This window comes from Flavobacterium sp. 83 (assembly GCF_000744835.1).
GTDB lineage: Bacteria > Bacteroidota > Bacteroidia > Flavobacteriales > Flavobacteriaceae > Flavobacterium.
In genome coordinates this window covers 2537216-2594886 of the sequence record NZ_JQMS01000001.1, presented here as the reverse complement: position 1 = coordinate 2594886, position 57671 = coordinate 2537216, and the positions used below count along the sequence as shown (strand labels likewise).

Genomic DNA, 57671 nt, shown 5'->3' with positions numbered 1-57671 from the left:
TTTTTCTTGATTTTCTAAATATGTAGGGTTGTTTTTTATACCCAATTTGATTGATTCTCATTGGAGTTTCTAATTTTATATTTGCTGTTTCAAACAAATCTAATTGTAATGGTGAAGACAAATAACCTCTATCTCCAAGAAGCACACAATCAGACATTTGATATTTTAAATCTTTTAATAAATGTACATCGTGAACACTTGCTTTTGTAATATCTATTGATTGAAAAACCCCAGAAACAGTACAAACTCCGTGAAGTTTGTAACCATAAAACCAAGAGTTTTGTGATGCACAAAAACCTTTATCTGGCGCAGTCTGAAAATCACCCTTACAAATTTTAATCCTATTATGACGAGCCATTTTACAAATCTCAAGTGGCATACTATCAACAACAAAATAGTTCTCAAATTCTGTGAATTTTGAATATAAATGTTGTCTGATTTCTTCAGCAAAATGGAATAATTTTTTCCTTCTCTTATTATACTGACTTCGTTCAATTAGATTAGAAATTTGTCCATTTTGCAACTGATTAAAAAATGAATTTTCACTGTCAATAGACATAAATTCAGATGTTAAACTTAAAGCAACTACTTCTAAATCAGACATTTTAAACTTTCTTCCAGCTCGAATTTCTGTATTAAATGCAATATTCAAAGAACTTATAACTTCTAAAACTCTAAAATAATTTTTTACTATATTTGACATAGATATTGGTTGTTTGACGACTTCAAGATACTGAATTTCAGTATCTTGACCAATATCTAATCAATATTTTTTACTTCAAATAATTACACCCAACGGGTTAAAAAATAAGATTTTTATTATCTATTAATTCTGGTTTCAGAACGCTCTGTGACAGTAATGTAAATAAAACAATACTTTTAATTTGCGAAGTTTAGCACTCCGTATCCATTACGCTAAACTTGGCTAAAAATATAGAAACAAGGTGAATCTCGCACGTAAACACTAACAAAGGCAAGCAACTATAAATTTTTAAAAGTCACAAAAAGAAAAAAAACAATATCCTATCTTTGGGCATGATATCCAAACTAGAATCGAAATGCTGACTTTTTCGATTCCTATAAAAATGAAAAATGGCATTTAAAGGAATTATTTTTGATTTAGACGGAACATTGGTAAATTCACTGGAAGACATTGCAGATGCTATGAACAGCGTTCTTATCAGTCTCAACTACCCTACTCACAGTTATGATGCTTATCAATATTTCATTGGTAGTGGCCTCAGAAATTTGGTCAGTAAAGCCATGCCTGCAACACATAATGATGAAACACAAATTAATCAGTGTTACGATTTGATGGTTGCTATATATCGTGATAATTGTACGTGCAAAACAAAAGCCTATGATGGGATATTTGAATTATTAGACGAATTAAAATCCCGCAATATAAAACTAAGCGTATTCTCTAATAAAGCTGATGACCTGACAAAGGAAATTACAGCAACCCTATTTCCTGATTATTTTAATCCAATAGTGGGTTTGACAACAGAAGCGCTAAAAAAACCAAATCCGTTTAAAACAATGGAAATTAGTAAAAGCTTTGGCCTAAAAGCCGAAGAAATCATTTTTATAGGAGATTCCGGTATTGATATGCAAACGGCTACAAATGCTAATATGTTCGCTGTAGGGGTTTCATGGGGCTATAGACCCGAAGAAGAATTGCTTTCAAATGGAGCTAAATATATATTAAACCAACCTTCTGATTTAATTGAGATTTTATAAAAAAATTAACAATGCAACTCTTTAATCGAGAGCTTCAATTTCACAAGTTGGACAATGCAGAATTGGAAAATTACACGAGTTGGCTATAAAACAGAGTTGGTTAGCTTTTTTATGCAAGCTAAGTGCCTCAACTATTTTTTCTTTGTTAGTAATACGAACTTTCGGATTTAGAGTAATGGCAATAAAGCGTCCGCTACCGTCGGCTGAAACTTCAAGAGTTGCCTCCGCTTCGTCTGTATAAGACACCACCTCAATATCATTTTGTTTACAAAGATACAAGTAAGACATCATGTGACAGGAAACCACGCTACTCAATAACAGGTCTTCAGGATTGTGCAAAGCAGGATCTCCTTTGAAAGCTTTAGCTGCCGAAACATTTAGAACAGACTTACCATCAATAGTTATAGTATGACTTTTTGTATACTTCGCCGCTTCGTTTTTAGAAAAAAACCAATCTAATTTAGCTTTAAATACATGTTTGAATCCCATCATTTTTTTTATTCCAAAAGTAAATAAAAACAGTACTACAAATACAGAAAGATTTTGGGTGAATATTAACTAAAAATTCACCCATTTTATAAATAGAGTAAATAAAAAAGTTTTAGCTTCGCAGGAATAAACAAACAAAACTGCATGGTTAAATTTTGGTGTAACAATGCCAAAAGTCGCGCAGTTCTTAAAATAAATTAAATGGCATCAGGTTTTTTCGCACTACTGGATGATATCGCAGCAATCATGGATGATATTGCCGTAATGAGTAAATTTGCCGCCAAAAAAACGGCTGGTATTTTAGGTGATGATTTGGCAGTAAATGCCGAAAAAGCTTCCGGATTTGTTTCATCGCGAGAGCTTCCGGTATTATGGGCAATTGCAAAAGGTTCTCTGCTCAATAAGGCAATCATTTTACCCATCGCTTTTTTGTTGAGCGCATTTTTACCGGTAGCAGTTATCATAATTTTAGTGCTTGGAGGACTTTATTTAGCCTACGAAGGTGCCGAAAAAATATACGAATACTTCTTCCCGCACGAAAATTCAAAACACGAAATTTCTTTGGAACCAATGACCGAAGAAGAAATTTTGACTTTAGAAAAAGTAAAAATAAAATCAGCAATAGTGACTGATTTTATATTATCAGTAGAAATTGTAATTATTGCGCTCGGCACCGTTATAGGAAAACCTATTTTATCACAAATCCTAGTTGTTTCCATCATTGCAATACTAGCAACAGTTGGTGTTTACGGGATTGTAGCACTAATTGTAAGAATGGATGAAGCAGGTCTAAAACTAATTCAATTAAATACTAGAGAACAAAGTTTTACAAATAAATTGGGTAATATATTAGTAAAAGCACTGCCAAAAGTCATCAAAAGTTTATCTTTTATAGGTACCATCGCCTTACTGTTAGTAGCAGGTGGTATATTTGTACACAATATCGGTTTTTTACATGGCGTATTACCCCAATTACCTTCCATTGTAACCGAATTTTTAATCGGCCTTGTAATTGGAGGAATTGTTTTGGGAATTGTTACGCTGTTCAAAAAAATCATTGCCAAAAAGTAAGCAACAATTAAATACACTTTAGTTGTATAAATAATTAAAAAACTAGGAAAACATCAGTCGAAAGGCTGGTGTTTTTTTCGCTTTATTAGGAGCAGAACATTTCTAATTTTTCAAGACGAGTTGTCCCGCTGTCCGCAGTATCCACGCCCAAAAGCGTGGGATACTTGCTCCCATCGGGGCTATTTGACAACGAGTTTTTTCCAGAATAAAATTTTCGAAAAAAGTGCTTTATTAAAGTTTAGAATCTGTTATAAATCATATTGGAATAAAAAAGTTGCTTACTAATTTGTAAGAAAAATTTTTATATATTTGAGAAAATATAAAGCGAAACTAAACTTCGTATATACAACCAAAAATGGGTAGATTGGCGAAGGTTTTTTTCGCTTATATACAAGTTATCTACAACTTTTCATTCAACCCTCCCAATTGCACTTAAAGTGTTGTATTCATTGACTTTATAAAAATGAACAATGCAATTTTAAGCAACAAAAAGCAACGAAATACTTGTTTTGTTGTACCCAATGTTGTACCTTCGTATCACGATGCACCCAATTGAAAACCCTTTATTTACAATACTTTCACTCGTTTGCATTAATTTACAAAAGTAGTATAACATTTCTAAAATCCTATTATTATGGCATCAGTAAAACTAATTTTAAGAACACATCAGGTAGACCAAACAGGACACAGCCCTTTGTATATCCGAATTATAAAAGATAGAAAAACGAAATTTATCACTGCTGGAGTGAAGCTAAAAGAGAACGAGTGGGATGAAGTAAAGCAGAAAGTAAAAAAGAACCATTCCAATAGTGCCAGGATGAATGCTGCATTATCTCAAAAGATTGCAGATGCCGAAGGTCAGGTTGCCGATATGGAACGTAAAATAAAAACGGTATCGGTTAAAAAACTCAAAGAAGCCATAAAGGGAAAAGAAGTGCCAAACTTTTTTGAATATGCCAGAAAGAGATTAGAGAAAATCAAAAGTACTGTTTCTTATTCCACTTACAGAGCATACACCTCTCAGGTTGATAAATTTGAAAAATATATGGGAACAAAGGATGTATATTTTGATGAAATTACGGTAGCACTATTAAACGACTATAAATTTCATTTAGGAGATACTTTAGGCAACGGAGATACAACGCAACGCCTTTCTATAATTGTGCTCGGAACCATATTCAGGGATGCTATTCGTGAAGAAGTAATTCCCGAAACGATGTTTCCTTTTAGCAAAATAACCCTCAAAATCAGTTCATCTAAAAGATTATTTCTTAATAAAGTACAGATTGATGCTTTAACCAATTTAAAGCTCATAGAAGGGAAAAAAGCTATGATGTGGAGAGATTTATTCCTTTTCTCTATTTATGCCGGAGGATTGCGTTTTAGTGATGTTATCGAAATGCAATATTCTAATTACAATGAAGCTGAACATAAAATCAACAAACACATTCGTAAAACTGGAAGAGTACACCAGTTCAAAATTGGAAAAGTGGCTATCGATATTTTAGAAAAATACAAAAAAGTAAATGCCAATCACGATGATTTTATCTTTCCGATTATTATGGACAAAGAAGGCTATTTGAACAGTGAAGCAAAACGTTATTTTCAAACAGCAGCTTTCAATAAATTAGCAAACTGGCACCTGAAAAAAATGGGTACAAAAATAAATTTACCTTTCGACCTTTCGTTCCATTTATCAAGACACAGTTTTGCGACAAATGCGTTAAATAATGGTATGAGAATTGAGCACGTTTCTAAATTAATGGACCACCGTGACATCAGCACCACGCAGGTATATGCTAAAATTATCAGTGAGGAACTGGACAAAGCAGTTGATAACTATATTTTTTAAATAACGTGTTAAGTGTCTATTTTATTGACATTAAACGATTGTTAATAACTTCAACTAAAATCCTTTAACAAGGATTTTTTTTATTTTATAACTTTACATCAGAGTAAACAAGTAATTTTTAAAGCATTCGAAACGAGTGATAAACGAACACTAGTAGAAAACACTAGGACTTCCAAAAAGCGACCAATAAAAAACCGCTTTTAATTACCTTTCAATACTAAATGAATACCAAAAAAAACATATTAAAATTTGAATTCAAAGGATCAAAATATGCAAACAGCTCCGTTTGTAGAATTATTGGCAGTGCCTTCGGCTCTAGCCAAAAATCCTTTATTTGATATAATCATTGAAGACAAAATCAACATTCAAAACTATTGCAATGCTTTAATTGCAAAAATTCTAGAACTCAAACAATCTCAATTTCCTGCATTTATCGATTATCAATTCAACCAGGTGAAGAACCCGGAAATATGGATATGTAAACTCGAAAAATTATTAGCCAATAATGAAGCCTTTTTCAGCTCCAAAACGGCTATGAGTAGATACAATAAGTTGTACATTTTAATCGAAAAAAAACGAACAGAGCTGCAATCTTTGAGCGTAAAAGAACCAGTTGTAAAAACACCTAAAAAATTCATTAATGCCGAAAGTGAAGACCGTTATTTTTCATTTTATGAGATAAAAAAGCAGCTCGAAAAAATCAATGATGACAATCAAAAAATATTGTTGTTAACCAAAGAAATGTTTGAATACCAACAAGCCAATATTGAGTTTATCAATCAAAAGACACCGTTTTATGATGCACAATGCACCAAAGAAATAGAGAATATTTATGCCTTACAAAAAATACAAACGGCAATTAAAGAAGCTCAAAATCACAACGCAGGCATTCAAATGCCTTTCAAAAAAATGCAAATCAATTGCAATTTAAACCAGTTTATTGATATTCATTATCAGTTTCTGAGAGAACTATTTGTGGATGGTAAATCAATCCTTGATGGTTCGGTTAATGATATGGTGGCAATTATCGTAAATTCTTATCTTGACAAAGATGGAAAAGATATAAGTCCTGAAACAGTCAAAACAATACTCACTCCTTCAAGAACCGAAAAACGTCCGAAACCCCACAAAAGAATAGACATCGACAAAATGCTCTAAAACAAAATAGTCCTGAAAGACCATTTCAGGACTTTTGGACTTTTTACAACTTCTCACATTTGCACCATAACAATTTAAAACTTTTAAAAATGGATGCAATTATCTTCACAAAAGACCAGTTCACAGATCTAATGAGCAAATTAGACACAATTCAAAGCCAAATCTCAATTAAGGCTGACCCAAAGAAAGAAACCTTTCTTGACAATCAAGAATTTCTTCTTCTGATGAAAATTTCAAAACGTACAGCTCAAACCTGGAGAGACGAAGGTAAAATTTCATTTAGTCAAGTTGGAAACAAAATCTACTACAAACTTTCTGATGTTGAAAAGCTCCTTACAGAGCATTACAACAAATCTTTCAAAGGAAGATAAAATGAAAGAGTGTAACGGAACTTGCGAAAGTTGTGATTGCATACCAGTCACAAAAGGGAAACTTCTAATCTTGAAAAATAATTTTAAAACCTAATCAATGGTAACAGTCTTTAAAAACTTCAACGAGGTTGTAGAACACAAAACAATCTCAACAATTTTAGAAGAAATCAAAACAGGAAAGTACAAACCCGGCATTATTTACTTGCGTAAATCACTTGCCGAAAACAAAACAGAAGCATACAACAAAGCCAAGAAATCACTTCCAGCATTCACGCCTTCAGGAAAGTTTGTTGGAGGTCGAAAATTGGAATTCCTTGCGAATTATTCAAATTGTATTATTCTGGACATCGACAAATTAAGTGCTGCCGATTTGCAAAATGCAAAGCATTTGGCCAATCAAAGTGAATTCACATTTGCCAGTTTCATCAGTCCATCAGGTAACGGATTAAAAATTCTAGTAAAAATCAATTCAGATAAAGCCAATCACAAAGAAGCTTTCCTATTGGTACAAGCACATTATGAGGCAATTTTAAAACTGGAAATAGACAAATCAGGCAAAGACTTAACCAGACTATGCTTTTATTCTTATGATGAAAACCTTTATTACAATGAAAACGCAAAAATATTTAGTGCTACAGAACAAGAAAAAGAACCTAAAGCTAACATCGAGAGGGAGTTTAAAAGAACAGAACCAACAATTGTTATTAATACCGATGCAATCTACAACCATTGCGTAAATTTTACTGAAAAAAAAGTGCAATTTGTGAATGGTAGTCGCAACGTATTCGTGCACCAACTAGCGTGTAATCTAAACCGTAAAGGAGTAGCATTGCAAGAAGCTCTGGGATATATTCTAACAGACTTTGGATATGATGAAAAAGAAGTAACACAAGCAGTAAACAGTGCTTACGGAAATAGTCACGAGTTTGGCAAAAATGAGAAATATGAAGCTCCTAAAATCCAAACACAAAAAACAGAAAAACCAACAACTATTATAGAGGATGAAGACGACGAAGACAAACCAAAACCAACCCAAATTGACCGTTTAGAGTTGTTTTTATCAACAAGATATGTATTTCGTCATAATATGGTTTCAGGTAAGTTAGAGTTCCAATATTTCGGTAAAAAGAAGTGGAATGTGATGAATGATTTTATTGAAAATTCAATGCTTCGAGAATGTTTAAAAGGTCGAATTAAAACAAATTTATCTTCACTACGAAACTTGCTTTATTCTGATTTTTGTGTGCTGTTCAACCCTTTTGAAGATTACTTTTTCAATTTACCTTCTTATGATGAAAAGACCGATTACATTACCGAATTAGCCAACACAATCACAACTACAAAACAAGACCTTTGGCAACAATGTTTCAAAAAATGGTTGGTCGCAATGGTCGGTTGTGTTCTCGATGATAAAGTAATCAATCACACCGTTATTGTGTTCAGTGGCAAACAAGGATTAGGAAAAACAACGTGGGTTGAAAAGCTTGTACCGAAACCTTTGAAAGAATATCTATTTTCCGGAACCATAAACCCAAACAACAAAGATACATTGGTGCAGCTTTCAGAATGTATGTTAATCAACTTGGACGAGCTCGAAAATTTAAACCGTTCTGAAATTGGATCACTCAAAGAAATCATTACAAAAACCCAAATCAGAATGAGAAAAGCCTACGGACACAACAACGAAACAATGCCCAGAAGGGCATCGTTCGCAGGAAGTGTCAATACAGCACAGTTCTTAAACGACAGTACAGGAAGCAGAAGGTTTCTTTGTTTTGAGTTAGAAGGCATCAAATACCAGCACAATGTAGATATCAATATGGCATTTTCACAAGCGTTATTTCTTTTCAAAAGTGGCTTTAGATATTGGTTCGACCAGGAAGAAATCAAAAACATCACCGAAAATAACGAACAATACCAACTTCACAGTCCAGAAGAAGAATTGCTTTTAACGTGGTTTGAACCTTGCGAAAGAGAAAAGGCTAATGTTTTCCTAAATGCTTCTCAAATAGCAGCTAAACTTGCTGAAAAAGCTAAAATAAACATCACTGATGGCACAATAAACAAGTTAGGCAAAGCATTAAAAAAACACAACTTCATTCGCTTAAAAAAGAACGGTATAGCTGTGTACGCTTTAATAGAAAACACTTGGGAAGACGTTGACAACAGAAACAAAGTGGTTGAAGAATAAACAAAAAAAAATCATCATTTTTAGAGTGGAAAACTAGCGTTTCCACTTTTTTTATTTTACCTACTTTCTAATACTTCGATTTACATCATTTTCACAGGGCAGGCAGGGTAACCAAAAAACACCACAAACATTTTTTGTTTTTTTTCTTCTCAAACAATCGGGTAACATAAGACCATATCAGTGTAAAATAATAAAGTATTCGTTTCACTTTGCACTCGAACAGCCACTTAAAACCGTTTTTTATTTTATAAAAAAATTAAATATCTTTTACTCCAAATTACCTTACCCTCCTTGCCCTAAATTTATTTTCACTTTTTTTCACTTATTTTCCTCCGTTTACGGCTTTCCTCAAATAACTTTGATTTGCTTTTTCATATATTTACGTCGTTATTGAAAAAATACTATTCTTAGTACAATAAGCCTTCTGTAAAAGGGGTAAAAAAGGATGGCATTTCAATAATAATTTAGACATCTTAACAAGCAAATAATTAATGCAAATAGTTCATAAAATAAACGATTTTCTATACACCATCTTCCCAGAGTTGGAGAATGCCAGTGAAAAGGAAATCATCAATGCAATCCAAAAATACTACACCTATGGTCCTTTTGTGCCAAAGGTTTCCATAAAAGATGGTATTGTAACTATCGATGTCGATACAGAATACATAATAACTCAGGATGCCGATTATAATAAAACAGTAGCATTATGCGAAAAAGGAAAGTTTGACGATGCCAAAATTATCCTGGAGAAACTCATTCAAAAAAATCCTTCCAATTCTGAATTTCATAGAATTTTGGGGCAAATACTGTCCGAACAAGGTGACCAAGACGAAGCCATTAACGCATTGATTGACGCCCTACGTTGGAATTCCTCAAACGGTTGGGGATTACTGATGATGGGTAATATTTTCGCCAAACACAAGAAAGATTTAAAAACAGCCTTGATTTATTACGATCAAGCAATACTGGCAAACAAAGCGGATCATATTACCTTGGCAAACATTGCCTATTTACTATTTCAAGAGAACAAACTCGAAGAAGCTAAAAAATACGCTTGGGAAACAATCAAATTAAACGAAAAGTACCCTAATGCGCATTTCATTCTTTCGTTAATTGCACAATCAGAAAACGACCTACATTCTGCTTTCTACAGTACTTTACAAGCAATTAAATTTTCAACTCAAAAAGATGCCTTATATCAAAATGCAGTAAAACAGGCATTTGAAGTCGCCAAGGTAATAGCCGGTGATTTTGATGGTAAAAAAATATTCTTCAAATACCGTAGCCAACTGGAAGCAGAAGGTGGAACTGAAATAGACATTTATGCTGATGATGAAATCAAAACAGCAGCCAAAGTAGAAATTGCAGAAAGATACAACCGTAACAAACACATAGTAAAATACAAAAGTACTTATCCGGCAGTAGAGCATTTAGTAATGCACGAATTGGTACATTTAGATTTTGTTAACCAAGCGAGAAAAGAAAACTTAAACCAAGTATTCATTTCAACTCAACAAAACAAAAACAATTTTATTGACACTATACTTGCGGCAATCAATAACTTAAAATTTAAAATACAAGACCCATCCACGATTGACTTTTTCATTGAAAGTATATTCAGTGGCTTAAACTTGCAAACCTACAATACTCCTATCGATGTATTCATCGAAGATTTTCTGTACAAAGAATATGCAGAACTAAGACCATACCAATTTCTATCATTATTTGGTATGCTTCAAGATGCCATAAAAGCAGTTACTGACGAAAGAATTCTAGACATTGCTCCCAAAGAGGTAATCTCCAAAACAAGAACTTTCAGTTTGGTTAACGCGATGCAGTTCAAAGAATTATTTGGCATTGATACTATTCAGGATTTTAAGCCAACTCAGGCAGAACTAAAGCTTGCAGAAACATTCTACAAAGAATTTATCGAATACCGTGAAGATCGCAAACCAGGTGAAGAATACGAGTTAGTAAAACATTGGGCGCAAGACCTTAGTTTAGATACATTCTTTGAACTCGAAAGCGAAGCAAAATTCGAGAGTAAAAACAGCATCGATGATTTCTTAAATAAATTACAACAAGACCCTTTCGGATTGGAGGAACCAGAAGACCCATTTCAAAAAAGAGAAATGGAAAAATTCCAAAAACACCAAGAAGAAATCGGTACCAATATGGCTATCGTGATGTTTATGGTCGAAGCTTTAAAACATTTCAAAGAAAAAGGAGCTTCTGACATAAAACAAGCTGCTTTCGAAATCGCAATGTTAGGAACACAAGGAATTGACCCCAACAAAAAAGATTACATCATTTCAAGCATAAACAACAAACGCTTTTCCGGTAATCAAGTCTTGGCTTTTTACTATGTTTCTTGGGCATTGGCTATGCCGGAACAAGTACAGCACTTGGGATTAGATTTTGGTAAAGAGTTCGAAATGGCTAAAAAAATTAATATTTAACTTTTGATGGCATATAAACCAACAACAATAGAAGAGCTTTGGGCTATCAAAGGATTTACTCCCAACGATAGTCAACGTGATGCAATTCTTCACATCGATGGTCCATTATTTTTAACTGCTGGTCCAGGATCAGGCAAAACTAGAGTTTTGCTCTGGAGAACATTAAATTTAATAGTTTTTCATAATATTAAACCCGAAGACATTTTCCTTTCTACATTTACAGAAAAGGCATCACTTCAATTAAAAGATGGTTTAAGAACATTGTTGGGTATAGTAACTAATGTTACTGGAAAACCTTTCGATATTTCCAAAATGTCTATTGGAACAGTACATTCAATTTGTCAATCACTTATAACAGATAGAAGGTTTTCGGAAGGTGGAGCAAGAAAAAATGCACCTATTCTGATGGACACACTTTCACAATATTTCAAAATTTACAATAAACATTTTTGGGCTGAACTTTGGACAGCTGGAGGTTTTGCAGACGATGAAATAGCACAAAACGCAATCACAAAATACCTTCAAGGCAGAGAAATAAACTCAAGACACTTAGCGGTTACAGCTTGTATTGCATTATTCAATCGTTTTTCAGAAGAAAATTTAGACCCTAAAACAATAAAAACAAGTGATGTAGTTCTAAAGTCATTACTAAAAATGTACGAGTATTATCTAAATTCACTTCAATTAAACTCTTATACAAAACAAGTTGATTTTTCACTTTTACAATTAGAAGCCTACACAGCAATTCAAAACTTTGCAAACTCTGGAAATGTTTTCAAACACATAATCATTGATGAGTATCAAGATACAAATGCTATTCAAGAAAAGTTATATTTTGCTTTATCTAGTGGCTCAAAAAATATTTGTGTAGTTGGTGATGACGACCAAGCACTTTATCGTTTCAGAGGAGCAACAGTTGAGAACCTTGTAGAGTTTGAAGACAGATGTTTAACCAATATCGGCAAAAAACCAAAACGGATAGATTTAGATATTAATTACCGTTCAAGAAAGAAAATTGTTGACTTGTACACACACTTTATTGAACAAACAAACTGGGAAAATCCAAAAAAATTAGGCACTCATTTTAGAGTAAATGATAAAATAATAAAAGCTCACAGTTCTGATGTTGAACCTTCAGTAATTGTTTCTACCAGAGACAAAGCCGAGAATGTTTACAAAGAAGTCGCTCAATTAGTTTTTGATTTAAAACGAACAGGTAAAATCAAAGATTACAATCAATGTGCTTTTCTTTTCCCATATCTAAAAGGAAGTACAAGGGTTACTGGTTTTTCTGATGCTTTCGAAGAATTAGGAATTCCGGTTTATGCACCAAGAGCAAGAAGTTTTGTCCAAGTTGATGAAGCAAAAGCAATTTTTGGATTAATGCTTAAAATATTTGATCGTCCTCATTATGGCAATACAAGTAGCCAAAATCTAATTCAGTTCCGTAACTGGATGATAGAATGTATGAGTTATGCAGACGACCTTATGAAAGAAGACAATCTTCTAAAAGAATATGTAACAGATAAAAAAGCAGAAATAAAAGTAGCATTAGAAGACTATAATTTACTACTAAATTTAATCAATAAGAAAAAATGGGACAGAAAAGAACCATTCAAAATATCAATGATTAGAGATTTTGCCGAAACACCAAAACTATCAATAAAAGCAAAGAAAAACTTAACCAATTCCTATTTCAAAACTGTTGTTGAGTTAAAAGAAAAAGACAATAAGTCTTATTCCATTGATTACATTATCAATCGTACAACATCGTTAGACTGGACTATACTTGACCTTTTTTATCAACTAAATGGCTTTCGCCATTTCCGTGATATGTATCTTCTTGCAGAAGATGGTACAGATGAAGGGCCAATATGCAACCTTGGTCTACTTTCGCAATACCTTTCACGTTTTATGGATGAATATGGTACATTGCTAACAGCTTCTTTCCTTTCAGAAGAGAAATTTGTTAGAACTTTCTTTGCATCATACATTTATGCACTTCAAAGATTAGGTGAAAGCGAATATGAAGATGCAGACGACCCATTTCCAAAAGGTAGAGTTCCATTTTTAACAATACATCAATCCAAAGGGTTAGAATTTCCTGTAGTGGTTTTAGGGGCAGTTTTCAAACGTGAACAAGCAGCAGACCAAAAAGAAATCATTGTACGTTCCATTTTAAATAAAGAGGGAGAACCGCTTGACAAAATTTCACATTTTGATAATATGCGTATGTTTTATGTGGCTCTTTCTCGTGCTCAAAACTTGTTAGTGCTTCCACAATACACTCACGGTTCAGCCGCTACAGAAATTTTCAAAAACATTTTCAGTAATTATCCTTTACACAAAATACCTGATTTTGATTTAAACAAAGTTCCTGAAGCTGCATTAGTAAAAGAAGATTTAGGTAAAAGTTATAGTTACACTTCCGATTATCTTTTATATTCAAAATGTCCAAGAAACTATATGATTTTCAGAAAATATGGTTTTGTACCTTCTCGTTCTCAAACAATGTTTTTTGGTTCGTTAGTCCATCAAACTATTGAAGATTTGCATCATTTATTGATTAACCAAAGAAATAAAACTACTGCATAATGACCGACCAAGATATAGAACTAAAAATTCAAGAAATATTTGCACAAAACTACGAGTTACTAAAACTTGAAGGAGGGCATTCACTTACCGAAGCAACTCAAAAAGATGCTTTTAACCAAGTATTATTTTATTTCCGAAAACTCAAAGAAGTAGCAACTAGAGTAACAGATACAGAAGTAAAACTAACATTACCTGACCAAAAAACACCAGAAGGAAGAAGTTTTACTATCGAGGGTATAGTTGATATTGTTCGTGAAGAAGACGAAGTTTGGATGTATGACATTAAAACACACGACCCGGAATTCGTTACTGCAAATAAAGAACTTTACGAAAAACAACTCAATGTATATGCACACATTTGGGAAAACCTTCGTGGAAATCCGTTAGACCATACAGCCGTGATAAGTACAGTCATTCCGGCAGCTCTTAAAGATGCAAATTTCACTGGCAATACAGCTCGTATGCAAGTAGAATTAGATAAATGGGAACCAATTATCGAAATACCATACATTGAGGATAATGTAAAAGAAACAATTTTAGATTTTGCTTTAGTAGTAGATAATATCGAAAAACATTGTTTCACTCCACCACCAGTAGATATTTTAGATAAAAAGGTAGAGGGAACTAATAGTAAATTTGCAACTCGTGTTTGTCGTAACTGTGACGCTCGTTTCTCTTGCTCTTCTTTCCGTGAATATGCAACAAAGTTGAACCGTGGCACTACTATGAGTTTCAAAAAATATTACGAAGATTACGGTTCCGATGCAGACCAAGAAGAATTCATCAACGCATCAATAAACCTAGAAAAAATTAATACAATACCAGAAAACCCACAAAGTTAAAATCATAAATTTTACATTTCATAATTATAATACTATGTCAATAGAAAAATTAAAACCGTCATTTCATTTTGAAGCAGAAAGAATAGAACAATTAAAAAAAATCGCTCCAGAAGCTTTCGACGATGGGAATATAAATTGGGAAACTTTAAAAGAAGCTTTAGGGGATTTTATTGATGATGAAAATGCAAATGCTGAACATTTCGGTTTATTTTGGCCAGGAAAACGAGAAGCTCGTAAAATTGCAAGTACTCCAAGTTTAGGAACCCTAATACCTTGCATTGGTAAAGGTATTAATGAAGAAAATACAAATAATATTTTTATAGAAGGAGAAAATTTAGAAGTATTAAAATTACTCCAAAAAAGTTATGCAAATCGTATAAAAATGATTTACATAGATCCTCCCTATAATACAGGCAAAGATTTTGTATATGAAGATAATTTTACTGAAAGTATTGATGAATATTTAAAACGTACTGGTCAACTAGATGAAGAAGCAAAACCAATTTCAATAAATTCCAAAGCTGATGGGCGATATCATAGTAAATGGTTAACATTGATGTATCCTAGATTGCGTTTAGCGAGAAATTTATTAAAGGATGATGGAGTAATATTTATTTCAATCGATGATAATGAAATTTATAATTTAAGAAATATATGTAATGAGATATTTGGTGAAGAGAATTTTTTAGCACAATTAATTTGGAAAAGTGGTAGAACTTCTTCAGGACATTATACAGTTGAACACGAATATGTTTTAGCATATGTAAAATCAAAAGAGGGTTTTAAATATTTTGATTTTTATGGTGATACAGTTATAGGTGATAGAGCAATTAAAAGACCCAGTACAAAAAACCCTGTATCAAATATTAAATTCCCTTCTGGTATAGAATTTCAATGTGAAAATAAGATATTTCCTGATAAGTTTGGAAGTGGCGAAACAGTTGAAGTTATAAATGGTGTTTTTGAGTGTCATAATGGCAAATTAAAAAACGATGTAGAATTAAGAGCCGCTTGGACAATGAAAGATCAAATTCAAAGTTGGTTAAAGGGTGATGAAGTAATTGATCAAAAGGGGCAAAAACTAGAAAAATTTTACTTTAAATCAAATGGTGTTCTTCAATATCAAAAAAAGAAAAGTACTTTACATCCTAAATCAATTATTGATGGTATTACAACAAAAAGTGGCAGTAATGAAATTTTAGATTTATTTAATGAAAAAGTTTTTGATTTTCCAAAACCAACAAAATTATTAATTGAATTACTTTCTCCTGTAATTAGTGATGATGATGCTATCTGTCTAGATTTTTTTGCAGGTTCTGGTTCATTAGGCGATGCAATTTATCGATACAATAATTCAGATGCAGTTAAGTCTGCAAATTTTATTTTAGTACAGATACCAGATAAATTAAACAAAAGTGATGATTGCGGTAAAATAGCAATTAAGTTAGGATATGAAACTTTAGCTGATATTACTTGTGCTAGACTAAAGAAATCTATTGAACGATTGCCGAAAAAATCATTGAATGACAATGGTTTTAAATATTACAAATTACAAAATTCAAATTATAAACCTTGGAAAAATTATATTGGAACAGACATTAAAGAATTAGAAAATTTATTTGAAAGTAACACTTCACCATTAGTTGATAATTGGCAACCCGAAAATTTACTTTCTGAAATTTTACTAATTGAAGGGTTTCCATTGGACAGCAAAATAGAAGTAATTGATACTTACAAGCATAATAAAATTACACAAGTTTGTTCAGATTTTTGCGAACATAAACTTTTAGTTTGCCTTGATGATAATATAGATGACAACACTATCAAATCATTGGAGTTATCAGACAATGATATTTTTATCTGCCTTGACAATGCTATTTCAGACAAGGACAAAGTTACACTTCAAGACAAAGGTTTAATCAAAACTATTTAATAGTTCACTATGGCAAAAAATATTAAATTAAAGTTTGAGAGTAATCAAGAACATCAAAACATTGCAGTAAATAGTGTTGTAAACCTTTTTGACGGCTTTTCTCAAAACTTGGTTGTCAATGAGTTCAGTAGTGAAATTGCACCAAATATTGAACCTTATTACAATCTTGAAGAAAACTGGTTGCTTGAAAATCTTCAAGCTGTTCAGGATCATAACGAACTAAATCCAAATATTGGTCTTGATATTGATGATGGTCCAATGTTAGATTTAGGCGGTTATAATACACATCGTTTTCCTTGTTTCACCGTAGAAATGGAAACAGGAACAGGTAAAACCTATGCTTATCTAAAAACAATTTTAGAACTAAATAAAAAGTACGGTTTTCGTAAATATATTATTGTGGTTCCGAGTGTTGCAATCTTTGAGGGTGTTTTCAAATCTATTGAAATTACAAAAGAACATTTCAAAACACTCTATGGCAATACAACAGTTAACGCAATCAAATATGATGGTCAACAAATAGGAAGAGTTAAAGATTTTGCTATAAATCCATACATCAATATTATGATTATGACTATTGATGCTTTTAATGGTAAATCAAACAATATTTATAAACCAACTGAAAAAATACCTGGAGAAAAACTTCCTTACCAATACATTCAGGAAACTAAACCTATTTTCATTCTTGATGAAAGTCAAAATTATCAATCAACTAAAAGTCGAGAAGCTTTACGTTCCTTCAATCCACTTTTTGCAATAAACTATTCAGCAACTCCAAAGGTTAAACCTAATCTTATTTATCGTTTAAGTCCTGTTGATGCTTTTAAACTCAATTTAGTTAAAAAAATTCAAGTTGAGGGTGTAACAGAACAGCACAATCTTAATGATACTGATTTAAGTCTAATTATCGAAGAAATAGTAAGAACAGCCACAAGCATTCAAGCTACGGTAAAGGCACATTGTATGGTTAATGGTGCAAAACAATTAAAAACCATTACTTTAAAAAAGAATGATAATCTATTCGATAAAACTAAAAATCCTGCATTTGAGGGCTTCATTGTAGAAGATATTAATACAAGAACACAAGAAGTACAATTCTCAAATGGCAGTGTTTTAAGCAACAATAAAACGCAAGGAATTACACTTTCTAAAACTGAAATCTTCCGTGTACAAATCGAACAAACTATCCGCTACCACATCGAAAGACAAAACTCTTTAAGAAAAAAAGGTATTAAAGTATTGAGTTTATTTTTCATCGATAAAGTGGATAACTATGTTCAAGATGATGGTATTATCAAAAAACTATTTGATGATGCTTTCAATAAACTCAAATATTTAGATAAAAACCTTGAAAAACTAAATCCTTCTGAAGTTCGTCAAGGATATTTTGCCAAAAAGAAAATCAATAAAACTACCGAAGCATATACTGATACAGCAATTGAAGACAGTGCCAAATCCAAAGACGACAAAGAAGCTGAAAAAGCTGCTTATGCACTAATTATGAAAAACAAAGAAGTGCTACTAAACTTCAATGAAAAAGTATCTTTCATCTTTGCTCACTCTGCTTTACGTGAAGGTTGGGATAATCCAAATGTTTTTCAAATATGCACTTTAAATTCTGCTAATTCAGAAACTCGTAAAAGACAAGAAATAGGTCGTGGGCTTCGTTTGTCTGTCAATCAAGATGGCGATAGAGTTCAAGAAGAAGGCGTAAATATTCTTACTGTTATTGCAAACGAGCATTACGAAGATTATTGCAACGAGCTTCAAAGAGAATATCGAGATAATGGAGATATTGCTCCTAACAAACCTTCTTCAACAAGGAAAGGAAAAGCAATCAGAAATGATAATGTCTTCAATTCGGCAGACTTCAAAGCTTTTTGGGATATACTTTCGAAAAAAACAGAATATACCATTAACATTGATACAGAAAGTTTAATAGAGGAATGTATTCTAAAACTAAACAGCCCAAATACAAAGTTTCCCGAAACTCAAATAATTATTACAAGAGGTAAATTTATCATTACAGAATTACATTTAAAACTTAATAAGGTTTCTGTTGGTTTAGCTCAAATTGATTTAATCATATCAGATACAGATGGTGTAAATAAAAACATCACCGGTGCTTGGTATAAAAAAGATTACGATTTTGGCAGAAAATTAGATCCTCGATTAAAAGGTTTTAAAATTGTTGAAATTAAAGAATACAAGTCAGATGCAATAGTTCACTTTGGTAATGGAGAACAATTAATCATCGGGCAAACACATACTATTAGTGACAATACTGGCCATTCTACGGGTAACATTACAAGACAAGAAGCACAAACAAATTATCCAATTTTTAATTTAATAGACAGAACCAGTAAAGTTTTAGGTATTACTAGACCAACAATTCTAGACATTTTCAAAGGAGTAAAGCCCGAAACAAAACAACATATTTTCAGAAACCCAGAAGGTTTTGCATCGGTATTCATTGAAACAATTCGACAACAATTGGCAGACCACATAGCAGCCAAAATCGAATACAAACTCTTGGACGAGCTTGAAGAATATGATTATGATGAAGTATTCCCAAAATCAAAAGAGTTTGCTCAAAAAGAACTTATTGATGGTTCTCAAAATTCACTATATAATCTTATCCAAACTGATAGTGATGTAGAACAACGCTTTATTGCAAATCAAGTAATTCCGGATGATGAAAACGGTAACATTGTTGGGTATTTCAAATTTCCAACAACTTTCAAAATCAAAATACCTAAAATCATTGGTAATTATAATCCTGATTGGGGTGTTATCCGTTTGGACGAGAAAGGCAAAACATCAATAAATCTAGTTCGAGAAACAAAAGGTACAATGAACGCAAATCTATTACAATTTCCTAACGAGAAAAGGAAAATTGATTGTGCAATAAAACATTTCCATAAAATTGGTGTTAAATACCGCCAAATTGATGACAAAGTAAAAACATACTGGCTTGATGGCGAACATTAATTAATTTCTTGATTTTAATCATACAAAAACCTTACTATTAATAAAAATATTTTAAAATGTTAGAAATATCAATCGCCTTAATAATCTTTGCAATCTGGTCTACATTTTCAATAGTTTATTATAATCGCTACAAGCGATTTCAACTTAATGACGATAAACAAAAAGGTAATTTTTGGAATAATTCATACATCTTTGATATAATTCCGTCAGTATTTCCAACACTTGGTATTTTCTGTACAGCTTTAGGGATCACTATCGGTATTTGGAATTTTGACACTACAGATATTCAAGGTAGTATTCCTCAATTACTCGGAGGTTTAAAAATTGCTTTTATTGCTACAATGGCAGGAATTATTGGATTGATAATATTTCAAAAATGGAATGCATTAATTCAAAAAGAAATTGAAGAAAGTCCAAATCGACCAGTAAAACATACTGATGAATTAGCAGCAATAAATGCATTAAATCAAAATATCATTCAATTTAAGGAAAGTCTAATAGTTACGATTGAAAAAAACTTAGAAGAAAAAGTAGCAGCTAAATTAACATCTTTAGAAGGAGAAATTATTTCACTAAATAAATTAGTTACTGGTAATCACAAAATAGAAAATGAAAATTTAACTGAGTTAAACACTAATACAAAAAACTCAAGAATTGAATTAAAAGAACAATTTAAATTACTTAGGGATGAAAGTAAATCGATTGGAGAAAAATCAAATAAAAATACCAAAGAGATAATTGATGCAATGAGTGGCAATAACAAATTCATTGTCAAAAAGTTTGATGAATTTTCAGAATTAATGTCCAAAAATAATACAGAAGCATTGGTTGATGTAATGAAAAATGTTACTGAACAATTTAACAAGCAAATGAGTGAATTGATTAATAGATTAGTTCAAGAAAACTTTGCAGAATTAAATAAAAGTGTCCAAAGTATGAATGATTGGCAAAAAGACAACAAAGAACAAATTAAAAAACTAACAGACAATTTTCAAAAAACAACAGAGCTGTTTGATATTTCATCTAAAACTTTATCTGAAGTAGCCTTAAATTCTAAATCATTAATTGATGACAACAGTAAGTTGGTCAATCTTGTAGAAACATTAGAAAAAGTAATGATTTCAGACAATAAGTTTTCAGAAATTACAAATAATCTTGTCTCTACTATTGATACATTAAAAGAAACCACAGATAGCTTTGAGGAAACTACAAACAAATTAAATGATTGGGTAAGAACAGAAAGAAATTTCAAGGAGAGTGCTGATATAATAATTGTAAAACTTGAAGAATTCAGAGACTTTAAAAGTGATGTTTGGGAAAACTATAGAAAGGAAATGAACAAATCAGTAACGATTATGAGTAATGTAAGTAAACAATTAGGAGAAGATTTGTCAAATATCAATAATGAGTTTTATGAACGATTAAATGACACATTGAACAATCTAGATTTATGTATTCAACGTTTCGTTCCATCAAATAAAAACTAATGGCTAATAAAAAAGATAATTTCTGGATCCCTTATGCAGATTTAATGACTGTTTTAATGGTTGTTTTTCTTTTTATTTCAATTGCATATATGGGTTTAGTTCAATTCCAAAAAAATGAACAAGACAAAATCTTCAAGGAATACAAAGAAACAAAGGAGAGCTTATACAAAGACTTAAATGAAGAATTCAAAAATGATTTCAGAAAATGGGATTTAGAGTTAGATAAAGATTTATCTATTAAATTCACAAACCCTCAAGTACTATTTGATGATGGAAAATCTGATATAACACCAAAATTCAAACAAATATTAACTTCTTTTTTTCCTAAATATTTTTCAATTGTATTACAAAATAAGTATAAAGATAAAATAGCAGAAATTAGAATTGAAGGGCACACGAATAATATTCCAATTCACGAAACAGATGACCCTTACATTGATAATATTAAACTTTCGCAAGATCGGTCAAGAAATGTACTTCAGTTTCTTAGAAGACTTCCTTATTACAAAAACCTTTCGCCAGAAAAAGAGCAAGTATTACAGTTTTGGATTACTGCAAATGGACTGTCTTATGGCAGAACCTTAGATAACAATAATAAACTAACTTTTATCTCTAAGAATAAAATTGACATTGTAAAATCAAGAAGAGTTGAGTTTAAGATTGTAACTACTAGTGAAATATTAGTTGATGAAGTTTTAAAACAAATGAAACAATGAAACTGTATGACTTTAAAAAATTATCACAAAAACTTGATTTCTTAAATTTTCCAGAAGTCACAGAAAGTCGTTTTGAAATTGTTCGAAAAGACTTTTCAGAGGAAGAAAAGAAGGGTAATATTACTTTTAAGGAAGATGGGATTTATTTAAAAATCAATGGTGTTGAACATAAGGGCTATATGTATATAAAAGTAGCGGATGTTGAACAGTATGATTTTCCTAAATTCCATATTTCAAATTGTCAAACAATTATTCAACAACAAAACCAAAATAGATTTCACGGCCATTATTATTGGAGCAATTCAAATATAGTTGATGTTCAACAAAGAGGAACTTCAAAAATATATAAAGATGTAATTCTTAGTTTATGTAATTATTGCAGAAATGCTGCTAGAATTACTGATTACAAAAATACACAAGGGTTCTTCGATTTGCTCGATATACAAGATGATGAGCCAATTAATGATGCCGAACTAGATATGTTTGGTTATGTAAAAGATTGGCAAGAAATAAGCAAGAAATTTAGAATTGAAAATGAATTTACCTGTAATAATTGCTCAATAAAAATCGAAAATAAATTTGACCAAAGATTTATTCAAGTTCATCATCGTAATGGTAATAAACTGATTAACAAACGAGAAAATCTACAATGTTTATGCACTCTTTGTCATTCAAACATTGACGAAAGACATACTGTAAATTTTCAAAAGAAAAGATCTGTTCACGAAATTGCAACCTTTGTTGAAAAATATAAAGATGAATTAATAAATATTGGCAATCCATACGTTACAAAATATTTAAAAAAATAATCAATAAATTTATTAAAATTTGTATTTATTAGAAAATGAAACTCTACGAATTTTCAAGACTATCAGAAGAGGAACAATACAATACTACTTGGCAAATTGGTGTTTTAGTTGACCAATTCATCAAAGAAGGTATAGCAATAAATCTGTATGCAATAAATGAATTCTTTGTTGAAGTATATTACGACCAGAAAAACAATAAAATTCTTTACAAAAAGACATTCAAACACGGTGAATTATTAGACAAATACCTTAACAGGATTAAATTATAGCATTCTCTATCAATACATTCCTAAATCAAAAGGCTATGAAAATAAAATTACTTTTTCTATTACTACTTCCCTTTATATGCCTTGCTCAAATCCCAGCATATTATAGTTCATTAGATTTTTCCCAAACTGGTAATAACCTTAAAAATCAATTAACTACCCTTATTACAAATACTCATACCATAAATTTACCATACACGGCAACCGGAACTACTGATGTTTGGGATGCTTTATCACAAACTGATTTAGACCCTAATAACAGTAACAATATTTTGCTTGTTTATGGATATAATGATACTGATACAGATTTAATCAATGACAGAACAAGAGATAAAAATGCACAATGTCATACAAGCAGCTGTAATGGACTTTGGGTTAGAGAACACACTTATGCTCGTTCACTTGGAACACCTAATTTGGGTTTTGATTTAGCGGGTTCAGATGCACACCATTTAAGAGCTATTGACAGCCAATTAAATAGTTTAAGGAGTAATAGAATATACGATGATGGAAATGGTAATGCAGCTGTTCTATCTAATGGAAATTGGTATCCTGGCGATGAATGGAAAGGAGATATTGCCCGAATGATGATGTATATGTATGTGCGTTACCCAACACAATGCTTAGCAACTAACATTGGAGCAGGAAGCACATCTTTTTCAACTTTTGGCGATATGCCTAATATTTTCTTGGAATGGAATACAGAAGATCCGGTTTCCCAATACGAGTTAAACAGAAACAATATTCTCAATACTTTACAAGGTAATAGAAATCCCTTCATCGACAACCCATATTTAGCTACTGCAATCTGGAATGGTCCACCAGCAAACGAAACTTGGGGACTACTTTCAATTGAACAAAACTCATTGAGCCAAATCGTTGTTTATCCAACAATAACAACAGACTATATTTATATATCTAATCCAAACAATAATAGTTTTACCTACTCAATTTATAACACCATCGGACAAAATATTAAAACAAACATTACAACAGATAAAATTGATATTTCAAACAATTCCAAAGGCTTATATTTTATAAAACTTACTAATGATAATTTCTCGAATACTTACAAAATTATTTTAAAATAAATGAAAAATACATACCAATTCATTGCTTTACTTATTGTTCTAATAATATTACCAGCTAAATCTTTTGCTTGGGGTAAACAAGGTCATTCAATTGTAGCAGAAGTTGCTTTTAACTATTTAGATGCAAATGCCAAATCAAATCTTTTAAAATATCTTGATGGTATGTCAATTGAAGACGCTTCTAATTGGATGGATAATATGAGAGACGACCATTCTTACGATTATATGAAACCATATCATTATGTAAATTTCGAAAAAGGATCCATTGTAAAAGTTAATCCAGGAAATAATATATTATCTGTACTTACAAATACTATAAATGATTTAAAGAATTATAAAAATTTTACCAAGGATGAAGTAAAAACGAAGCTTTGTATTTTATTTCATTTAATTGGGGATTTACACCAACCACTCCACGTTGGATATAGTGAAGACAAAGGCGGAAATACTATGCAAATAAACTATAATGGTAATGGTACAAATCTGCATTCATTTTTTGATAGTGGTATTATCAAAGCCAAAGATATCACGTTACAGGATTGTTTAAAATCAAATAAATTCTCATCAACTGAAATAAAAAATATCCAATATATAAATGTTTCAGAATGGGCTACTCAATCAAGAAGCAACTTAGATGAAATATACAATTTCAGTGGCCATATTGTTTCTGATGAATATGTAAATAAAAATGCTACAGTTATCGCAAATCAACTCTTAAAAGCAGGTCTTCGTTTAGCTTCAGTATTAAATGAAGTTTTTAAATAATAAATAGTCATTACCTCATTCATCTGCACAAAACCCTCGTTTAGTCCAAGTATTCCTAAACTCACGTATTTGTTTGCTTCATTTCGTTAATAACTATTTTACACCGTTTTGCACTAAATGAAACTTTAGTTTTCTAATTTTGTTAAATGAAATTGAGAAACCTACACAATACAAACACATTCGAATTTTACATCCCGGATTATTCCACGGAATTACAATTGCCTTTATTTGACACAGGAATTAGTGCAGGATTTCCATCTCCAGCAGATGATTTTATAGAGTTGTCAATTGATTTAAATAAACATATAATTAAACATAAAGACACTACTTTCTTTGCAAAGGTAAAAGGTCATTCAATGAAAAATGTTGGAATTTTTGATGGTGATTTATTAGTCATTGATAAAAGTTTGGAGCCACAAGACGGAAGAATTGCAATCTGTCAAATTGATGGTGAGTTTACAATTAAACGTATCAAAAAAGAAGAAAACATTTTTTGGCTAATAGCTGAAAACGAAGACTATAAGCCTATAAAAGTTACTCCCGAAAATGATTTTGTTATTTGGGGTATAGTAATAAATTCCATAAAATATTTTTAATGTTTGCATTAGTTGATTGTAATAATTTCTATGCTTCTTGTCAAAGAGTATTTGAACCTCATTTAAGAAATAAACCAGTGGTTATACTTTCTAATAATGATGGTTGTGTTATTGCACGTTCAAACGAAGCAAAAGCATTAGGTATTCCAATGGGTGCTCCAGCATTTGAATATAAAAATATCTTTGAAGCCAATAATGTATTTGTTTATTCTTCAAATTATGCTTTATATGGTGATATGAGTTCAAGGGTTATGAATATTCTAACGAGGTATTCACCAGAAATTGAAATTTATAGTATTGACGAAGCTTTCCTAAAATTCAAAGGATTTGAGTTATTTGATTTGCAAAATATCGGTTTAGATATGCAGCGAACAGTTACAAAAGGCACGGGCATTCCAGTAAGTATAGGTTTTGCACCAACCAAAGCATTAGCCAAAGTAGCTAATAAAATAGCAAAGAAGTACCCTGAGAGAACCCAAAGTGTTTACACAATAGACAATGAAGAAAAAAGAATTAAAGCCCTTAAATGGACTAAAATAGAAGATGTTTGGGGTATCGGAAGAAAGCACGCAAAAAGATTACAAGCCAAAAATATCTTCAACGCATATCAATTTACGTTACTATCTGATGAATGGGTTCGTAAAGAAATGGCAGTAGTGGGATTAAGGTTAAAGCACGAATTACAAGGTAAACCAACTTTAGATTTAGAGCAGCCAAAAAGTAAAAAGATGATTGCTACAACACGATCATTTGAAAAACCATTTACAAAATTGGAAGATATTTCAGAAAGAGTATCAACTTTCACAGCTTCTTGTTCAGAAAAATTAAGAAAGCAAAACAGCCATTGCAATATGATTATGGTTTTTGTACATACTAACTATTTTCGTAAAGACCAACCACAATATTCAAGAAACATCATAATAAATACTGACTTCCCAACCAATTCAACAATAGAACTGAACCATTACGCTCAAATAGGACTAAAAGCCATTTTCAAAGAAGGATTTCATTATAAAAAAGCAGGTGTTATAGTAATGGGATTAACTCCAAACAACGAAACTCAATTATCTTTATTTAATATATCAAATCCAAAACACCAACCATTAATGAGCGTTATTGATAAAATGAATAAAAGTTACGGTACTAACAAAGTAAAGTTTGCCACTCAATCAGTCGGCAGACAATGGAGAATGAAACAAGAAAAACTATCAAAGTGCTATACTACTAGAATTAATGAAATCATAAATATTAACTTATAATAAGTTGTGTATATTTGAAATTGAATTATTGAAATAATAAATACAAAAATCAAAATGATTGTCCCAGTAAAAAATATTGTTGAAACTGTTGAACTGTCGCAAGATGATGTTCTTTTACCTTTACTAGAATGTGTTGTGAATTCAATAATTAGCCTACAACAATCAAGTTTACCAGTAGATCAAAGGAAAATTCAAATTCAAATTGAAAGGGGTGCTTACCCAAGAGAATTAAACTTTGAAAATCTAAAGACTATCAAAACATTTAAAATTATTGATAATGGTATTGGTTTTAATACTAAAAATTACAAATCATTTGAAACTCCATTTTCACAATCTAATATTGAATTTGGCTGTAAAGGCGTAGGTAGATTTACTGTATTAGCTGCATTTGAAGAATATAATGTAAATAGTAATTATTTTGAAAATCAAAAGTGGATTAATAGAAAATTTAAATTCACAACAAATAATGAAATTGAAGAGATAAGTTTAGACGAAAATACCAAAGAAGAATATAAAACCATCGTTGAAATTAATAATTGTAATAATGAATTTATAGTAGAAAAATCAGCTCTATCGGTTCAGGAAATTGCAGAAACCATAATGCAACATTGCTTTATTTATTATTTAAATAATTCTTTACCTAATATTTCCATTATTGATAAGGAAGATAATTCCGGTGTTATAATTAATGAATTATTTGCAAAAGTTTCTAAAGAAAATGAGAGGAATTTTGAATTAGAAGATTATAAATTCAAACTATATATTACGAAAACACCTAAAGAAGGTAACCGTAAAAACAATTATCTATATTATTGTGCTAATAACAGAACTGTAGGAAATGCTAGAAATTTAAAAAATATTAATAGCATTTTTTGCTATCCTTTAATACAAAATAATACTTACTACTTTTTAGATATTTATTTAGTTTCAGATTATTTAAATCAAAATGTTTATAAAACACGAAATGGTTTTAAAATACCAAAGGAAGATGAGAATTTAATTTTTAAAAATTCCAATATTGTAACATTTCAGGATATTGAAAGTAAACTATCTGAAATTATAGAATTAGAATATGAAAATTTTGTTAGAGAAGCTAAAGAGAAAAATGTTAGTGAAGTAAAAGCATACATTTCTCATAAGGCACCACGATATAACAGTTTTTTAAAAAATCCTGATGTATTAAAATCAATTCCACCTAATTTAACAGAAGATAAACTTGAAGAACATCTTTATAAAATATCATACACTGCTAGAAAAAATGTTGAAGAAAACATTCAAAGGTTCATCAATAATAAATCAATAAACGAAGAGGTAATTAGTCAAATTATTGAAAACATAAAAGAGAAAACCTCATATGACGTAGATAGTTTAGCAGATTATATGACAAGAAGAAAAGCAATTTTGGATTTGTTTGACAAGTTTTTAGATGCTGATGAAAATGGAAACTATAAGCTTGAAGAGGATGTTCACAATTTAATTTTTCCTTTAGGTTTAACAAATAATGAATTAGATTATGAAAATCATAATCTTTGGCTTTTAGATGAAAGATTTATAACATATAAGTTTATAGCTTCTGATAAATCAATAACATCATATTCTCAAAAAAATAGCAGAAAAGAACTTGATTTAGTCTTGGTTAATAATCCACAAATGTTTGATAATCCTATTAGTTTTGGTGACAAAAATAGTGGAGAAGTTAATTCAATGGTAATATTTGAATTTAAAAGACCTGGTGATATAGCTCATCAAAAAAGAAAAAGTGATTATAGATGGCAATATTCCGAATTAATTGAACCATATTTTGACGAATTTCTTTATCAGCCTAACAAAAAAAACTACAAAGGAAACCAAGTCGTTATTAGAACAACAACTCCAAAATTTGGATTTATCATTTTAGATGTAATTCCAAATCAATTAATCGAATATAACACAGGTAAAGGTTGGAAAACTACGCCTTTTGGTACTTATTATAAGATTGAACCTGAACTAAATATGCATATTGAGGTATTGACTTTTAGACAATTATTAAATTTTTCAAATAATAGGCATAGTCCTTTTTTTGATAAACTTTTTAAATAATTAATAAATTATGTGTTTCCATTCCAAACAATCCAAAGAAGCTATTGAAGTTGAAAATAGATTTGATGCTAAAATTGACAATATTGCTATATTCAAACCTCAAGAAAACATCAATGGTTTTGATTATCCATTATCTCCAATAATAATAGATGAAAGTCCTAAAATCATTACACATTATAATTGGGGTTTAATTCCTTCGTGGTCCAAAGATGATGAAATCAAAAAATTCACTCTTAATGCAAGAATAGAAACAGTTGACGAAAAACCTTCTTTCAGAAATTCTGTAAACAAACGTTGTCTTGTTATTGCTAATGGTTTCTATGAATGGCAATGGCTAGATAGTAAAGGAAAAAATAAAAACAAATTTGAAATTGGAATTGCTAATGATGATCTGTTTGCATTCGCAGGATTATATTCAGAATGGACAGATACAATTACCGGAGAAATTAAAAAAACCTATACTATTGTTACCACAGAAGCCAATCCTTTAATGGCAGAAATACACAATATTAAAAAGCGGATGCCAATAATATTAAAACAAGAAGACGAAATTAAATGGTTAGAAAATCAACCAATACAAGAGTTTGCTTTTCCTTACGAAGTAAATTTGGTTGCTAAAAACCTAAATCAAAATTCTCTTTTCTAATCAACTTTGTATTTAAAAGAAAACCCCTAAAAGTTTGGTGGTAAAAGGACGATTTACATTTCAGTTGCCACTCCTTTGCCAACGCTCCAAAAAAAATTACTGTCACAGTTTTTGGAACAAAAACACGTACGCTTCGCAACTTGCGCCAGTAATTTTTTTCCCCAAGCTGTGTTACATAATTGAGTATTATAGTTCATTACAAAGCTTTTATATTGTTTTTTTGGTTTTTGCAATGAAGCTATAATATCATTTATGTAAAACAGCCGCCACACCCAACGCGCTTGCCAGTGGCTCTAGGACAGCTTTTTTCATTGCTTCCTCGCACCGGCCTGCAATAAAAAAAGCCGTCCTTCGCCACTGTCTTTAAGAACCTTCGCAATTTCATAGAAAATTTTTCCTAACTACCTACTTTCAAGAACGTTTGCGGTAACTGTTTTTAGCAACTTGATGTTTAAAGCGGTAAGTATTTGCATTGTTTTTGTGAGTGTCACAAATTGCTTATAACCTCCATTTCTAACATTAACGACATAGGAATAAGCAATTTGCAACACCCACAAAATCAAGAGAAGCCAGCAAGAGTGTGGTTTTTTATTTGCCAGAAAACCCGAAGTAATTGCTTCAGCGGAAAAGCCGATGCCATACCGTTACTAAATATAAAGTTGACCAGCCCGAAGCATTGTCTTTCTTTCAAGTCAATGGCACCAGCTTTTCCACTAAAGCAATCAAAAACACCCTAGTAAGCAAATAAAAAACCACACACTTGCCTGCGCTACTGCCCCATCGCACTCGGTATTATTTTTTCATTGTTTTTGTAAGTATTGAAAATCACTTGAAAACCTGTACTATAAAATTAAAACCCTCTGTAAAGTGATTTTCAATACCCACAAAATCAAATCCAAGAAAGAGTATGGATTTTTAAAACAGAAAAATAATTGGAATGGATTTTATATTTCTTTTTTCTGTTTTAAAAATCCACACACTTTCCGAAAACCATCCTATTCCAAATCAACTCCCATTCCTTAGCAAAGCTTCCGATTATACGATGACGTTTGGTTAATGAAATCAAAACAAAAAATAAAAAAAAAGAGAGCAAAGGTAAGTTCCAGGTTTACAAAAAAGCAAGTTCAAGCCTCCGGTTTTTGATAAAATCTCCACCCATAACGGTTCGCATAAACATTCAATTCCGCCTTCACGTCCACACTTCCGATGATGTATCGGGTAGTATTTTATCAAAAAAACTTGCTTTTTTGAAACCTTCCACTTGAACGAATGGCTTTCTTTTTTTTCCTTTTTTTTCTTTTGAAAAATTTAATGGGCGGAGCGTAGCGAAGCACATTGGTCTTTCAACCGAAACCCTGTGGAAAATTGAAAATCTAACCCATTTTTAAAGCCGAATGTTATGCTAAATTTCATCATCAAGACCCACCGAAAAGACACCGTTTACACAAAACCCCATTTATTCATACTTAACAAAGGGATGAACAGCGGAAAGCCACAAAAAACGCCATTTACTAACAGTTTTGTTATCATTTTTCAAAACGAAGAGGACTGCGAAAGCCTTTTTTTCATTGCATATAGTTTATGGCAAACAAAATTCTGGCATCAGTATTTAGTAGGTTCGGTTATTTCGTTTTTGCGTCTTCCAGATTTCAAAAAACAATTCAATCCACAAGCCAGTTTAATGATGGTGGAGCACGAGCAGCACCAAAAAAATGTTGCAGCTCTCAAACTTCTGGAGAAAAAAGAAAAACAATACAAAGAGGATATGATGCTCATAAATGACATCCGTCGAGCCATTTTATACCGTTATTGTAGAAAATAAAACAATCCTGGTCCAACTGGACTAGGATTGATTGCACCTTATTCCCAAGCAAACCAACGCATAAGTGCAATATGATTGCACCACTTAAATAAATCGAAGAAAAGCAAAGCAATCTACTTTTATTGACTGCTAAAAACAAAAAAAGCTCCAATAAATGGAGCTTTCAACGTTGTTTTCAACCGATTTTAAGGATTTATTTTCGGTTCTTCTTCCGATTTTACAGCAGTTTGAGAAACTACTGAAATAATACTACCACCCAGAACCAAGTAACCAGCAGCCGAAACCAATCCAACAGGTAAGGCAATAGGCGAAGCGATGATAATTCCGCCAACACTTGCCAAAGCAATTCCGACAGTGCGAAGAATTTTAAACCATTTTGGGGTTGGTGCCAAGGTTCTTTCTACTAAATTCATTTTGTTATTTTTCATAATCTGGATTTTTAAAAATTGATAATTCTAAATTGTGTACTCTTTTTTCGATGTATTCTACTTTCTGGTTCAATAAATCGTTACCACTTTTGAACTCTGTTTTGATGATTAAAGCCATCGTTTTTACTTCAATCAAATCTTTCTCCATACTCTTGAAATCAGTGTGTAATTGCTTGATAAAATAAGCCACAATCGAGAGTAACAAGGTGATTAACGTTCCAAAAAGTGTAGCGATGATGTTGATATTTTCCATTTTTTGGCCTTTTTAGAATTGAAAATTATTTTCAATAGTTATTACATTGTTTTCAACTTTTGCCAGTGCTACCAATTTTGGATAAATCATTTTGTAAGCTGCAACACTTTGAGTAACTTGAAAATTGCCATCAACGAATTGGAAACCAAAACCACAAAGCGGACACCCGGCAGTTTCTTTGATAGTATTTCCGGTATGGATATAAACAAAGCTGAAGTTTGGCAAACCAGTAATTTCAATCATTCCTTCGTGAAGCTTTCCAAATGCTTTTTTGTAATCCACATTTTTAGCTCCGTGAGTGTTCAACTTCAAATTAAAAACACCTTTTGGAATGGCAGTTTGAGAAGCTATTTTTACTTCTCTTATTTTATCCTCTAACAAATAGCATTGAAATATTCCGTTAATGTACAATTGGCTCAATGTGCTTTCTTTGCCCTGGGCTACTCTTATTATTTTACTTTCCATAGTCTTGATAGATTTGAGATTAAACAAAAAATCCCTCACTTTTGGTGAGGGATTTTCGGAAGGTTTTTCTAAAAAGCATCCTCAACTTTCAAGCAATTACCACTGGAGAACAAGTAGTAATTTGGTCCCACTTGTTGGTAGAACTCAATTCCGATACACTGCAAAACTGTGGTGTTTACCGTTGGTAGAACTCCACCAGGTAAAGTTGCAACAATTGTAGTGGCAGGAACTGGAGCGTACAAATCCAAGAAAGGACTGTATTGAATATCGTTTACCTCATTCAATGCTGCATCCATAGGATCATAGCTGTTTGTGGTAGCATTATACTCAAAATCACTCACTACTGAAAGTGAAGAAATCAAACGAAAGTGAGTTGCACCAGATGGAGCATTAACCAAATTCGCTGGGTTAAAAGCATCAACAACAAACTCTCCGCTTTCTCTATCAACTGTATGAGTTAATGAGTAAGGAGCGTTGAAAATACCATTGAAAGAAGAGTTTTTGTCAAACTCGAAACCTTTTAAGTAATTTCTTTGTGTTGTGATTTCAATTTTACGGTAACCTCTGGCTTCCGTTTGGTCTTCAAGGTTGATTTTCTTCATAATAGAAGTCAATCTTCCAGTTACTTGGCTGTCCGCCATTTGTTTCATCACTTGAGATAAACCAGTACGAACCGATTTCCCGGCTTTGGCACAAGCGCCAAACTCGTTCATATTCTCACGAGTTCTTTCGAACTCTGGAGCTGAGAGTACTTGGTCACCAGTTGGACCACCAACCATTCCGGCAAAGTAGCCTTCTTGACCTTTAATTTTAAAATGTCGGATATCTCCAAGAGTTCCAACATACTTGATAACACCTTTCTGTCTTGCCATTTTTTTAAGTTTTAATGGATTAATAATTAGATAAAATTCATATGACAAATTTCAATGATTATCTTTGATTATCAATAACTTAAAATACTGTAAATCAATGCAATACAACGCAAAAGCACCGTACATAGTGGAAACCCATTGGCAAATTGAAGAAGTGCTTGACGGAGATAGCATAATCATTTGCAATCGTTTCACTCAAATGAAAAAAGAAATCCGACTTTATGGCTTGGATGCACCAGAAGTAAAACTAAATAGGAAGATGAAAGAGGACGAAGAAAAAAGCAGTTTACCTGCTCAATTATTACTCCAATTTGGTTTGCAATCCTTGCACTTCGTTTTGTCGGTTGCACCGCCTAAAACGGTTGTAACAATCATTACGGAACAGGAGAACTATTACGACTACTGGAACAGACAATTAGGGTATGTAATTTTGCCTAGTGGATTATGTTTAAATGAATTACTTTTACAAAATGGGTATGCTAAAGCAACCCAACAATATTATTGTGGTAAGCTAGCAGAGTATCAAACGATGAACCGCCAAGCACAGCTTAATAATATTGGGATCTATAGTCAAATAAAAGTATTCTGATTTGTTGTACTTATGTTGTACTAGATGGTTTTAAAAATTAAAGAGTACCAATAAATACAACTCCTTATAGGCGTTAAGAAGATATATACAAGTTAAGCACAATCTTACCGCACCGAACCGTAGAAAAGAAAATTATATATTTGAAAATATCAAAATTTAAAAATTAATGAGTGTTATAAATCAATACATTACTTTTCTAAAAGAATACAAAAAACTTCTTGAAAGAGGAGTTAAAGATGTTTTGTCTAAAAGTTTATCATCAAATTTTGTTTGGATAGATGAAATTCAAGAATTAGTAAAGTCCGACATTTGTAATTCAAATTTAGCAAATATCTTTTTAGCAAACTTCGAAAAACAATCGATAATATTCTCACTTGCAAAACCAAAAAAACCAATTATTAAGATTCCAAATGATTTTTTGGAAATTATAGAATTTGATGAAGCAAAAAATAAATTTTCAAGCATCAATAATGACGATGAAGAACTTATTTATTTTCAAAATAGTGAAAAAGGAAAAGTTGAAATTGATAAAATAAAAGCATTTGAAAAAAATAAATCAATTTATTCAAAATTTTATAGAGCTTATAATGATATTAAAAATGATTCAAATTTAGAAATTGTCTTAAGCTTGGCTTTAATACAATTCTCAAAAAATAATCAAAACAAAAATATTTCAAAAGTAAATCAACATTTATTTCATTTTCCATTAAACTTGGATATTAATTCAAATAATGAAATAAAAATCAAGTTTTCAGAATCCGACAATCCATATTCTGACTTCTTTTTCTTAAACAACACTCCTATTGAAAAAGATATTTTAAACCCGTTGGGTGCAATTAGATTATTTGTGTTTTAATATTGTTTATTGGTCTTTCAAAAATAAATTTATTAATGAATTGTACCAAAGTTAATGCTGTTATTTTAGCTAAAATTCTTGTTTTAAAACCTTGAAAAGATTTAGCATAATTTCGTCTAATCATAAATTGATCACACAATTGAGAGAATAATGTCTCTATTCTTTTTCTTGATTTTCTAAATATGTAGGGTTGTTTTTTATACCCAATTTGATTGATTCTCATTGGAGTTTCTAATTTTATATTTGCTGTTTCAAACAAATCTAATTGTAATGGTGAAGACAAATAACCTCTATCTCCAAGAAGCACACAATCAGACATTTGATATTTTAAATCTTTTAATAAATGTACATCGTGAACACTTGCTTTTGTAATATCTATTGATTGAAAAACCCCAGAAACAGTACAAACTCCGTGAAGTTTGTAACCATAAAACCAAGAGTTTTGTGATGCACAAAAACCTTTATCTGGCGCAGTCTGAAAATCACCCTTACAAATTTTAATCCTATTATGACGAGCCATTTTACAAATCTCAAGTGGCATACTATCAACAACAAAATAGTTCTCAAATTCTGTGAATTTTGAATATAAATGTTGTCTGATTTCTTCAGCAAAATGGAATAATTTTTTCCTTCTCTTATTATACTGACTTCGTTCAATTAGATTAGAAATTTGTCCATTTTGCAACTGATTAAAAAATGAATTTTCACTGTCAATAGACATAAATTCAGATGTTAAACTTAAAGCAACTACTTCTAAATCAGACATTTTAAACTTTCTTCCAGCTCGAATTTCTGTATTAAATGCAATATTCAAAGAACTTATAACTTCTAAAACTCTAAAATAATTTTTTACTATATTTGACATAGATATTGGTTGTTTGACGACTTCAAGATACTGAATTTCAGTATCTTGACCAATATCTAATCAATATTTTTTACTTCAAATAATTACACCCAACGGGTATTTTAAGTAATATCGTTGATAGTTTTGAATCTAAAGTATTAGAATTTGGCTGTGATTTCATCTACGAAGACGATTTGAAAAAATTAATTTCAAAATCAATTCAGAAAATTTCTGATAATTCTGAATTTCAAGATTCTATATTAAAACCGCAAAGCGATTTTTATAAAGAAGATTTCTTTAAAATTTCATTTTCACCTGCAATAAATTTCAAAATAAAAAAGCCAAGATTTTTCGAAAAACTTACAGATTCAATTATTGATTATAATACAGAAAATGAAAATGAATCAAAACTTTTAAATCTGTTAATTAGGAATCCCGATATTGAACACAATAATTCATATCCGAAATCTAATTACTTCATTGATGATTTATATGAAAATCACAAAGAAAATGCAAATTCACTAAATGCTGAAGAAGATTTTTCTGTTTTTTTTCCATTACCATATAACAACGAACAAAAACAAATTTATGAGAACTATTTAAAAAACAGATTAACGGTAGTTACCGGTCCACCAGGCACTGGAAAATCTCATACTATAGTAAATATTTTATGTTCACTTCTAGCACAAGGAAAAAGGGTTTTAGTAACTGCTCAAACAGACAAAGCTCTTGAATCGCTTTTAGACAAAATTCCAGAAACATTTGACGATTTAATTTTTACAAAAATTGAATTAGAAACTAACAAAAATAGATTTTCATTAGAAAACAGTATTAGTAAAATCTCAAGTATTTTAACAGATAATTTCTATTTAAATATTGAATCAAAAATAAAAGATTTAAACAATTTAAAAAGTGATTATGTAAACTTGAAATCTAAAATAATAAATGCTTTAGAGAAAGAGTATAATGAAATAACTATTAATGAAACTTTCTCAAATTTACGAGCATATCAGATAGTTGATAAAATTGAAAAGAAAGATTCTAAAGAATGGAATTGGATAAAAGACAATTTATCAAGAGAGCAATTAAATGATTTTGATAAATTAAAAAACTCAATATCCAATTACAAAAAATACCAAAATCTTAATACAAACTATATTCAAATTGTTGATTTTGACTTAAACGAAATTTACAAACAATTAAAAACTTATAATTTTTTTGAATTTCTAGAAATTAAAAAAAATATTGATAGATTAAGTAATAATTTAGAAATAAAAGAAGATTTAAAAGTAAAATTTTTAAGCATTGATTTGTCTAAAATAATTGAAACATTAAGCACATATTCTAATGTAGAAATTGTTTTAAAAAAACAAAATGATATTGATGTTTTATTAAATAAAATAAAACAAATACCTCAAATAGGAAAGATTACAACAAATGTAACATTTTCGGACATAGTTAATAATGAAACAAAATATCTTTTAGATATTGAAACTTATTTTTCATTTATTAGCGATGAGAAAGTTGGTTTTTTTAAACGATTAGAATCTAAATTTAAGAAAGTTTCTTATTTAGAAGACATAACAATTAACGGAGTAAAAACAAATACAAAAAGAAGCATTACAAAACTCAAGGAATTCATTGAGACTATTTGTTTAATAAATAAAAATTTCAATTTATTAAAAACCAGTGGCTATTCATTTGAATATGATGATAAAGCTGACATTGAATCAAAATTAGAAATTTTAAAAGAAACTATTTCAAAAGTAGAACGAAATAATGAAATTGTTAAAAAAATTCAATCTGAAACTAATATAATAGAATTTTCAAAATTTGTAAATATTGATAAGTTTGAGATAGAAGAATTAACCGAAAAAGCAATTGAATGTGAAGATGATTTCGAGAAATTGAAAAAATTTGAGTTTCAATTTAAAAGTCTTTATAATTCTTTAGCAGAAATAAGTTTAATTCTTGAGAATTCAAAAATCAAAAAAGACTTTGAAAATCTATTGCCGATTCAGGAAATTGCTGATAAGGATGTTTTTGAAAATCTTTTTGTAAAACTTGAAGAAATTAATAACCAACTGAATTTAGAAAAACAATTTATTGATTCAATAGATTATTTAAAAGTAGTTTTACCCTTAACATTTGAAAAAATTAATGAAATTTCATTTGAATTTATAACTAAAGAAAATTTTGAATTTGCTAACGCAAATTCTTATTTAATTACAAATGAATTTATTGATATTCAAAATACTAAAGAATTTTTATCTAAAATTAACGAAAAAATATATAAAACTAAATGTGAAATATTATTTGATTTAGCAAAAGATAATTTTAGAAATAAATTTGATGAAAATGAAATTAATGATTATATAAATCTTCTAAATCAATATAAATATAATTTAAGTGAAAGCGAAAGAACATTAAAGGAAAAAACAAAATATCAAATTTTAACAAGAAAGAATAGTATTGCAATTAGTAAAAAACTTTCTTGTTGGGTTATGAAATTTAATGATGTTTTAAATTCAGTTGGTAGTGAACCCGAAATTTTTGATTGTATTATTGTAGATGAAGCGAGTCAATTAGATTTTAATAGTTTATTACTCGGTTATTATACTGAAAATATGATTATTGTTGGTGATGATAAGCAAACTTCACCCACTAGTTTAACTGGAGTAGATGGCGACTCATTTATATCAATAAAAAATGAACATTTAAGTTTTTTAAAAGATGAAATTATTCATATAAAAAGCGATAATAGTCTATTTTCTTTAGCTAAAATGATAGCAGGAACCGCAAACCTTCAATTAAAGGAACATTTTCGTTGTGTTCCAGAACTAATTGAATTTTCAAAATTCAATTTTTACAATAACACATTACGACCATTGAAACAGATTAATGGGAATAGACTTCCTCCAAAAATTCCTGTTTTTATTGATGGTGCTTTCACCGAAGAACAAATTGTCTCCAGAGAAATTGAGCAAATTAAATCCTATTTAAAAAACATTTTAACAGATGATAAATACTCCAATAAAACAATTGGTGTTGTAAGTTTAGGCTCTTCCAAACATACTGAAAAGTTAAAAGATATAAAAGAAGAATTAGCAAATGAATTTGGTAAAGAAAAAATTGATAAGCATAAATTAATCATTGAGGACTCTCCTAAATTTCAAGGAGACGAAAGAGATGTAATGCTGGTTTCACTTGGAGTTGCTTTAGATTTTGAGAAATTAAATAAAAATGAGAACGCAAAGCCTAGAGCAATTATTCAAGAAAATGGAGATGACTCACGAAAAATTAATGTTGCATTAAGTAGAGCAAAAGAACAGATGATTTTATTTCATTCTGTTAAAACCGAACATTTAAGTTCAAAAGATTTTAGAAATAGAATTTTAAATTTCTTCTATGAAGAAGTAAAACCAATAGGAGAACTTAAATTGGATTACTCTAATGAAATTAGAAACTTACATAATACTCCTACTCCATTTGATAGTTGGTTTGAATACGATATTGCAATTGAATTAATTGGAAAAGGATTTAGTTATATTGAGCCTCAATACAAAGTTAAAGAAGATGAAACCTATTATAACCATAAAACAAATAAGCAATCATATGTAAATTTCAAACTCGATTTAGTAGTTCATAATAATGGTAAAAGAGTTGCTATTGAATGCGATGGAGACCCTTTCCACTCTTTGCCTGTAGATGTTGCTTATGACATTGAAAGACAAGAATTTTTAGAAAGAGTTGGCTGGAAAGTATACAGAATTTTATATTCTGCTTACAAAAGAAATCCAAGCAATGAAATAGAAAAAATGATTAATTTCATAACTAAAAACACAAAAAAAGACGAAGTAAAACTATTTATTCCATCAGTAAAAGAAAATATTATTGAAGAAATTGATTATGATGAATTTGAAAACGAGGAAGAAAATAATTCAAGAATACCAATCGAAAATTCAAATAAAACATATCAACATAAATCTTTCATAGATTTAATGCAAGATGAAATTATTGAAACTGAAAATAATCTTTTCACAATAAAAGAAAATGAAAACATAGAAGATAAAATTTTAAGATATTTTAATCTTTTTGAAAACGGAACTTATAAATTACAAGAAAACCCCGAAGATTTTTGTTTACATTCATTACCAATTAGTAAAAAATATAGAAACGGATATTTATTGCAATGCTACGATAATGGTCATATTAATAAAGTTTATGTTAAGACTTTGTTGGATAAAAGAATTGATTATAATTATTCAAATGGTAAAAATCCAAACGCCAAAATTCAATATTTAAAACTTATTGAAGATGATACTATTATTGGGTTAAAATTCAATAAAGGAAAAGAAATAATTTTTAAAGCTCATAAAACCGAAAATATTTCAAATAGAGAACAATTACATTTGCAAGGCTATAAAGTAATTTATCAAAGCTTTGAAAATATTGAATATAAAGTATTTCCAAAAAACATATCTGACGAAATTAATAGGTTAACATACGAAAGTTTTAATGCAAATGGAAAACAAACTAATAATAAAAATTACGAAAATGAGTGGAATATAATTCAAAAATTTATACCAAACATAACCGAAAAATAAAGACTGTGCATAATCGAGTAGACGGCTCCGCCAGAAACTGACGGAGTGCGCCTCTCAAACCACCGTACGTATGGGTCTCGTATATGGCGGTTCGCAAAGTGATGGGTTGAGTTACATGTAAATTTCCAACATAGTTTGATAGCCTTTCTTCTTCAGCCTTTGCAGGGTAATTGTAGTGGTAAGAAATAAGTAAAGAATACTGCACTAAAACAACTTATAAATCCTGTGAATTGGAATCATCACACCTTGTTTTAACATCACATTTTTGTCTGTAACACCCCAAACGGTAGTATCTACTATTTTTTTGGATTCATCATCTTCAAAGAAAATTTTAATTTTTGAATGCTCTAAATTACCCAACGATAACGCTCGATTGATATCACTTATTCTTGTTTTTATTTCATCAATATCGTCAAGAACATCTGCTATCGGAAATTTAAGAAGAGCGATGTCTTCTTTATCGATTATTTTGAATTCTTCTGTCATAATTGTAAAAATTTAATGAATTACAAATTACTGTATCGTAGCAAAACTTAACCCGTTTTATTAGCTATAATATGATATATACAAAAATAAAACCTCCTTGACTTTGTTAATGCCAATTTTATATTAATTTTTTCACTGCTCTCCGAAGTCTCCCAACTTTGGAGTCGTTATAAAAAAATCAAAATAAGAAATTCAAGACTATTTTAAACCAAAAAAACACAGTACCCCTATTTTCTACTCTTTATAAAATTCACTATTTTTGCAGTCTAAAATTTTAGTCATGCCAAACAAAAAATACAAAATAGCAGTCATTCAATTGAATCTTAATGATATTGCCGAAAACAACTTGAAAAAATGTATCAGTTGGGTTCGCGATGCTGCAAACCTTGGTGCCGAAGTGATTTCGTTGCCGGAATTATACAGCAGTCATTATTTTTGTCAAAGCGAAGATGTAGATAATTTTGCTTTGGCAGAACCATTATACAGCACTTCATTTATTGCTTTTAGCGCTTTGGCAAAAGAATTAGGCGTGGTGATTATTGTCCCTTTCTTCGAAAAAAGAATGGCAGGAATCTACCACAATAGCGCATACATTATTGACACTGACGGTTCAGAAGCAGGATTGTATCGTAAAATGCACATTCCGGACGATCCTCATTTTTATGAAAAATTCTATTTCACACCTGGTGATTTAGGTTTTAAAACTATTCCAACCAAAAAAGGAAAAATTGGAACTTTAATTTGTTGGGATCAATGGTATCCTGAAGCAGCTCGTTTGACGGCGTTACAAGGTGCTGAAGTGTTGTTTTACCCAACAGCAATTGGATGGCATCCAGCAGAAAAAGACGAATATGGTGTGAACCAACATGGCGCTTGGATGAGTGTTATGAAAGGACACGCGGTTGCAAATGGCGTTTATGTTGCTGCTGCAAATAGAATTGGTTTAGAGCAATATTTACCTGATACGGCGGGAATTCAGTTTTGGGGATCTTCGTTTATTGCGGGACCACAAGGCGAAATTTTGGCGCAAGCCTCACACGATAAGGAAGAAATTCTGATTGCCGAAGTAGATTTAGATTTACAGGAAAATGTACGTCAGAACTGGCCATTTTTTAGAGACAGAAGAATAGACGCTTTTGGTGATATAACAAAAAGAGCAATCGACTAATGATGAGTACGACCAACAATAGAAGATTCCCTGCTGAGTGGGAAAAGCAACAAGGAATTTTACTGTGTTTTCCTCACAACGGAAAAGACTGGCCAGGAAAATACGAAGCGGTTCAATGGGCTTTTGTGGAGTTCATCAAAAAAGTAGCCACTTTCGAAACTGTTTTTTTAGTGGTTGCCGATGAAAACCAAAAAGAAAAAGTCAATACGATGCTGGAAACAGCTCATGTTGAACTAGCAAATATTTCTTATATCATTCATAAAACCAATAGAAGTTGGATGCGTGATTCGGGGCCGATTATTGTAAAAAACGGAACCGAAAGAGAAGCTTTAAACTTTAATTTTAATGGCTGGGCGAAGTATAAAAACATTCAATTAGACAAATTTGTTCCAGCGAAAGTAGGCGAATTTCTAAATATTCCTGTGACTCAAGTCATGTATAAAGGAAAACCTGTAATTGTAGAAGGCGGAGCGATTGACAGTAACGGAAAAGGAACTTTACTGACTTCAGAAGAATGTTTGATGCATCCTGATATTCAGGTTCGGAATCCAAATTTTACGAAAGTAGATTACGAAGCGGTTTTCAAGGAATACCTTGGAATTACCAATGTGATTTGGTTAGGTGATGGAATTGAAGGCGACGATACACACGGTCATATTGATGATTTATGCCGCTTTGTAAACGAAGATACGATTGTGACTATTGTAGAAACAGATCCAACGGATAATAACTACAAACCATTGCAAGACAATTTAAAACGCTTGCAAAATGCCAAATTGGAAAATGGTAAATCACCTGTAATTATTGCTTTACCAATGCCAAAACGTTTAGAATTTGACGGCTTGCGATTGCCAGCCAGTTATGCCAATTTCTTGATTTTGAACAATTGTGTTTTGGTTCCTACTTTTAACGACAGTAATGACCGAAAAGCGTTGAACATACTTGCAGAATGTTTTCCTGATAGAGAAATTATCGGAATAAGTGCTACTGATTTTATTTGGGGTTTTGGAACTTTACATTGTTTAAGTCAACAAATTCCAGAATAATACTAAAGATTTACTTTTAAACATAAAGAATAAAAAAACGCCAACTTCACAGTTGGCGTTTTTTGTAAATCGTATTTTTAAATTATTTATCTCTTGTAAACAAGAAACTTTGTCCATTTACTTCCAATGTAAATTCACTTTTATTTTCATTATACTGAATGGTAAGTCCAACTTGATTAGCCAAGAATTTATCCTTTCCTGAAGGTGTAAAACTTAAATTTGGCTGACCTTCAGATTTTCCAACAAGAACTCCGTTTTCCTCAGAAAAAACAAGTTTTACAGGAATTTGTTTACTTGAAAACACCCCTAAATAAGCATCTAAGATTATATCTTTCTCTAATTCCCCTTTACCAGAAGTCCAAGTATCATTATCCGTATTAGCATCTGGAAAAACATGTGCTGGATCTAATGTTACAGATTCAATTTCTTCAGTTGTATTCGATTTGAAAGACCAACTTTTATTACGTTCCCATATTTCTACTGGAAGCGTAACTCTAGTTACTTTACCTGATTTAGATTTAATATCCATGATAACAGGAAAAGGCATTTTTTCTAAGTTATCTACAGTGATAATAGCTCCTTTAGCAGGATCATTTTTTACATATTTCACTTTAGAAACCGCTTGGTCAAAACGCCAGTTGTTCATGATCCAACCTCTCCAAAACCAGTTTAAATCCTCACCTGCAACATTCTCCATGGTACGAAAAAAGTCATCTGGTGTTGGATGTTTGAAAGCCCAACGCTCTGTATATGTTCTAAAAGCATAATCAAAACGTTCTTTTCCTAATATCTGCTCACGCAACATCGTAAGACCTGAACCCGGTTTGTAATACGCTAAAATACCTAAGTTAGCTTCTTTCAATCCATCTGGTGCTGTATAAACAGGCTCCAAATCAGGATTAGTAAGCATTTTTGAAGAACGATGCAAATCTGAAACTGGCTGTTTGTATTCTCCGTTATTAAAATCAACTGAACTCAACGAATTAATAAATGTATTAAATCCTTCGTCCATCCAAGCAAATAATCGTTCGTTTGAACCTACAATCATAGGAAACCAACCGTGCCCAAATTCGTGATCAGTTACTCCCCACAAATCCTCTTTTTTAGATTCCCAACCACAAAAAACAATACCAGGATATTCCATTCCACCTTCATTACCGGCAACATTTGTAGCTGCTGGATAAGGGAATTCAAACCAACGTTTTGAATAATTTTCAATAGATGTTTTTGTATATTCTGTTGAACGACCGTATGCGTCCTGACCATCACTTTCTACTGGATAAGCAGAAATTGCAATTGATTTTTTTCCGCTTGGCAAATTAATTTTGGCAGCATCAATAATAAATGCAGCTGAAGATGCAAATGCAACGTCTCTTGAATTTTTTATTTTAAATTTCCATGTCAAAGTAGCTTTTCCTGCAGGTCTAGAACTTGCATTGGTAACTTCTGCAGCTGTACGAATCATAACCGTTTTGTCACTTGCAGCAGCTTGTGCCCAACGTTTTTGTTGTTCAGCTGTGTAAACTTCTGATGGATTTTGCAAATCACCTGAACAAACTACAATATGATTAGCCGGTGCAGTGATAGCCACATCAAAATCTCCATATTCTAAATAAAACTCACCTGCGCCTATGTAAGGTAGCGTGTTCCAGCCTTTTACATCGTCATACACACACATTCTAGGATACCACTGTGCAATAGTGAAAATTTTACCATTTTTAGTATCTAAAACTCCTGTTCTGTCTGAACCATATTTTGGTGAAATATAAGAGAAGTCAATTTTTACTTTAATTGAAGTACCGTTACCATTTAATTCTTGTGGCAAAATAATTTGCATACGCGTATCTACTATAGTAAATTTCGCTTCCTTTTCAATAGTCTTTCCTCCTACAGTAGCAATAACTTTGATAGATTTTATTTTATGACCTCCGTCAAAATCTTCTCCATCTGCTCCATTACGACTTCCGCTTACAGGAATAACTGCAATTCCACGAGAATCTTTTTTAAATAAATTCTGGTCAACGTTCATCCAAAGAAAAGCCAATTTATCCGGGCTATTGTTGGTATAAGTTAACGTTTCAGTTCCAGTAATTTCACTGTTTTTATCATTTAGAATAGCTGTCAACTGGTAATCAGCTCTATTTTGCCAGTATTTATAACCGGGTTGACCACTTGCAGAACGTGTTTCTGTTCCATTTTTTGTATAAAATCCTGGTGCAAAGGCATCATGATAATCATACTTTGAAACATTTGCTTTGGTATCTTGTGCCTGAAGCGAGGAAACTCCACAAATAAAAGCTAAACAAAAGGTAGCTTTAATGAAATTGTTTTTCATAATTTGATTGATTTTTACTTTTTTATATGTTTGATTAACAATAAGTATAAAGGGTAATACTTTTGTTACATCAAAAAAAAAATTCTGAATAAATATTATAACAAATAAATGAAAAATAACTCACATTATAACAAAAAAATAATTTATTAAAAACCTAACAATTAAATAATATAGATTTTAATTAATTTATAGTTTTGAACAAATTTTAAAATATATTTACAATTTAAATTTAAATAGAAACTGCTTTGAAAACAGTCATTAAAAACACATTTTTAACCGCTACAATAAACAACTTCGGTGCTGAATTATGTTCTCTAAAAGACAACTTGAATAAGGAATATGTCTGGGAAGGAAATCCTGATTTTTGGGGAAAACATTCTCCTATTCTATTTCCGATTGTGGGTACGCTGAAAAACAATTCTTTTCACTACAATGGGGAAGAATACCACTTATCCCGCCATGGTTTTGCCAGAGAAATGGAATTTGAATTAATTGACAAAAAGGAAAACAGCGCAACTTTTTCGATACAATCTTCTGAAGAAACACTAAAAGTATATCCATTCAAATTTGAATTACAAATTATTTATACTTTAGAAAAAAACAACCTAAGCGTTGCATACAAGGTTATAAATAAAGGAAATTCACAAATTCCATTTTCTATTGGAGCACATCCTGCATTCGCTTTACCAGGAAATTTTGATAATTATTCCATTCAATTTGAAAAAGAAGAACCTTTACAATATTATCTTCTTGAAAATGATTTGATTTCAAATAAAACAAAAAAACTGGAAACCCAAGAAGGACAAATTCCATTGACTTACCAATTATTCGAAAATGATGCCTTAATTTTCAAAACATTAGAATCTAAATCATTAACTATTTTAGAAAATAAAAAACCATTCTTAAAAGTCAATTTTGAGGATTTCCCAAGTTTAGGAATTTGGACAAAAATGAAAGCTCCATTTCTTTGCATTGAACCTTGGTTTGGCTATTCGGATACTGGCGAAAATTCGGGAAATATATTTGAAAAAGAAGGCATACAAATTTTGAATGAAAATGAAACTTTCGATTCTCAATTTACTATCGAAATTCTTTAATTTATAAAAAGAGCACAATATGTTAATGCTAAATTTTAATCCATTTCCAATACTAGAAACGGAACGTATTGTATTAAGACGCGTTAATACTAACGATGTTAATGAAATTTTCTCTTTACGCTCAAATCCGGAAACGATGAAATACATTCCGAGACCATTAGTAAAAACGCTTGAAGATGCCGTGGAACACATAGCAATGATTGATGCTAAAATTGAAAATAACGAAGGCATCAATTGGGCAATTACATTAAAAGACAACCCAAAACTGATTGGAATTATTGGTCATTATCGAATAAAACCAGAAAATTTTCGCGCCGAAATTGGTTATATGCTACTTCCTGAATTTAATGGAAAAGGAATTATTTCGGAAGCTGTAAAAGAGGTTGTAAATTATGGCTTTAATGTAATGAAACTCCATTCTATTGAAGCGATAATTGATCCTGAAAATTTTGGTTCAGAAAAAGTATTACAAAAAAACGGTTTTATAAAAGAAGCCCATTTGAAGGAAAATGAATTCTACGAAGGACGCTTTTTAGATACCGTTATTTATTCCATTTTGAATAAAATATAGCCCGGATATTTTAATATTACATTTGCATAAATTAAATTATAAATATATTTGAAAGAATAATCTTTATATTTGCAGCCAAAATAAAATGCTTTTATAAAGCACTTGGAAACTTTATCATGAAAAAATTATTAGTACTTTCAATTCTTATCTTTTCAATTCATTTACAAAGTCAAACCTACGCTAAGGTAAATGCACTAACAGCTTTGGTTGCTGTACCTAACATAGGAATTGAAACTAGTATTGGGAAAAAATCTACTTTCCAATTTGATATTTTAGTTTCTCCTTGGAAATCAATAGATGGGTTGCCTTATGAATTCCTAACCATTACTCCAGAATATCGCTTTTTTTTTAAAGAAAAATTTAATGGATTTTATGCTGGTGCAAATATAGGAGGATCTATATATAAAGTATCTAAAGGAACTCATATAAAAGATCATGAATATGAAAATGGCTTTGGTTATATGATAGGAGCAACATTAGGATACCAAAAAAAAATCAATGCTAAATTTATGTTGGATTTTTACCTTGGAGGAGGTTCTCATCAAGGTTTTTACAAAGGATATTCAGTTGATACTAATGTACGTTACGATAAAGCTATAGATTACAACAAAAGTGGAGAATGGTTACCCTATCGCGGAGGAGTTATGATTTCTTATAAATTAAACTAAAATCTAGTTAGAAAATTTAGGTAATGATTTCACATATAAGTCTTCTACTTGTTTTCTAGCCCAATCTGTTTTTCTCAAAAAAGTAAGACTGGATTTTATACTTGGATTATCTGTAAAACATTTAATTTTAATAAGCTCTCCCAGAGTATCAAATCCATAATAAGCCACTAATTGCTCTACAACTTTCTGAAGCGTTATTCCGTGTAAAGGGTCTTTTGATTTTGAATTTTCCATTTTGCAAATTTAAGTATTTATATAAAAACAATTGGTGTTTCGTAGATTTGTTTCTACCTTTGTATTCCTATGCTGAAAACAATAAATATCTACAATAAAAGAGCCAAATTCGACTACGAGATAATCGAGACATTTACAGCTGGAATTGTTTTGGCAGGAACTGAAATTAAATCCATTCGATTAGGAAAGGCAAACATTACAGAGAGTTTTTGTGAATTTAGTAACAACGAGCTTTTTGCAATAAATACCTATATTGAAGAATATACCTTTGGCAATCAATTTAATCACAAAGCCAGAAGCGAACGTAAATTGCTTTTGAATAAGAGAGAATTGAAAGGATTAATCAAAAGCGTTCAAGCTAAAGGTCTAACCATTATTCCTTTGAAATTATTCACTAATGAAAAAGGAATGGCTAAACTACAAATTGGTCTTTGTAAAGGAAAGAAAACGTATGACAAGCGCGAATCGTTAAAAGAACAAGATACTAAACGCGACCTTGACAGAATAAAAAAATCATTTTAAATATAATTTTAAGTCTAAAATTATATTTTTTTATCAAAATAAAATGACTAAATTTGTCAAGACAATTTAAAACATTTTTATAAAATGAAAACACTACTCAAAAATGCAAGAGAACAAAAAGGGCTCAAGACAAGAGAAGTGGCTCAACTTTTAGGAATTGATCAAGCCTTAATCAGTAAATTTGAAAGTGGTACTAGAAAACCTACTAGAGATCAAGTTATAAAACTAGCAGCTTTACTTGAAATAGATTTAGAAACAATAATGGTAGCTTGGCTTAAAGAAAAAATTCTTTATGAAATAGGTCAAGATGAATTTGCATTAAAAGCATTACAGGTTGCAGAGGAAGAAATAAGATACCAAAGTAAAGTTGCTAAGAAAAAGCTATCTACAACATTACAAAACATTCTAGATGAAATAGATTCCTTGAAGAAAAAATTAGATTCTTTCAGAGCGTTTGACAGTTATCGTATTGCTCAGGCATTGGAACTAGAATATACTTTTGAAAGTAATCGTATCGAAGGAAACACCATGACGCTTCGGGAAACTGATTTGGTTATCAATGAAGGTTTGACAATTTCGGGTAAAAGTATGCGAGAACATCTTGAAGTCATTAATCATCAGGAAGCGATTGCTTATATCAAAGATTTGATGCAAAAAAACACTTCCATAAATGAACGAGAAGTGCTTTCTATTCACAATCTTATTTTAAGAGGAATCCATCCGGAAGATGCAGGTCGTTATAGAAAAGTCCAAGTGATGATACAGGGAAGCAGTCATATGCCTCCGCAACCTTTTCTAGTTGCCAAAGAAATGGAAGATTTTTTCATTTGGTTTGAAACCAATAAAAATAGTCTTCACCCTATTCTTTTAGCTGCTGAAATGCACGAACGCTTAGTCACTATCCATCCATTTATAGATGGAAACGGCAGAACCTCACGCTTGGTGATGAACTTGATTTTGTTGCAACATGGTTATATCATCGCCAATATAAAAGGGGATTATGAAAGTAGAATGCAATATTACCAAGCACTGGAAACAGCACAAACTAAAAATAATAAGGAAGATTTTTTACTGTTTATAGCTCAAATGGAAAAAGAAAGCTTAGAACGTTATCTAAGTATTATTGGTCAATAAAAAACCCGCTATTTAGCGGGTTTCAGTATTAATTTCTATCTTCTAATAAGGGAACAAATCGAAACTCCCCAAACTCATGTTTTTCAAATTGTGTTTCATTTTTTCTGATTAGTAAAGTCATAATTTGTACCTCTTCTCCTAACGGAATAACCAACCTTCCTCCTATTTTTAACTGCGCCATCAAAGGCTGGGGAATAAATGGAGCTCCCGCAGTTACAATAATACTATCAAAAGGAGCATAACTTGATAACCCTTTGTATCCATCACCAAAAGAAAGATGTTTGGGACGAATACCTAATTTTGGAAATAAATTAGACGTTTGTTTAAACAATTCATTTTGTCTTTCTACGCTAAATACTTTTGCTCCCATAGTACACAAAACAGCGGTTTGATACCCTGAACCTGTTCCAATTTCTAAAATTTTATGCTCTTTTTTAACTTCTAATAATTGAGATTGGAAAGCGACTGTATACGGTTGAGAAATAGTTTGACCTGCGCCAATAGGAAAAGCTTTATCTTGATAGGCATAATCTTCAAAACTGGAATTTAAAAACAAATGTCTTGGGATTTTTTTTATCGCAGCCAGAACATTTTTATCAGTAATCCCTTTTTGTTCCAAAGTGCTTACTAACTGATTCCGAAGTCCTTGATGTTTGGCTGTGTCTTTCAAAATTTTATATTTTATTTTGGCAAAAATAGAAAACAATTTCTAATTTCAAATGTTGAAAATTGAATTTAAAATACATTAAATAATTGTTCACTATCAATAATAAATTAATCATTTTATTGCTATTTTTGTACAAATTACATAATTATGCTGAAAATTGGAGTATTAGGTGCTGGGCATCTAGGAAAAATACATTTGCGTTTATTACAACAATCAGAAAAATATGAATTGGTTGGTTTTTATGATGAAAATCTTGAAAATGGTGCCAAAATCGCTTCTGAATTTGGCTACAAACAATTTGATACAATAGCCAAACTAATTCATGCTGTTGATGTTATAGACATCGTAACTCCTACCCTTTCTCATTACAAATGTGCTAAAGTTTCTATCAAATCAGGAAAGCACGTTTTTATTGAAAAACCCATTTCTACAACTGTTGAGGAAGCTGAAGAAATAATTGCTTTAGCCAAAGAATACAATATCAAAGGACAAGTTGGTCATGTTGAGCGCTTTAATCCCGCATTTATCGCTACTAAAAACATGATCGAGAATCCTATGTTTATTGAAACGCATCGTTTGGCGGAATTCAATCCTCGTGGTACGGATGTTCCTGTAGTGCTGGATTTAATGATTCATGATATTGATGCTATTTTGAGCGTTGTAAAATCTAAAGTAAAAAACATCAATGCCAGTGGTGTTTCAGTTATAAGTGAAACACCAGATATTGCTAATGCCCGAATCGAATTTGAAAACGGTTGTGTAGCTAATTTAACGGCAAGCAGAATTTCGATGAAGAACATGCGTAAATCACGTTTCTTCCAGAAAGATGCCTATATCTCAGTTGATTTCCTAGAAAAGAAATGTGAAGTGGTAAAAATGAAAGACGCTCCTGAAATTCCTGGTGATTTTGATATCATTTTACAAAATGCTGAAGGAGTAAAAAAACAAATCTATTTCTCCAATCCTGATGTGGAACAAAACAATGCTATTCTTGACGAGTTAGAATCATTTGCTGATGCTATCAACAATAATACTACTCCTGTTGTAACATTAGAACAAGCAACCGAAGCGCTAAGAGTGGCATACCAAATTATCGATTGTTTTAAAAAATAAATTAAAAAATACTTTCAAAGTTTAAGGTTTAAAGGATTCAATTGTACTTTAAACTTTAAACTTTTTGACTTTAAACAATATACCAATGAAAACAATAGCTGTAATAGGAGCAGGAACAATGGGTAACGGAATTGCCCATACTTTTGCACAAAGCGGTTTTACCGTAAAATTGATTGATGTTTCAGAAAAATCTTTAGATAAAGGAATGGCAACTATTGCTGCTAATTTAGACCGAATGCTGGCAAAAGGAACCATAACCCAAGAAGATATTGCAAAAACAATTACCAATATAATCACCTATACAGATATCAAAGATGGCGTTGTAGGCGTAGATTTAGTGATTGAAGCAGCTACAGAAAATGTTGAATTGAAACTGAATATTTTCAAACAATTAAACGACGCTTGTTCGCATAATACGATTTTGGCAACCAATACTTCTTCCATTTCCATTACACAAATTGGAGCTGTTGTAGCACATCCGGAGCGCGTTATTGGAATGCACTTTATGAATCCGGTGCCAATTATGAAATTGGTGGAAATCATTCGTGGTTACAATACGAGTGACGAAGTGACTAAAATCATCATGGATTTATCCGAGAAATTAGGAAAAACGCCTGTTGAAGTTAATGACTATCCAGGTTTTGTTGCTAATAGAATTTTGATGCCAATGATTAATGAGGCTATTGAAACGCTATACCACAAAGTGGCGGGAGTTTATGAAATTGATACCGTTATGAAACTAGGAATGGGTCATCCAATGGGACCTTTACAACTAGCCGATTTTATTGGTTTAGATGTTTGTTTGGCAATCTTGAACGTGCTGTACGACGGATTCAAAAATCCAAAATATGCCCCTTGCCCATTATTAGTAAATATGGTTCGTGCTGGAAAAATGGGCGTAAAAACCGGTGAAGGTTTCTACGATTATAGCGAAAATAAAAAAGCCGAGAAAATAGCTAAACAATTTATCTAACATGTCAATAGCAAAAAACCTTCTTAAAATAAAATCTACTTTACCCGAACATGTAACCTTAGTTGCGGTTTCAAAAACCAAACCTGTTGCTGATTTAATGGAAGCCTATGAAGCAGGTCAACGGATTTTTGGTGAAAACAAAATTCAGGAAATGGCCGATAAATGGGAACAAATGCCCAAAGACATTCTATGGCACATGATTGGTCACGTTCAGACCAATAAAGTCAAATTTATGGCACCTTTTGTAAGTTTGATTCATGGAATAGATAGTTTAAAATTATTGCAGGAAATCAATAAACAAGCACAAAAAAATAATCGGGTTATTGATTGTTTATTGCAAATGTATATCGCCGAAGAAGAAACAAAATTTGGTCTAGACGAGGAAGAACTAGCTTCGCTCCTATCTTCAAATGAATTTCAGGAAATGAAAAATATTCGAATTGTAGGACTAATGGGAATGGCAACATTTACCGATAATAAAGAGCAAATCAAGAAAGAATTCCTTCATTTGCAATCAATTTTTGATCAATTTACAATTCTCAATTCTCAATTCTCAATTCTTTCAATGGGAATGTCTGGAGATTATCAACTCGCAATTGAATGCGGAAGTACAATGGTTCGAATAGGAAGTAGTATCTTTGGTGGAAGAAATTGATTTTTGTTATCAGATAAACAATTTTGCATTTCAGATGCTTCATAACCCAAGACAATAAACATTAAACACAAAATTTGTACGCAATACTCGACATAGAAACCACTGGAGGACAATTCAACGAAGAAGGAATCACGGAAATTGCCATCTATAAATTTGACGGTCATGAGATTGTGGATCAATTCATCAGTTTAGTTAATCCCGAAATTCCAATTCAGCCTTTTGTAGTCAAGCTGACTGGAATCAATAACGCTATGTTGCGTTCTGCTCCCAAGTTTTTTGAAGTTGCCAAACGCATCATCGAAATGACAAATGATTGTGTAATTGTGGCTCATAATGCTTCTTTTGATTACAGAATATTAAGAACCGAATTTAGACGATTAGGTTATGACTTTGAAGCAAGAACGCTTTGTACGGTTGAATTGTCAAAAAAATTATTACCGGAGCAACCTTCCCATAGTTTAGGAAAACTGGTTCGTGCTCTTGGAATTCCAATGGCAGATAGACACCGAGCCAGCGGAGATGCTTTGGCAACAGTAAAATTATTCAAAATACTTTTGGAGAAAGATTTAGAAAAAGAGATTGTCAAAGACTTCATAAAGCTGGAAATCGAAAAAGGAATTGCTCCAAAATTATTAGACATTGTTTCAAGTTTACCCGCAAAAACCGGAACTTATTATATTCATAACCAAAAAGGAAATTTGATTTATATTGGCAAAAGCCGAAACATAAAAAAGCGTATTAATCAACATTTTACAGGAACTTCTGTTAAATGTAAAAAAATACAAACCGAAGTTTTCACAGTGACCTATGATGAAACCGGAAGTGAATTAATCGCTCTTTTGAAAGAAAGCGAAGAAATAAAAGTCAATAAGCCAATTCTTAATCGGGCGCAAAGAAAAAGCATCTTCCAATTGGCTTTGTATGCCGAAAAAGATGAAAAGGGATATCTGAATTTGAAACTTCAAAAAGCGGATGGCCGAAAAAAAGAAATAACTTCTTTTACATCCTTACAAGAAGGTAAAAATGCATTATTCCGAATCACCTCTGATTATAATTTATGCCAAAAGTTAACAGGTTTGTACGTAACAAAAACTAATTGTTTTCAATACAATATAAAAGAGTGTGACGGTGCTTGTATTGGTGAAGTTTCTGCTGAAGAATACAACGTAAGAGTTCAAGGTTTTATAGACAAAAACAGTTTCGAAAATCAAAATATGGTACTTATAGACAGAGGAAGAACCATCAACGAAAGAAGTGCTGTTTTAATCGAAAACGGAATTTATAAAGGATATGCTTTTTATGATTTAAACTATCAAATCAACAATATAGAAATCCTTAGAAACATAATAATCCCAATGCAGAACAACCGTGACACAAGAAATATTATTCAAAGTCATGTTCGAAAAAGTAAAACGCTGAAAATAATCAAATTTTAGTTGAAATAAATTTTAGCCATTCTTTATAACAAAACATGAAATACCTAATAACTATAGTCGGTCCTACAGCAATAGGAAAAACATCCTTAAGCATTGTATTAGCCAATTATTTCAAATGTGATATTCTATCCTGTGACAGCCGACAGTTTTTTAAGGAAATGACCATAGGAACAGCTGTACCAAGCACAACAGAATTAGCAGCAGCAACACATCATTTCATCCAAAACAAATCCATCTTCGAGAATTATACCGTAGGTGATTTCGAGAAAGAAGCAATTGCCAAACTCAACGAATTATTCTTGATCAATGATTATGCGATTCTAGTTGGTGGTTCAGGACTGTATGTAGATGCAATTTTGAAAGGTTTTGATGAATTTCCCGAAATTGAAGCCACATTACGTGCTGAAATAACAGCTAATTACGAAAAATTAGGAATTGGATATTTACAACAAAAACTAGAAACACTAGATCCCGATTATTATAAAAGCTTGACAATCGAAAATCCTCAAACTTTGCAAAACCCACAACGAATGATGCGTTTTGTGGAAGTATGTTTGGGTTCCGGGAAACCCTATTCTTCTTTTTTAAACCAGAAGCAAAACACGCGTCACTTCACTCCTATTTTAATTGGTCTCGAAGCCGACAGAAAAATAATTTACAACCGCATCAACCAACGTGTCGACATCATGATAAACGAAGGTTTATTGGCGGAAGCAAAAACAGTATTCCCAAATAAAGAGTTGAATGCCTTACAAACCGTAGGCTATAGAGAATTATTTTGTTATTTTGACAGAGAAATATCATTAGAATTTGCCATAGAAGAAATTAAGAAAAATACAAGACGATTTTCTAAACGACAATTGACTTGGTTCAAAAGAAACGAAAATACAAAATGGTTTGATTTTGAAACTCCATATGAAGTTATTGTTGATTATATCAATTCAAAAAAAGCAATAAAATAAGTAGTCTTAACCTAAGAATACAAATTCATAATTCATAATTCATAAATTATTTATATGCCTATCGCTCCTAACTTCACATCTATTCTAAGCAAAGATTGGGAAATCAATTTCACGCAATGTGCGCCTAATGGATTTTTAAAATATACTGATTTATGCAATATTTTACAATTAACGGCTGCGGCACATTCAGAAATTGGTGGAATTAGTTTTTTGGATATGCAAGAATTCAACCAAGCGTGGGTTTTGAGCAGAATGCGCGTTGAAATTACTAAATTACCCAAATGGGGAGATCATGTAACAGTAAAAACATGGATTAATTCGCTAGAAAATTCCCGTTCGGTTCGTGCATTAGAAATGCATGTGAATGGCGAAAAAATTGTGGGTTCTGAGACTTTTTGGGCCGTTTTCAATACTAAAACCCGTCGACCTGAGGGATTAGCTTTACCACATGAACATTTTGAACTATATCCTGAAAAAAGAGCTACTCAAGAAGGTTTTTCTAAAATCAACTTCAATCATGAAAAAGAAATCGTTTTTAAAAAAACGGTGTTCTTGTCGGATTTAGATATTGTAAATCATGTCAATAATGTAAAATATCTAGAATGGTGTATCGATTTAGTTGATGAAAAATTAATTCTAAAGCAAGAGATTAAAAGCTTTGAAATGAATTTCCTAAAAGAATTATCTTTAAAAGATAAAGTAATCATTCATGAAAATATTTCCGAAAATGAAACTATATTTAGTATTACGAAAGAAGATAAAAGCAGTTTTGCATTACAACTAAATTGGAAATAACCCGTTTGTTTGGTGTAATTAATTTTTAATACAAATTTTCGTTAGTTCGGGTGATTTTCCACAGTAAATTATAACGAAAACTAGAAATTATCATTAAAAAAAGGTTTTCGAGGTATTTCAACCCACTTTCTTTTTATTTAGAAACTAAACAAACTGATTAAGTAAAAACAAAAAAAAGGCTCCGATTACTCGAAGCCTTTTTTGTTATATTGCAACTTTATTCTTAACAACTAATCTAAATCCCTCACCGTGAATATTTAAGATTTCAACATCTTCATCAAGCTTCAGGTATTTTCTTAGCTTAGCAATGTACACATCCATACTTCTAGAAGTAAAATAGTTATCATCTCTCCATATTTTTGTCAACGCTAATTCTCGTGGCATCAAGTCATTTTCATGAAGAATCAACATTTTCAATAGTTCATTCTCTTTTGGAGATAATTTAATCGGTTCTTCATTTCCAAAAGTTAAGAAACGAAGCTTAGAATTCAAATGAAATTTACCAATATTAAATTCAAATTGCACTTGTTCCGCTTTAGTATCCGAAGATTTTCTTTGAATAATAGCTTTGATTTTCATTAACAAAACTTCAGAGTCAAATGGTTTATTTAAATAATCATCTGCACCTGCTTTGTATCCTTTCAACACATCCTCTTTCATAGATTTTGCAGTCAAGAAAATAATAGGTACTTCATTATTCTTTTCTCTGATTTCTTTAGCTAGTGTATATCCATCTTTATATGGCATCATTACATCTAGAATACACAAATCATAAGTATCTTTTTTGAACTTTTCAAATCCTTCCATTCCATTTTTTGCTAAAGTGACATCGAAATCATTTAGCATTAAATAATCTTTTAGTACTGCACCAAAATTAAGGTCATCCTCCACTAAAAGTATTTTTTTATTTACATTTTCCATATTCCTAATTTATTAATGGTAATTTTATTATGAAGGTACTTCCTTTTCCCTTTTCACTTTCTACATAAACCTGACCATTATGGTCTTCAACTATTCTTTTTACATATGCTAAACCGAGTCCGTGGCCTTTAACATTATGGATATCTCCTGTATGTTCTCTATAAAACTTTTCAAATATTCTTTTTTGAGCTACCTTACTCATTCCTAAACCATTATCTCTAACTTTTATAATAACCATATCTTTTACATTTTCAGTAAACACATCAATTATTGGTGTATTTGGTGAATATTTTATGGCATTTTCCAAAATATTTACAATCACATTCGTGAAATGAACATCATTTATTAAAACGGTAGTTCTATTGGCATCAAAATGACTTGTAATTGTTCCTTGTCTATCTTCTAATATCAAATTAACATGTTCAATTGCATCATTAATTACATCATGAATATTATTAGAATCCTTATTAATATCCAATTCCTTTTTCTCTAGTTTAGAAATCCTTAAAACATTCTCAACTTGTGCGTGCATTCGTTTATTTTCATCACGAATCATCTGGAGGTATCTATATACCTTCTCTTTATCATCAATAATCTTTGGATTTTTAATGGCGTCCAAAGCCAAATTAATAGTCGCGATAGGAGTTTTAAACTCATGTGTCATATTATTAATAAAATCTGTTTTGATTTCAGAAATATGACGTTGGCGAATCAATTGGTTCAATGCACTTGAATATGCAATAAGA

General features: G+C 31.2%; 52 protein-coding genes (2 of these 52 running past the window's edge). 38 read left to right on the top strand and 14 right to left on the bottom strand.

Annotated elements, in window-relative coordinates; all coding sequences use genetic code 11:
- Window positions 1-604: the 5' portion of an IS982 family transposase gene (locus T410_RS11370; RefSeq protein ID WP_369793036.1), read on the bottom strand. The gene continues 182 nt to the left of window position 1, outside the view; only the first 604 of its 786 coding nucleotides appear in the window; its start codon is at window positions 602-604; its stop codon lies beyond the left edge, outside the window.
- A 488-nt stretch (window positions 605-1092) separates the two neighbouring features.
- Here T410_RS11370 and T410_RS11365 point away from each other — a divergent pair, with 488 nt between their 5' ends.
- A complete protein-coding gene (locus tag T410_RS11365; RefSeq protein WP_035671759.1) occupies window positions 1093-1740 on the top strand; it encodes an HAD family hydrolase in 648 nt (215 codons plus the stop codon).
- A gap of 21 nt (window positions 1741-1761) precedes the next feature.
- On the opposite strand, the gene T410_RS11360 is transcribed toward T410_RS11365, so the two are convergent.
- The gene (locus T410_RS11360) at window positions 1762-2229 is read right to left on the bottom strand and encodes an OsmC family protein (RefSeq protein ID WP_035674444.1); all 468 of its coding nucleotides are present in this window, start codon (window positions 2227-2229) and stop codon (window positions 1762-1764) included.
- A 201-nt stretch (window positions 2230-2430) separates the two neighbouring features.
- Between T410_RS11360 and T410_RS11355 the strand changes: the two genes are divergently transcribed.
- The 20 genes from T410_RS11355 to T410_RS11260 all read left to right on the top strand — a co-directional run bounded on the left by T410_RS11355 (window position 2431) and on the right by T410_RS11260 (window position 29406).
- Window positions 2431-3300, top strand: coding sequence for a DUF808 domain-containing protein (locus T410_RS11355; RefSeq protein ID WP_035671756.1), 870 nt, complete (start codon window positions 2431-2433; stop codon window positions 3298-3300).
- 634 nt (window positions 3301-3934) lie between these two features.
- On the top strand, window positions 3935-5152 hold the full coding sequence (locus tag T410_RS11350) for a site-specific integrase (RefSeq protein WP_035671753.1): 1218 nt from the start codon (window positions 3935-3937) through the stop codon (window positions 5150-5152).
- 270 nt (window positions 5153-5422) lie between these two features.
- On the top strand, window positions 5423-6310 hold the full coding sequence (locus tag T410_RS17080) for a hypothetical protein (RefSeq protein ID WP_035671750.1): 888 nt from the start codon (window positions 5423-5425) through the stop codon (window positions 6308-6310).
- A gap of 89 nt (window positions 6311-6399) precedes the next feature.
- Window positions 6400-6681, top strand: a complete 282-nt coding sequence (locus T410_RS11340) for a helix-turn-helix domain-containing protein (RefSeq protein ID WP_011964270.1) — start codon at window positions 6400-6402, stop codon at window positions 6679-6681.
- A gap of 97 nt (window positions 6682-6778) precedes the next feature.
- Entirely contained in the window at window positions 6779-8872 is a 2094-nt protein-coding gene (locus T410_RS11335) for a VapE domain-containing protein (RefSeq protein WP_035671747.1), read from the top strand.
- A gap of 491 nt (window positions 8873-9363) precedes the next feature.
- Window positions 9364-11331, top strand: a complete 1968-nt coding sequence (locus T410_RS16915) for a tetratricopeptide repeat protein (RefSeq protein WP_152556952.1) — start codon at window positions 9364-9366, stop codon at window positions 11329-11331.
- 6 nt (window positions 11332-11337) lie between these two features.
- Window positions 11338-13926: a UvrD-helicase domain-containing protein gene (locus T410_RS11325; protein WP_035671745.1), complete on the top strand. Its 2589-nt coding sequence runs from the start codon at window positions 11338-11340 to the stop codon at window positions 13924-13926.
- The gene (locus T410_RS11320) at window positions 13926-14768 is read left to right on the top strand and encodes a PD-(D/E)XK nuclease family protein (protein WP_035671742.1); all 843 of its coding nucleotides are present in this window, start codon (window positions 13926-13928) and stop codon (window positions 14766-14768) included. Before T410_RS11325 ends, T410_RS11320 begins: the two co-directional genes overlap by 1 nt.
- Before the next feature lie 34 nt (window positions 14769-14802).
- Window positions 14803-16701: a site-specific DNA-methyltransferase gene (locus T410_RS11315; protein ID WP_051929401.1), complete on the top strand. Its 1899-nt coding sequence runs from the start codon at window positions 14803-14805 to the stop codon at window positions 16699-16701.
- Between the two features lie 9 nt (window positions 16702-16710).
- Window positions 16711-19692 carry a DEAD/DEAH box helicase family protein gene (locus T410_RS16495; RefSeq protein WP_051929400.1) on the top strand — a complete coding sequence of 994 codons (2982 nt, stop codon included), beginning with the start codon at window positions 16711-16713 and terminating at the stop codon, window positions 19690-19692.
- Between the two features lie 56 nt (window positions 19693-19748).
- Window positions 19749-21179 carry a MotA/TolQ/ExbB proton channel family protein gene (locus T410_RS11305; RefSeq protein WP_035671739.1) on the top strand — a complete coding sequence of 477 codons (1431 nt, stop codon included), beginning with the start codon at window positions 19749-19751 and terminating at the stop codon, window positions 21177-21179.
- A complete protein-coding gene (locus T410_RS11300) occupies window positions 21179-21895 on the top strand; it encodes an OmpA family protein (RefSeq protein WP_035671738.1) in 717 nt (238 codons plus the stop codon). Before T410_RS11305 ends, T410_RS11300 begins: the two co-directional genes overlap by 1 nt.
- A complete protein-coding gene (locus tag T410_RS11295) occupies window positions 21892-22704 on the top strand; it encodes an HNH endonuclease (protein ID WP_035671735.1) in 813 nt (270 codons plus the stop codon). The genes T410_RS11300 and T410_RS11295 overlap by 4 nt, the downstream gene beginning before the upstream one ends.
- A 35-nt stretch (window positions 22705-22739) precedes the next feature.
- Window positions 22740-22973, top strand: a complete 234-nt coding sequence (locus tag T410_RS11290) for a hypothetical protein (protein ID WP_035671732.1) — start codon at window positions 22740-22742, stop codon at window positions 22971-22973.
- A 35-nt stretch (window positions 22974-23008) separates the two neighbouring features.
- Window positions 23009-24061, top strand: coding sequence for an endonuclease (locus tag T410_RS11285; protein WP_051929399.1), 1053 nt, complete (start codon window positions 23009-23011; stop codon window positions 24059-24061).
- A complete protein-coding gene (locus tag T410_RS11280) occupies window positions 24062-24826 on the top strand; it encodes a S1/P1 nuclease (RefSeq protein ID WP_035671729.1) in 765 nt (254 codons plus the stop codon).
- A 146-nt stretch (window positions 24827-24972) separates the two neighbouring features.
- Window positions 24973-25422 carry a LexA family transcriptional regulator gene (locus tag T410_RS11275; RefSeq protein WP_051929398.1) on the top strand — a complete coding sequence of 150 codons (450 nt, stop codon included), beginning with the start codon at window positions 24973-24975 and terminating at the stop codon, window positions 25420-25422.
- Window positions 25422-26681, top strand: a complete 1260-nt coding sequence (locus tag T410_RS11270) for a Y-family DNA polymerase (protein WP_035671727.1) — start codon at window positions 25422-25424, stop codon at window positions 26679-26681. The genes T410_RS11275 and T410_RS11270 overlap by 1 nt, the downstream gene beginning before the upstream one ends.
- Before the next feature lie 54 nt (window positions 26682-26735).
- Window positions 26736-28760: a hypothetical protein gene (locus tag T410_RS11265; protein ID WP_035671724.1), complete on the top strand. Its 2025-nt coding sequence runs from the start codon at window positions 26736-26738 to the stop codon at window positions 28758-28760.
- Between the two features lie 10 nt (window positions 28761-28770).
- On the top strand, window positions 28771-29406 hold the full coding sequence (locus T410_RS11260) for an SOS response-associated peptidase (protein ID WP_035671721.1): 636 nt from the start codon (window positions 28771-28773) through the stop codon (window positions 29404-29406).
- A gap of 53 nt (window positions 29407-29459) precedes the next feature.
- On the opposite strand, the gene T410_RS17075 is transcribed toward T410_RS11260, so the two are convergent.
- Window positions 29460-29603 (bottom strand): hypothetical protein, encoded by a 144-nt coding sequence (locus tag T410_RS17075; protein ID WP_193743741.1) that lies wholly within the window; start codon window positions 29601-29603, stop codon window positions 29460-29462.
- A gap of 1202 nt (window positions 29604-30805) precedes the next feature.
- Here T410_RS17075 and T410_RS11250 point away from each other — a divergent pair.
- Entirely contained in the window at window positions 30806-31228 is a 423-nt protein-coding gene (locus T410_RS11250; RefSeq protein WP_035671717.1) for a hypothetical protein, read from the top strand.
- Window positions 31229-31413: 185 nt separating this feature from the next.
- On the opposite strand, the gene T410_RS11245 is transcribed toward T410_RS11250, so the two are convergent.
- The 4 genes from T410_RS11245 to T410_RS11230 form a co-directional block, all read right to left on the bottom strand.
- Entirely contained in the window at window positions 31414-31656 is a 243-nt protein-coding gene (locus tag T410_RS11245; protein WP_238567369.1) for a hypothetical protein, read from the bottom strand.
- Window positions 31646-31909 (bottom strand): hypothetical protein, encoded by a 264-nt coding sequence (locus T410_RS11240; RefSeq protein ID WP_035671714.1) that lies wholly within the window; start codon window positions 31907-31909, stop codon window positions 31646-31648. The genes T410_RS11245 and T410_RS11240 overlap by 11 nt, the downstream gene beginning before the upstream one ends.
- Before the next feature lie 12 nt (window positions 31910-31921).
- A complete protein-coding gene (locus T410_RS11235; protein ID WP_035671712.1) occupies window positions 31922-32374 on the bottom strand; it encodes a DUF5675 family protein in 453 nt (150 codons plus the stop codon).
- Window positions 32375-32442: 68 nt separating this feature from the next.
- Window positions 32443-33246, bottom strand: coding sequence for a hypothetical protein (locus T410_RS11230; protein ID WP_051929397.1), 804 nt, complete (start codon window positions 33244-33246; stop codon window positions 32443-32445).
- Window positions 33247-33343: 97 nt separating this feature from the next.
- Between T410_RS11230 and T410_RS11225 the strand changes: the two genes are divergently transcribed.
- Both T410_RS11225 and T410_RS11220 read left to right on the top strand, forming a co-directional pair.
- Complete coding sequence (locus tag T410_RS11225) at window positions 33344-33835, top strand: thermonuclease family protein (protein ID WP_035671709.1); 492 nt, start codon at window positions 33344-33346, stop codon at window positions 33833-33835.
- Between the two features lie 166 nt (window positions 33836-34001).
- Window positions 34002-34691: a hypothetical protein gene (locus T410_RS11220; RefSeq protein WP_035671708.1), complete on the top strand. Its 690-nt coding sequence runs from the start codon at window positions 34002-34004 to the stop codon at window positions 34689-34691.
- On the opposite strand, the gene T410_RS11215 is transcribed toward T410_RS11220, so the two are convergent.
- The gene (locus T410_RS11215; RefSeq protein WP_369793036.1) at window positions 34672-35457 is read right to left on the bottom strand and encodes an IS982 family transposase; all 786 of its coding nucleotides are present in this window, start codon (window positions 35455-35457) and stop codon (window positions 34672-34674) included. The genes T410_RS11220 and T410_RS11215 overlap by 20 nt on opposite strands.
- 272 nt (window positions 35458-35729) lie before the next feature.
- Between T410_RS11215 and T410_RS11210 the strand changes: the two genes are divergently transcribed.
- Window positions 35730-40142, top strand: a complete 4413-nt coding sequence (locus T410_RS11210; RefSeq protein WP_035671706.1) for an AAA domain-containing protein — start codon at window positions 35730-35732, stop codon at window positions 40140-40142.
- Between the two features lie 204 nt (window positions 40143-40346).
- On the opposite strand, the gene T410_RS11205 is transcribed toward T410_RS11210, so the two are convergent.
- On the bottom strand, window positions 40347-40628 hold the full coding sequence (locus tag T410_RS11205; RefSeq protein WP_035671703.1) for a hypothetical protein: 282 nt from the start codon (window positions 40626-40628) through the stop codon (window positions 40347-40349).
- 280 nt (window positions 40629-40908) lie between these two features.
- On the opposite strand from T410_RS11205, the gene T410_RS11200 reads away from it, so the two are divergent.
- Both T410_RS11200 and T410_RS11195 read left to right on the top strand, forming a co-directional pair.
- Entirely contained in the window at window positions 40909-41796 is an 888-nt protein-coding gene (locus tag T410_RS11200; protein WP_035671700.1) for a carbon-nitrogen hydrolase, read from the top strand.
- A complete protein-coding gene (locus T410_RS11195; protein ID WP_238567368.1) occupies window positions 41796-42842 on the top strand; it encodes an agmatine/peptidylarginine deiminase in 1047 nt (348 codons plus the stop codon). The genes T410_RS11200 and T410_RS11195 overlap by 1 nt, the downstream gene beginning before the upstream one ends.
- An 82-nt stretch (window positions 42843-42924) precedes the next feature.
- Here the strand turns inward: T410_RS11195 and T410_RS11190 are convergent, their stop codons facing one another.
- Entirely contained in the window at window positions 42925-45177 is a 2253-nt protein-coding gene (locus T410_RS11190) for a M1 family metallopeptidase (RefSeq protein ID WP_035671697.1), read from the bottom strand.
- Between the two features lie 245 nt (window positions 45178-45422).
- Here T410_RS11190 and T410_RS11185 point away from each other — a divergent pair, with 245 nt between their 5' ends.
- From T410_RS11185 to T410_RS11175, 3 genes are all read left to right on the top strand, one after another.
- Entirely contained in the window at window positions 45423-46274 is an 852-nt protein-coding gene (locus T410_RS11185; RefSeq protein ID WP_035671695.1) for an aldose 1-epimerase family protein, read from the top strand.
- Window positions 46275-46293: 19 nt separating this feature from the next.
- Entirely contained in the window at window positions 46294-46845 is a 552-nt protein-coding gene (locus tag T410_RS11180; protein WP_035671693.1) for a GNAT family N-acetyltransferase, read from the top strand.
- Window positions 46846-46961: 116 nt separating this feature from the next.
- Window positions 46962-47513, top strand: a complete 552-nt coding sequence (locus tag T410_RS11175) for a DUF3575 domain-containing protein (RefSeq protein WP_035671692.1) — start codon at window positions 46962-46964, stop codon at window positions 47511-47513.
- A 3-nt stretch (window positions 47514-47516) separates the two neighbouring features.
- Here T410_RS11175 and T410_RS11170 read toward each other — a convergent pair whose 3' ends face one another.
- Window positions 47517-47747: a VF530 family DNA-binding protein gene (locus tag T410_RS11170; protein WP_035671690.1), complete on the bottom strand. Its 231-nt coding sequence runs from the start codon at window positions 47745-47747 to the stop codon at window positions 47517-47519.
- A gap of 69 nt (window positions 47748-47816) precedes the next feature.
- Between T410_RS11170 and smpB the strand changes: the two genes are divergently transcribed.
- Together smpB and T410_RS11160 are read left to right on the top strand one after the other, a co-directional pair.
- Window positions 47817-48269 carry an SsrA-binding protein SmpB gene (gene smpB, locus T410_RS11165; RefSeq protein ID WP_035671685.1) on the top strand — a complete coding sequence of 151 codons (453 nt, stop codon included), beginning with the start codon at window positions 47817-47819 and terminating at the stop codon, window positions 48267-48269.
- An 84-nt stretch (window positions 48270-48353) separates the two neighbouring features.
- Window positions 48354-49403 (top strand): Fic family protein, encoded by a 1050-nt coding sequence (locus T410_RS11160; protein WP_035671683.1) that lies wholly within the window; start codon window positions 48354-48356, stop codon window positions 49401-49403.
- A gap of 28 nt (window positions 49404-49431) precedes the next feature.
- Here T410_RS11160 and T410_RS11155 read toward each other — a convergent pair whose 3' ends face one another.
- Entirely contained in the window at window positions 49432-50073 is a 642-nt protein-coding gene (locus T410_RS11155; RefSeq protein WP_035674419.1) for a protein-L-isoaspartate(D-aspartate) O-methyltransferase, read from the bottom strand.
- Between the two features lie 144 nt (window positions 50074-50217).
- On the opposite strand from T410_RS11155, the gene T410_RS11150 reads away from it, so the two are divergent.
- From T410_RS11150 to T410_RS11125, 6 genes are all read left to right on the top strand, one after another.
- The gene (locus tag T410_RS11150) at window positions 50218-51183 is read left to right on the top strand and encodes a Gfo/Idh/MocA family protein (RefSeq protein WP_035671681.1); all 966 of its coding nucleotides are present in this window, start codon (window positions 50218-50220) and stop codon (window positions 51181-51183) included.
- 85 nt (window positions 51184-51268) lie between these two features.
- Window positions 51269-52156 carry a 3-hydroxyacyl-CoA dehydrogenase family protein gene (locus T410_RS11145; RefSeq protein WP_035671678.1) on the top strand — a complete coding sequence of 296 codons (888 nt, stop codon included), beginning with the start codon at window positions 51269-51271 and terminating at the stop codon, window positions 52154-52156.
- Between the two features lies 1 nt (window position 52157).
- A complete protein-coding gene (locus T410_RS11140) occupies window positions 52158-52811 on the top strand; it encodes a YggS family pyridoxal phosphate-dependent enzyme (protein WP_035671675.1) in 654 nt (217 codons plus the stop codon).
- Between the two features lie 74 nt (window positions 52812-52885).
- Window positions 52886-54247, top strand: coding sequence for an exonuclease domain-containing protein (locus T410_RS11135; RefSeq protein ID WP_035671672.1), 1362 nt, complete (start codon window positions 52886-52888; stop codon window positions 54245-54247).
- Between the two features lie 35 nt (window positions 54248-54282).
- Window positions 54283-55209, top strand: a complete 927-nt coding sequence (gene miaA, locus T410_RS11130; protein ID WP_035671670.1) for a tRNA (adenosine(37)-N6)-dimethylallyltransferase MiaA — start codon at window positions 54283-54285, stop codon at window positions 55207-55209.
- A 54-nt stretch (window positions 55210-55263) separates the two neighbouring features.
- A complete protein-coding gene (locus T410_RS11125; protein WP_035671668.1) occupies window positions 55264-56004 on the top strand; it encodes an acyl-[acyl-carrier-protein] thioesterase in 741 nt (246 codons plus the stop codon).
- 204 nt (window positions 56005-56208) lie between these two features.
- Here the strand turns inward: T410_RS11125 and T410_RS11120 are convergent, their stop codons facing one another.
- The gene (locus T410_RS11120; RefSeq protein WP_035671666.1) at window positions 56209-56925 is read right to left on the bottom strand and encodes a response regulator transcription factor; all 717 of its coding nucleotides are present in this window, start codon (window positions 56923-56925) and stop codon (window positions 56209-56211) included.
- Between the two features lie 4 nt (window positions 56926-56929).
- On the bottom strand, window positions 56930-57671 hold the final stretch of the coding sequence (locus T410_RS11115) for a sensor histidine kinase KdpD (RefSeq protein ID WP_035671663.1). Its footprint extends 842 nt past the window's final position; only the last 742 of its 1584 coding nucleotides appear in the window; its start codon lies off the right edge, out of view; it ends in the stop codon at window positions 56930-56932.

Excerpts from the sequence above, each read along its gene's own strand:
- T410_RS11365 (WP_035671759.1), top strand. The coding sequence starts at position 1,093 with ATGGCATTTAAAGGAATTATTTTTGATTTAGACGGAACATTGGTAAAT.
- T410_RS11360 (WP_035674444.1), bottom strand. The coding sequence starts at position 2,229 with ATGGGATTCAAACATGTATTTAAAGCTAAATTAGATTGGTTTTTTTCT.
- T410_RS11355 (WP_035671756.1), top strand. The coding sequence starts at position 2,431 with ATGGCATCAGGTTTTTTCGCACTACTGGATGATATCGCAGCAATCATG.
- T410_RS11350 (WP_035671753.1), top strand. The coding sequence starts at position 3,935 with ATGGCATCAGTAAAACTAATTTTAAGAACACATCAGGTAGACCAAACA.
- T410_RS17080 (WP_035671750.1), top strand. The coding sequence starts at position 5,423 with ATGCAAACAGCTCCGTTTGTAGAATTATTGGCAGTGCCTTCGGCTCTA.
- T410_RS11340 (WP_011964270.1), top strand. The coding sequence starts at position 6,400 with ATGGATGCAATTATCTTCACAAAAGACCAGTTCACAGATCTAATGAGC.
- T410_RS11335 (WP_035671747.1), top strand. The coding sequence starts at position 6,779 with ATGGTAACAGTCTTTAAAAACTTCAACGAGGTTGTAGAACACAAAACA.
- T410_RS16915 (WP_152556952.1), top strand. The coding sequence starts at position 9,364 with ATGCAAATAGTTCATAAAATAAACGATTTTCTATACACCATCTTCCCA.
- T410_RS11325 (WP_035671745.1), top strand. The coding sequence starts at position 11,338 with ATGGCATATAAACCAACAACAATAGAAGAGCTTTGGGCTATCAAAGGA.
- T410_RS11320 (WP_035671742.1), top strand. The coding sequence starts at position 13,926 with ATGACCGACCAAGATATAGAACTAAAAATTCAAGAAATATTTGCACAA.
- T410_RS11315 (WP_051929401.1), top strand. The coding sequence starts at position 14,803 with ATGTCAATAGAAAAATTAAAACCGTCATTTCATTTTGAAGCAGAAAGA.
- T410_RS16495 (WP_051929400.1), top strand. The coding sequence starts at position 16,711 with ATGGCAAAAAATATTAAATTAAAGTTTGAGAGTAATCAAGAACATCAA.
- T410_RS11305 (WP_035671739.1), top strand. The coding sequence starts at position 19,749 with ATGTTAGAAATATCAATCGCCTTAATAATCTTTGCAATCTGGTCTACA.
- T410_RS11300 (WP_035671738.1), top strand. The coding sequence starts at position 21,179 with ATGGCTAATAAAAAAGATAATTTCTGGATCCCTTATGCAGATTTAATG.
- T410_RS11295 (WP_035671735.1), top strand. The coding sequence starts at position 21,892 with ATGAAACTGTATGACTTTAAAAAATTATCACAAAAACTTGATTTCTTA.
- T410_RS11290 (WP_035671732.1), top strand. The coding sequence starts at position 22,740 with ATGAAACTCTACGAATTTTCAAGACTATCAGAAGAGGAACAATACAAT.
- T410_RS11285 (WP_051929399.1), top strand. The coding sequence starts at position 23,009 with ATGAAAATAAAATTACTTTTTCTATTACTACTTCCCTTTATATGCCTT.
- T410_RS11280 (WP_035671729.1), top strand. The coding sequence starts at position 24,062 with ATGAAAAATACATACCAATTCATTGCTTTACTTATTGTTCTAATAATA.
- T410_RS11275 (WP_051929398.1), top strand. The coding sequence starts at position 24,973 with ATGAAATTGAGAAACCTACACAATACAAACACATTCGAATTTTACATC.
- T410_RS11270 (WP_035671727.1), top strand. The coding sequence starts at position 25,422 with ATGTTTGCATTAGTTGATTGTAATAATTTCTATGCTTCTTGTCAAAGA.
- T410_RS11265 (WP_035671724.1), top strand. The coding sequence starts at position 26,736 with ATGATTGTCCCAGTAAAAAATATTGTTGAAACTGTTGAACTGTCGCAA.
- T410_RS11260 (WP_035671721.1), top strand. The coding sequence starts at position 28,771 with ATGTGTTTCCATTCCAAACAATCCAAAGAAGCTATTGAAGTTGAAAAT.
- T410_RS17075 (WP_193743741.1), bottom strand. The coding sequence starts at position 29,603 with ATGAACTATAATACTCAATTATGTAACACAGCTTGGGGAAAAAAATTA.
- T410_RS11250 (WP_035671717.1), top strand. The coding sequence starts at position 30,806 with ATGCTAAATTTCATCATCAAGACCCACCGAAAAGACACCGTTTACACA.
- T410_RS11245 (WP_238567369.1), bottom strand. The coding sequence starts at position 31,656 with ATGAAAAATAACAAAATGAATTTAGTAGAAAGAACCTTGGCACCAACC.
- T410_RS11240 (WP_035671714.1), bottom strand. The coding sequence starts at position 31,909 with ATGGAAAATATCAACATCATCGCTACACTTTTTGGAACGTTAATCACC.
- T410_RS11235 (WP_035671712.1), bottom strand. The coding sequence starts at position 32,374 with ATGGAAAGTAAAATAATAAGAGTAGCCCAGGGCAAAGAAAGCACATTG.
- T410_RS11230 (WP_051929397.1), bottom strand. The coding sequence starts at position 33,246 with ATGGCAAGACAGAAAGGTGTTATCAAGTATGTTGGAACTCTTGGAGAT.
- T410_RS11225 (WP_035671709.1), top strand. The coding sequence starts at position 33,344 with ATGCAATACAACGCAAAAGCACCGTACATAGTGGAAACCCATTGGCAA.
- T410_RS11220 (WP_035671708.1), top strand. The coding sequence starts at position 34,002 with ATGAGTGTTATAAATCAATACATTACTTTTCTAAAAGAATACAAAAAA.
- T410_RS11215 (WP_369793036.1), bottom strand. The coding sequence starts at position 35,457 with ATGTCTGATTTAGAAGTAGTTGCTTTAAGTTTAACATCTGAATTTATG.
- T410_RS11205 (WP_035671703.1), bottom strand. The coding sequence starts at position 40,628 with ATGACAGAAGAATTCAAAATAATCGATAAAGAAGACATCGCTCTTCTT.
- T410_RS11200 (WP_035671700.1), top strand. The coding sequence starts at position 40,909 with ATGCCAAACAAAAAATACAAAATAGCAGTCATTCAATTGAATCTTAAT.
- T410_RS11195 (WP_238567368.1), top strand. The coding sequence starts at position 41,796 with ATGATGAGTACGACCAACAATAGAAGATTCCCTGCTGAGTGGGAAAAG.
- T410_RS11190 (WP_035671697.1), bottom strand. The coding sequence starts at position 45,177 with ATGAAAAACAATTTCATTAAAGCTACCTTTTGTTTAGCTTTTATTTGT.
- T410_RS11180 (WP_035671693.1), top strand. The coding sequence starts at position 46,294 with ATGTTAATGCTAAATTTTAATCCATTTCCAATACTAGAAACGGAACGT.
- T410_RS11175 (WP_035671692.1), top strand. The coding sequence starts at position 46,962 with ATGAAAAAATTATTAGTACTTTCAATTCTTATCTTTTCAATTCATTTA.
- T410_RS11170 (WP_035671690.1), bottom strand. The coding sequence starts at position 47,747 with ATGGAAAATTCAAAATCAAAAGACCCTTTACACGGAATAACGCTTCAG.
- smpB (WP_035671685.1), top strand. The coding sequence starts at position 47,817 with ATGCTGAAAACAATAAATATCTACAATAAAAGAGCCAAATTCGACTAC.
- T410_RS11160 (WP_035671683.1), top strand. The coding sequence starts at position 48,354 with ATGAAAACACTACTCAAAAATGCAAGAGAACAAAAAGGGCTCAAGACA.
- T410_RS11150 (WP_035671681.1), top strand. The coding sequence starts at position 50,218 with ATGCTGAAAATTGGAGTATTAGGTGCTGGGCATCTAGGAAAAATACAT.
- T410_RS11145 (WP_035671678.1), top strand. The coding sequence starts at position 51,269 with ATGAAAACAATAGCTGTAATAGGAGCAGGAACAATGGGTAACGGAATT.
- T410_RS11140 (WP_035671675.1), top strand. The coding sequence starts at position 52,158 with ATGTCAATAGCAAAAAACCTTCTTAAAATAAAATCTACTTTACCCGAA.
- miaA (WP_035671670.1), top strand. The coding sequence starts at position 54,283 with ATGAAATACCTAATAACTATAGTCGGTCCTACAGCAATAGGAAAAACA.
- T410_RS11125 (WP_035671668.1), top strand. The coding sequence starts at position 55,264 with ATGCCTATCGCTCCTAACTTCACATCTATTCTAAGCAAAGATTGGGAA.
- T410_RS11120 (WP_035671666.1), bottom strand. The coding sequence starts at position 56,925 with ATGGAAAATGTAAATAAAAAAATACTTTTAGTGGAGGATGACCTTAAT.